General features: G+C 35.8%; 51 protein-coding genes and 1 riboswitch (1 of these 52 running past the window's edge). Of the genes, 40 read left to right on the forward strand and 11 right to left on the reverse strand.

The annotated features are described in order from the left end of the window. Positions 1–202 precede the first annotated feature (202 nt). The 5 genes from CD29_RS06880 to CD29_RS06900 all read right to left on the reverse strand — a co-directional run bounded on the left by CD29_RS06880 (position 203) and on the right by CD29_RS06900 (position 5,385). Complete coding sequence (locus tag CD29_RS06880) at positions 203–1,147, reverse strand: protein kinase family protein (RefSeq protein WP_036184566.1); 945 nt, start codon at positions 1,145–1,147, stop codon at positions 203–205. A gap of 653 nt (positions 1,148–1,800) precedes the next feature. Next, entirely contained in the window at positions 1,801–2,409 is a 609-nt protein-coding gene (locus tag CD29_RS20450) for a PepSY domain-containing protein (RefSeq protein WP_052124040.1), read from the reverse strand. A 120-nt stretch (positions 2,410–2,529) separates the two neighbouring features. Then, complete coding sequence (locus CD29_RS19610; RefSeq protein WP_052124041.1) at positions 2,530–3,312, reverse strand: PepSY domain-containing protein; 783 nt, start codon at positions 3,310–3,312, stop codon at positions 2,530–2,532. Continuing rightward, positions 3,309–4,679, reverse strand: coding sequence for a sensor histidine kinase (locus tag CD29_RS06895; RefSeq protein WP_036184578.1), 1,371 nt, complete (start codon positions 4,677–4,679; stop codon positions 3,309–3,311). Before CD29_RS06895 ends, CD29_RS19610 begins: the two co-directional genes overlap by 4 nt. Next, entirely contained in the window at positions 4,669–5,385 is a 717-nt protein-coding gene (locus CD29_RS06900) for a response regulator transcription factor (protein WP_036184579.1), read from the reverse strand. The genes CD29_RS06895 and CD29_RS06900 overlap by 11 nt, the downstream gene beginning before the upstream one ends. Positions 5,386–5,597: 212 nt before the next feature. On the opposite strand from CD29_RS06900, the gene CD29_RS06905 reads away from it, so the two are divergent. The 13 genes from CD29_RS06905 to purD all read left to right on the forward strand — a co-directional run bounded on the left by CD29_RS06905 (position 5,598) and on the right by purD (position 19,264). Continuing rightward, complete coding sequence (locus CD29_RS06905; RefSeq protein ID WP_036184580.1) at positions 5,598–5,786, forward strand: NETI motif-containing protein; 189 nt, start codon at positions 5,598–5,600, stop codon at positions 5,784–5,786. Between the two features lie 140 nt (positions 5,787–5,926). Next, positions 5,927–6,026: riboswitch (purine riboswitch) on the forward strand. 144 nt (positions 6,027–6,170) lie between these two features. After that, positions 6,171–6,659 (forward strand): 5-(carboxyamino)imidazole ribonucleotide mutase, encoded by a 489-nt coding sequence (purE, locus tag CD29_RS06910; RefSeq protein ID WP_036184581.1) that lies wholly within the window; start codon positions 6,171–6,173, stop codon positions 6,657–6,659. Then, a complete protein-coding gene (gene purK, locus CD29_RS06915) occupies positions 6,656–7,780 on the forward strand; it encodes a 5-(carboxyamino)imidazole ribonucleotide synthase (RefSeq protein ID WP_036184598.1) in 1,125 nt (374 codons plus the stop codon). The genes purE and purK overlap by 4 nt, the downstream gene beginning before the upstream one ends. A 15-nt stretch (positions 7,781–7,795) precedes the next feature. Then, positions 7,796–9,091: an adenylosuccinate lyase gene (gene purB, locus CD29_RS06920; RefSeq protein ID WP_036184600.1), complete on the forward strand. Its 1,296-nt coding sequence runs from the start codon at positions 7,796–7,798 to the stop codon at positions 9,089–9,091. A gap of 56 nt (positions 9,092–9,147) precedes the next feature. Beyond that, positions 9,148–9,858, forward strand: a complete 711-nt coding sequence (gene purC, locus CD29_RS06925) for a phosphoribosylaminoimidazolesuccinocarboxamide synthase (protein WP_036184602.1) — start codon at positions 9,148–9,150, stop codon at positions 9,856–9,858. A 2-nt stretch (positions 9,859–9,860) separates the two neighbouring features. Next, positions 9,861–10,109 carry a phosphoribosylformylglycinamidine synthase subunit PurS gene (gene purS, locus CD29_RS06930; RefSeq protein ID WP_036184606.1) on the forward strand — a complete coding sequence of 83 codons (249 nt, stop codon included), beginning with the start codon at positions 9,861–9,863 and terminating at the stop codon, positions 10,107–10,109. A gap of 2 nt (positions 10,110–10,111) precedes the next feature. After that, a complete protein-coding gene (gene purQ, locus CD29_RS06935; protein ID WP_036184609.1) occupies positions 10,112–10,789 on the forward strand; it encodes a phosphoribosylformylglycinamidine synthase subunit PurQ in 678 nt (225 codons plus the stop codon). Next, positions 10,782–13,007, forward strand: coding sequence for a phosphoribosylformylglycinamidine synthase subunit PurL (purL, locus tag CD29_RS06940; RefSeq protein WP_036184612.1), 2,226 nt, complete (start codon positions 10,782–10,784; stop codon positions 13,005–13,007). Before purQ ends, purL begins: the two co-directional genes overlap by 8 nt. Next, positions 12,983–14,407, forward strand: coding sequence for an amidophosphoribosyltransferase (gene purF, locus CD29_RS06945; RefSeq protein WP_036184948.1), 1,425 nt, complete (start codon positions 12,983–12,985; stop codon positions 14,405–14,407). Before purL ends, purF begins: the two co-directional genes overlap by 25 nt. A 110-nt stretch (positions 14,408–14,517) precedes the next feature. Further along, positions 14,518–15,573, forward strand: a complete 1,056-nt coding sequence (purM, locus tag CD29_RS06950; protein WP_036184615.1) for a phosphoribosylformylglycinamidine cyclo-ligase — start codon at positions 14,518–14,520, stop codon at positions 15,571–15,573. Then, positions 15,573–16,139 (forward strand): phosphoribosylglycinamide formyltransferase, encoded by a 567-nt coding sequence (purN, locus tag CD29_RS06955; RefSeq protein ID WP_036184618.1) that lies wholly within the window; start codon positions 15,573–15,575, stop codon positions 16,137–16,139. The genes purM and purN overlap by 1 nt, the downstream gene beginning before the upstream one ends. Before the next feature lie 83 nt (positions 16,140–16,222). Then, positions 16,223–17,749: a bifunctional phosphoribosylaminoimidazolecarboxamide formyltransferase/IMP cyclohydrolase gene (gene purH / locus CD29_RS06960; protein WP_036184622.1), complete on the forward strand. Its 1,527-nt coding sequence runs from the start codon at positions 16,223–16,225 to the stop codon at positions 17,747–17,749. 258 nt (positions 17,750–18,007) lie between these two features. Next, positions 18,008–19,264, forward strand: a complete 1,257-nt coding sequence (gene purD / locus CD29_RS06965) for a phosphoribosylamine--glycine ligase (RefSeq protein ID WP_036184635.1) — start codon at positions 18,008–18,010, stop codon at positions 19,262–19,264. A gap of 66 nt (positions 19,265–19,330) precedes the next feature. On the opposite strand, the gene CD29_RS19950 is transcribed toward purD, so the two are convergent. After that, a complete protein-coding gene (locus CD29_RS19950; RefSeq protein WP_081976173.1) occupies positions 19,331–19,672 on the reverse strand; it encodes a YgaP family membrane protein in 342 nt (113 codons plus the stop codon). A gap of 196 nt (positions 19,673–19,868) precedes the next feature. On the opposite strand from CD29_RS19950, the gene CD29_RS06975 reads away from it, so the two are divergent. From CD29_RS06975 to CD29_RS07050, 17 genes are all read left to right on the forward strand, one after another. Further along, positions 19,869–21,599: an adenine deaminase C-terminal domain-containing protein gene (locus CD29_RS06975; protein ID WP_036184638.1), complete on the forward strand. Its 1,731-nt coding sequence runs from the start codon at positions 19,869–19,871 to the stop codon at positions 21,597–21,599. A 13-nt stretch (positions 21,600–21,612) separates the two neighbouring features. Next, entirely contained in the window at positions 21,613–22,671 is a 1,059-nt protein-coding gene (locus tag CD29_RS06980) for a DUF3048 domain-containing protein (protein WP_036184640.1), read from the forward strand. A gap of 20 nt (positions 22,672–22,691) precedes the next feature. Beyond that, positions 22,692–23,009: a YerC/YecD family TrpR-related protein gene (locus CD29_RS06985; RefSeq protein WP_036184642.1), complete on the forward strand. Its 318-nt coding sequence runs from the start codon at positions 22,692–22,694 to the stop codon at positions 23,007–23,009. A gap of 170 nt (positions 23,010–23,179) precedes the next feature. Beyond that, positions 23,180–23,872, forward strand: a complete 693-nt coding sequence (gene pcrB, locus CD29_RS06990; protein ID WP_036184643.1) for a heptaprenylglyceryl phosphate synthase — start codon at positions 23,180–23,182, stop codon at positions 23,870–23,872. A 184-nt stretch (positions 23,873–24,056) separates the two neighbouring features. Further along, positions 24,057–26,312, forward strand: coding sequence for a DNA helicase PcrA (pcrA, locus tag CD29_RS06995; RefSeq protein ID WP_036184644.1), 2,256 nt, complete (start codon positions 24,057–24,059; stop codon positions 26,310–26,312). A gap of 31 nt (positions 26,313–26,343) precedes the next feature. After that, positions 26,344–28,347 carry an NAD-dependent DNA ligase LigA gene (ligA, locus tag CD29_RS07000; RefSeq protein ID WP_036184645.1) on the forward strand — a complete coding sequence of 668 codons (2,004 nt, stop codon included), beginning with the start codon at positions 26,344–26,346 and terminating at the stop codon, positions 28,345–28,347. A 14-nt stretch (positions 28,348–28,361) separates the two neighbouring features. Further along, positions 28,362–29,525, forward strand: coding sequence for a CamS family sex pheromone protein (locus CD29_RS07005; protein ID WP_036184646.1), 1,164 nt, complete (start codon positions 28,362–28,364; stop codon positions 29,523–29,525). Positions 29,526–29,790: 265 nt separating this feature from the next. Further along, positions 29,791–30,084, forward strand: a complete 294-nt coding sequence (gene gatC, locus CD29_RS07010) for an Asp-tRNA(Asn)/Glu-tRNA(Gln) amidotransferase subunit GatC (RefSeq protein ID WP_036184647.1) — start codon at positions 29,791–29,793, stop codon at positions 30,082–30,084. A 29-nt stretch (positions 30,085–30,113) separates the two neighbouring features. Then, a complete protein-coding gene (gene gatA, locus CD29_RS07015) occupies positions 30,114–31,577 on the forward strand; it encodes an Asp-tRNA(Asn)/Glu-tRNA(Gln) amidotransferase subunit GatA (RefSeq protein ID WP_036184650.1) in 1,464 nt (487 codons plus the stop codon). A gap of 2 nt (positions 31,578–31,579) precedes the next feature. After that, entirely contained in the window at positions 31,580–33,025 is a 1,446-nt protein-coding gene (gatB, locus tag CD29_RS07020; RefSeq protein WP_036184652.1) for an Asp-tRNA(Asn)/Glu-tRNA(Gln) amidotransferase subunit GatB, read from the forward strand. A 304-nt stretch (positions 33,026–33,329) separates the two neighbouring features. Then, the gene (locus CD29_RS07025; RefSeq protein ID WP_036184654.1) at positions 33,330–34,679 is read left to right on the forward strand and encodes a cytochrome ubiquinol oxidase subunit I; all 1,350 of its coding nucleotides are present in this window, start codon (positions 33,330–33,332) and stop codon (positions 34,677–34,679) included. Beyond that, on the forward strand, positions 34,676–35,701 hold the full coding sequence (locus tag CD29_RS07030) for a cytochrome d ubiquinol oxidase subunit II (RefSeq protein WP_036184657.1): 1,026 nt from the start codon (positions 34,676–34,678) through the stop codon (positions 35,699–35,701). The genes CD29_RS07025 and CD29_RS07030 overlap by 4 nt, the downstream gene beginning before the upstream one ends. Before the next feature lie 11 nt (positions 35,702–35,712). Further along, positions 35,713–35,823, forward strand: a complete 111-nt coding sequence (cydS, locus tag CD29_RS20925; RefSeq protein WP_408056608.1) for a cytochrome bd oxidase small subunit CydS — start codon at positions 35,713–35,715, stop codon at positions 35,821–35,823. 157 nt (positions 35,824–35,980) lie between these two features. Continuing rightward, positions 35,981–36,544, forward strand: coding sequence for a thioredoxin family protein (locus CD29_RS07035; protein ID WP_036184660.1), 564 nt, complete (start codon positions 35,981–35,983; stop codon positions 36,542–36,544). 61 nt (positions 36,545–36,605) lie between these two features. Continuing rightward, positions 36,606–37,520 carry a diacylglycerol kinase gene (locus tag CD29_RS07040; RefSeq protein ID WP_036184663.1) on the forward strand — a complete coding sequence of 305 codons (915 nt, stop codon included), beginning with the start codon at positions 36,606–36,608 and terminating at the stop codon, positions 37,518–37,520. Between the two features lie 136 nt (positions 37,521–37,656). Further along, entirely contained in the window at positions 37,657–38,103 is a 447-nt protein-coding gene (locus tag CD29_RS07045) for a DUF2269 family protein (RefSeq protein WP_036184665.1), read from the forward strand. Positions 38,104–38,402: 299 nt separating this feature from the next. Continuing rightward, positions 38,403–39,446 (forward strand): hypothetical protein, encoded by a 1,044-nt coding sequence (locus CD29_RS07050; protein ID WP_036184666.1) that lies wholly within the window; start codon positions 38,403–38,405, stop codon positions 39,444–39,446. 50 nt (positions 39,447–39,496) lie between these two features. Here CD29_RS07050 and CD29_RS07055 read toward each other — a convergent pair whose 3' ends face one another. Then, positions 39,497–40,138, reverse strand: coding sequence for a hypothetical protein (locus CD29_RS07055; RefSeq protein WP_140422899.1), 642 nt, complete (start codon positions 40,136–40,138; stop codon positions 39,497–39,499). A 295-nt stretch (positions 40,139–40,433) separates the two neighbouring features. Here CD29_RS07055 and rlmD point away from each other — a divergent pair, with 295 nt between their 5' ends. Continuing rightward, the gene (gene rlmD / locus CD29_RS07060) at positions 40,434–41,798 is read left to right on the forward strand and encodes a 23S rRNA (uracil(1939)-C(5))-methyltransferase RlmD (protein WP_036184671.1); all 1,365 of its coding nucleotides are present in this window, start codon (positions 40,434–40,436) and stop codon (positions 41,796–41,798) included. Between the two features lie 279 nt (positions 41,799–42,077). On the opposite strand, the gene CD29_RS07065 is transcribed toward rlmD, so the two are convergent. Next, positions 42,078–42,842: a YibE/F family protein gene (locus tag CD29_RS07065; RefSeq protein ID WP_036184674.1), complete on the reverse strand. Its 765-nt coding sequence runs from the start codon at positions 42,840–42,842 to the stop codon at positions 42,078–42,080. Then, a complete protein-coding gene (locus CD29_RS07070; protein WP_036184676.1) occupies positions 42,839–43,978 on the reverse strand; it encodes a YibE/F family protein in 1,140 nt (379 codons plus the stop codon). The genes CD29_RS07065 and CD29_RS07070 overlap by 4 nt, the downstream gene beginning before the upstream one ends. A gap of 844 nt (positions 43,979–44,822) precedes the next feature. Between CD29_RS07070 and CD29_RS07075 the strand changes: the two genes are divergently transcribed. Then, positions 44,823–46,385, forward strand: a complete 1,563-nt coding sequence (locus tag CD29_RS07075; protein ID WP_036184679.1) for a flavin monoamine oxidase family protein — start codon at positions 44,823–44,825, stop codon at positions 46,383–46,385. A 314-nt stretch (positions 46,386–46,699) separates the two neighbouring features. Here CD29_RS07075 and CD29_RS07080 read toward each other — a convergent pair whose 3' ends face one another. Then, complete coding sequence (locus CD29_RS07080; RefSeq protein WP_036184681.1) at positions 46,700–47,575, reverse strand: LysR family transcriptional regulator; 876 nt, start codon at positions 47,573–47,575, stop codon at positions 46,700–46,702. A gap of 224 nt (positions 47,576–47,799) precedes the next feature. Between CD29_RS07080 and CD29_RS07085 the strand changes: the two genes are divergently transcribed. From CD29_RS07085 to CD29_RS07100, 4 genes are all read left to right on the forward strand, one after another. After that, positions 47,800–48,390, forward strand: coding sequence for an ankyrin repeat domain-containing protein (locus CD29_RS07085; RefSeq protein WP_036184954.1), 591 nt, complete (start codon positions 47,800–47,802; stop codon positions 48,388–48,390). A gap of 110 nt (positions 48,391–48,500) precedes the next feature. Next, positions 48,501–49,748, forward strand: a complete 1,248-nt coding sequence (locus CD29_RS07090; protein ID WP_036184682.1) for an amidohydrolase — start codon at positions 48,501–48,503, stop codon at positions 49,746–49,748. Then, complete coding sequence (locus tag CD29_RS07095) at positions 49,745–50,968, forward strand: amidohydrolase (RefSeq protein WP_036184683.1); 1,224 nt, start codon at positions 49,745–49,747, stop codon at positions 50,966–50,968. Before CD29_RS07090 ends, CD29_RS07095 begins: the two co-directional genes overlap by 4 nt. A gap of 405 nt (positions 50,969–51,373) precedes the next feature. Further along, positions 51,374–53,326 (forward strand): LTA synthase family protein, encoded by a 1,953-nt coding sequence (locus CD29_RS07100; protein WP_036184685.1) that lies wholly within the window; start codon positions 51,374–51,376, stop codon positions 53,324–53,326. A 322-nt stretch (positions 53,327–53,648) separates the two neighbouring features. Here CD29_RS07100 and CD29_RS19615 read toward each other — a convergent pair whose 3' ends face one another. Next, positions 53,649–54,542 (reverse strand): LysR family transcriptional regulator, encoded by an 894-nt coding sequence (locus CD29_RS19615; RefSeq protein WP_052124042.1) that lies wholly within the window; start codon positions 54,540–54,542, stop codon positions 53,649–53,651. Between the two features lie 264 nt (positions 54,543–54,806). Here CD29_RS19615 and CD29_RS07110 point away from each other — a divergent pair, with 264 nt between their 5' ends. The 4 genes in view from CD29_RS07110 to CD29_RS07125 are tightly spaced (at most 21 nt apart) and all read left to right on the forward strand, a layout consistent with a single transcriptional unit that may run on beyond the window. After that, positions 54,807–55,475, forward strand: a complete 669-nt coding sequence (locus CD29_RS07110) for a GntR family transcriptional regulator (RefSeq protein WP_036184686.1) — start codon at positions 54,807–54,809, stop codon at positions 55,473–55,475. Positions 55,476–55,482: 7 nt separating this feature from the next. After that, on the forward strand, positions 55,483–56,685 hold the full coding sequence (locus CD29_RS07115; protein ID WP_036184693.1) for a trans-sulfuration enzyme family protein: 1,203 nt from the start codon (positions 55,483–55,485) through the stop codon (positions 56,683–56,685). A gap of 21 nt (positions 56,686–56,706) precedes the next feature. Next, the gene (locus tag CD29_RS07120) at positions 56,707–57,459 is read left to right on the forward strand and encodes an amino acid ABC transporter ATP-binding protein (protein ID WP_036184695.1); all 753 of its coding nucleotides are present in this window, start codon (positions 56,707–56,709) and stop codon (positions 57,457–57,459) included. Positions 57,460–57,469: 10 nt separating this feature from the next. After that, positions 57,470–57,671, forward strand: the beginning of a protein-coding gene (locus CD29_RS07125) for a transporter substrate-binding domain-containing protein (RefSeq protein WP_036184697.1). The gene runs 635 nt beyond the window's last position; only the first 202 of its 837 coding nucleotides appear in the window; it begins with the start codon at positions 57,470–57,472; the stop codon falls past the right edge of the window.

Here is a 57,671-nt window from a genome sequence, read left to right on the forward strand (position 1 = left end):
ATGGTAGTTGGGGGCTTCCCCCTGTGAGAGTAGGACATCGCTTCGCAACTTGACACCACTAATTGTAGTGGTGTTTTTTATACTCCAAAAATGCAATTAAATTTTGTAAGTTAAAGCGTTTCTAACCACATCTACAACCATACCTTCAAATAACTTCACACCAAATCTTTCAGTCTAGTATCTCTCTCCATTAAAATACAATTCACTCCACATCCTCTAATATCTTCAAAGTTTCTTTTATAAACAATTCTTGCATCAAACCATTATTTAAAGCAATTCCAAGCTCTACACGATCGAAGCGAAATGCTCGAATGATTGCTTTTAATTGAGGTGTATAAATTTCTTCTAAAGAAGTTAAAGGCCGTTCTTTTGTATAAGAGTTCAAAAATAATTGAAAGCGTTCATGCTCATTTAGTTTTCCTGTGTATGGTGCATGCCATGCGTGGTAAACTGCTACAGCAATACATTCATTTAAGTAAACTTCATTACCTGCAAGATTAAAGTCAAATATTGCTAATGATTCATCTGGTAGTTGAATCATGTTATAATAGCAAAAATCCCCTTGTACTGCACCTTGTGGCAACCTCATCCAAACTTGTTGTAAATTATATCGATACTCGTTGAAAAGTGATTCGATTTTAGTAAAAAGAGGATGTAAGTTAAAATGTTTTTTAAATTCTAAAAAACTTAATTCATTCTCATCATAATCTCCAAGTGCATCTGATAGATTACCACCGAATAGACTCCAAGATGTTGCGTTTGTAAATAAGTTTGGCAATTTCATAGATAATCGATGTTGAATACCTAATAAACTTCCAATATCAATGATTTCTTTATCTGTAATAACTTCTAACGGTTTTCCTGGTAGGCTTTGTTCCAACGAAAAAATCTTATCCATGTATTGAACAGTGTATGTGCCATAACTAGATTGTATATATTGAGTAACATTGAAACCTTGATCATTTAGAAGATTAGCAAATGTACAGCAAGCCTCCCAGTATGTTTTATCTGCAGGTTCGCCTTTTAAATAATATGTATGAGCAGTTTCAATCCTAGCTAATAAACGATCATTGTTCCGAAGAACTTTCACTGTTTTTGGGTTGATGTAATAATTATTACATATCTCGATAATTTTTTGATGATCCATAATTGTCATTCCTCACATAAGTTTTCAATTAAGTTTCTTCATATATTATTAGATATTATATAAATGCTTGAAAAACCCTTTATTAATTTGATTTTTCTTTTGATACCCATTATTCTACTAGCTAATGAGAATGAATTTTATTTTCGTTACCGATACTTATTTAGTGGATGTTTGGACAGATGTTGTTCACGTAATTTTTTCATTTCATATAATTTTTGAGAAACAAATATTAATATAAAGCTAAATAAATATGCCAAGCTTGTAACGCCGAACATAGAAAAAATTCCAGGTGTAAAGTATACATATAAACTAATAGGTAAAGACCAAATAAAGGAAATTAGTAATAAAGGAAGTTTAGTTTTTACAGATGCAAATATTGCTACACAAGCTGGAAGAAATAACATTACGAATGTAATAAATGTTGGTGTATTACCTGGTGGAGCAAAGGGATTAATAAATACAAAGATGAACCATAAGATGCTACTAGTTATTCCGGAAATAATACCTAATAAGATTCCAAACTTACGAATGACTCATCAACTCCTTATGCAAAATACATCACTATTAAATATATATATTCGGACAAGTCATTTAATATACAAGAAAAAAGTTGACTCTACTTATTAGTAGAATCAACTCTTATAGATTATTAATTAATCGTCAATCTCATTGTCATCATCGTCATTGTCATCATTGTCATCGTCATCATCGTCGTCATCATCATCGTCATCATCATCGTAACGATCATCATCGTCATCATTTTGATTTGGTATAGACTTTGATGATAGTGTTGAAGTTGGTTGTTGTATAGGTTGAATTTTTTCTGTTTGAATGCTCGTTTTGTTTGAATTTGATTTTTGCACTACGGCATCAGTATTCGTGTTATGGTCGTCATCGTAACGGTCAATCTCGACTAGCTCGACTTTTACTTGATTATCCATTGTATTATTTGTAACTTGTTTCTGGTCATCTAAATCGTCTTTATGTTTTTTTACCAAATCTCCAGTAATTGCATCGAATTTTAGCTCATATTCGGCATTTTCTGTTACAATTTCTATTTCGTAATACTTTTTGTTTCCTTCTTTTTCTACTTCTACTTCTACTTCACGTATCGTTCCGTTCACTTCTGTTAATGCCTTTTCCTTTATTTGCTCAATGGATAATTCACTAGCAGATCCAACTAGGCTTCCACCTGCTACTGTAATTATTCCGCCTATTCCCATAACACCTAAAAGTGCAGGTATTAAAATTATTTTTCGCATGTCATATCTCTCCTTAATCATTTGATACTTTTATCTTACAAGTCAAAAATGAAAAGAATCGGAGAGTAAGATTAGAAATTGATGAGAATCTATTTATTTCATTCTCTTTGAAGTTTCTGACTAATCGTCATCATTTTCTACCTCATCAAGATCATCATCATCATTTTCATCATCCTCATCAATATCGTCGTCATCATCATCGATATCCTTTTGAACGCGAGTAACAGAAAGTACTTTTCCGGAGATAGCATGGATTTCAATCTTTGCCTTTTGCTGTTCATTTTCAATCTCTACTAAATAAAAACCACCATCACTAGAAGGTTCAAAAACAATATATTGAACACTGCCTTTGAATTGGGATAATGCAATTTGTTTTGCTTTATCACTAGATATTGCTGTAACGGTAGGTTCAGTAGGAGTTTGTTCTTTAACCTTTTCAGAAACAATCTCACCCGTTTCTGCATTAACTACAACAGTTTTTAAGGCCTCATTTTCAATAAGTTCCACTATATACTGTGGTGTTGTTCCATTCATTTGCAGCTTAATCGTGTTAATTGTACCTTTCATTTTTGAATTTAATAAAGTTCGAATTTCACTTTTTGACATAATGTACTTAGAATCTGAACTATCTACTTTTATAAAATCAATAAAATTTCCCGTTTTTGAATCGAACGCAATATTGTAAATGGTATTATGGCGGTTAAGTGTAAAGTGGTAAATATCATTTTTTTGCTCAAATGAATCAACTTTTCCACTATATAGAGCTTCTAACCGCTCTGCTACATCTTGGATAGAGTGTTCTTCTGGTTCAGAGAAACGATCTTGGATCTTCGAAAGAACAACGAAAGACACTATTAGTAGTAAGGCAACTAAACCTAACATCCATTTTGTATAGTTCGTCATTGGCTATCCACCTCGTTTCTATCGGAGAAATTAATAGGTACCATTAATGTAAAAGTGGTCCCAACATTTACTTCACTTTCAACTTTAATATTAATGTGAAGTAAATCTGATAATTCTTTTGCAATGGCTAAACCTAACCCGGTCCCACCAGTCTTTCGATTTCGATCCTCTTTTACACGGTAAAAACGGTCAAACAAATGGGGGAGTTGATCTTCTTGGATACCTACACCAAAATCTTGAATCGCAACAGAAACATAGTCATTTTCAACCATAGTCTTAAGGATGATTTTTTCATCACTATATTTTCTAGCATTATCCAATAATATATAGAGAAGTTGCTTTAATCGTTGTTCATCTGTATTTATGGTTAGTGAAGGTTCTATTTGTAATTCGAAATCTAGATTGTAAGCTTGCTTCAGTTGTAAAGTTATATTTTCGAGCAATTTACTAAAGTTTATTTTTTCTATATTAAGGGAAACATGCTCCTTATTTTTGGCAAGTTCAAGCATTTGTTCAATTAATTCTTTCATTCGATTGGATTCACTGACAATCGCACTTAGCGCTTCGTTTGCTATTTTTTCATTTGTAAATCCTCGTCGAAGTAACATTTTTGCATAGCTATCAATTACAGTTAATGGTGTTTTAAACTCATGAGATGCATTCGACACAAATTGCTGTTGCTTCAAGTAATTTGTTTCTAGTGCTTCCATCATGTGATTGAAAGTTCGACCAATTTCAGCAAGTTCATCTTTACCTGCTATTGATTCATCAATTTTTTCATAAGTTCCAGAAGTACTACTTTTCCTCATAACCTGATTTAACTTATCTAATGGTTTTAAAATAATACTGCTTAGAACCATATTCGACAGAATAATAGGAATAGCCACTAAAATTGTCACGGCGATTAGTATTAACTTCAGTAAATCCCTATTGTAAGCAAGGTCATTTAAAGGTTGAATTAATTGAAAATTTACTACATTACCATCAGTCCAAATTGAGGGTAGTTCAATCATAATAGTGGGGATACCCTTTACTTCTTTGATTGCGAATTGTTCATTACTACCATTCTGAAATTCAACAGGTTCATATAATGGAGATTCAACTGATGTTATTTGGATTCCATTGTCGTTGATCACGTGAATTGCTCCGTTAGATGGAATATATGTGCGTAAAACCATATTGGGATCAGATACTTCTTGAAATTGGTTGAAGGTTGTCACTAGTTCCTCGCCACGTAGAACTAATTGTTTAAATTCAGTATCAATCGATAATTGTTCATATAGTTTATAAACACCGATGTTCACTATCACAATCAATACAAGCATTAGCATAGTAGTGAAAATATGAATTTTCGTTCTAAGCTTCATAAGTTGGCTCCTTTAATACATAGCCGACACCACGAACTGTATGAATAATTGGGGCTGAGTTAGCAGTATCTAGCTTTTGACGAACATAACGAATATAGACATCTACCACATTTGTATCTCCGTAGTAATCATAACCCCATACTGTCTCTAAAATTTGCTCACGAGATAACACCTGTTTTGGATGCTTTAATAAGAATAAGAGCAAGTCATATTCTCTAGGTGTAAGGTCGATTAATATTCCATGATAGTGAACTTCACGAGTTTGCTCATGGATTGATAGCTGATGGTAAACTGTAAGATGTACGTCCTTTTCTTTGTCTTCTCTTACTTCTTTTCTCAATTGGGCAAACCTTAAATTTGCACGTATTCTTGCGATTAGTTCTTCGAATTCGAATGGCTTTGTAACATAGTCATTTGCACCAAGGTCGAGTCCTTTCACCTTATCCTCTAAGTCACTTTTGGCTGTAAGTAAGATGACTGGAGTAGTTTGTTCTGTTGTTCGAATTCGTTTAAGCACATCAAGACCATGCATTTCGGGCAACATTAAATCAAGAAGGACTAAATCAAAATTACCTTCTCTATATTTGATCAAACCTTCTGTACCTGTATGTGCAACATCAGTCAAATACCCTTCAAACTCAAGCTCTAATTGTAGAACGCGGGCAATATTTTCTTCATCTTCTATGATTAATATTTTTTGCTCCATTGATCACTCACTCGCTTTAATCTATATTTGTTTTGGAATTTTGAATTGTCGATTTACTTATGTAAAATCATACACAAAAACAATTAGAATTTGATGAGAAATAGCACTTTGATTTGAACAATTTTGCGAAATGTCAGCTAAGTACAATGAAACTCACTTTTAATTCTTTGTGGACATGTTATATTAATATAAATATCGAAAGGATTAGAACTATGTCGAAAAAACAAGTTTGGTTTGAAGTTGAAGAAAATGAAACGATTGAACAATGTTTAGATCGTATGCGAAGTGAAGGCTATATGCCAATGGGGCGTAAAGAAGAACCTGTATTTCATATTGTAAATGGAGAACCTACATATCTACGTCAAAAAATAAAATTTAAAGGTGTATTAGTAGGTGAATAAAGAAAGTTGTGGCTAAAAACCGAACAATACTGTTTTCTGAAAATTTATCGTTCGCATTTTTCCATTGATTTTCTGTTTAGACCTTGTTAAAATGATAAGGCAAAGCAAACAAAACAATCATATAATCTTTGTTAAGTAGTTTACCTTCTTAACAATTCCCACATATATGCTAGAGAATAAGGCTCTAGTGTTTCTACCCGGTACCGTAAATTCCGGACTATGCGGGAAAGCGAACTTAACGACAGCGTTATGAATGTGAGAATTATTTTGGAGTCACTTTTCATAACTTACTATTACTGTCCTCAAGTAATCTGCTTTCTAACGCGTAGAATGTAGATTATTTGGGGACATTTTTGTTTAGAAAATTATTAAAGGAGCGAGATCATGAATCCTAAAATTGGTGTGATCATGGGCAGTTCAAGTGATTGGGAAACAATGAAACACGCATGTGATATTTTAGAAGAATTAAACGTGCCATATGAAAAGAAAGTTGTTTCAGCCCACCGAACTCCAGATTTAATGTTTGAATATGCAGAAAACGCACGTTCAAGAGGTATCCAAGTAATTATTGCAGGAGCTGGAGGCGCAGCCCACTTACCAGGAATGGTTGCAGCCAAAACGACATTACCTGTCATCGGTGTACCTGTACAATCGAAAGCATTAAATGGATTAGATTCATTATTATCCATTGTCCAAATGCCAGGTGGCGTACCAGTTGCAACTGTTGCTATTGGTAAAGCAGGCGCAACAAATGCAGGATTACTTGCTGTACAGATACTATCAACTACTAATGAAGATTTAGCCAATAAACTTGATGCTAGACGGGAATCGATTAAGCAAAAAGTTTTAGAAAGTACAGGTGATCTACTGTGACAAGAATGATTTATCCTGGTCAAACAGTTGGTATTATCGGTGGTGGCCAGTTAGGACGTATGATGGCTCTTTCAGCAAAAGAAGCAGGATTTAAAATTGCTGTATTAGAACCGTCTATTGATTCGCCATGTGGCCAAATAGCGGATATTCGAATTGTGGCTCCTTATGATGATGAAGCTGCATTAGAAGAATTAGCAGAAGTAAGTGATGTCATTACATATGAATTTGAAAATATAGATTACGAAGGTTTAAAACGGCTTACAGAAATAGCTTATGTACCCCAAGGTGCGGAGCTTGTACGAATTACACAAAATCGAGTAACAGAGAAAGAAGCAATCGTAAATGCAGGATGTCCTGTAGCTCCATACATTGTTGTCAATACGTATGAAGAATTAGTGGAACAGATTAATACAATTGGCTATCCATGTATCGTAAAAACTGCGCGCGGTGGATACGATGGGAAGGGTCAGCAAAGACTAAACAGAGAAGAAGATTTATCTTTAGCAAAAGGATTAATCGAACATTCACAATGTGTTGTTGAAAGTTTTGTACCTTTTAAAATGGAAATCTCTTGTATTGTTCAAAGAAATGGCTATGGTGAAACGTATTGTCTTCCAGTTGGTGAAAATATTCATGTTAACCACATTTTGCATGAAACGATCGTACCAGCTCGTATAACAAGCGAAACATTGAAAAGAGCAGAAGATGCTGCATCAAAAATTGCTGATCAATTACAACTTATAGGGACTTTAGCAGTGGAAATGTTTGTTCTAGAGGATGGTCTAATTGTTATTAACGAGTTAGCACCTAGACCACATAATTCAGGCCACTATTCAATAGAAGCATGTAATATCTCACAATTTGGACAGCATATTCGTGCTGTTTGTGGATGGCCACTTAGGGAACCAAAACTTTTAATGCCCGCTATAATGGTGAATGTATTAGGGCAACACGTGATGCCACTAAGTAATTCGATTTCAAAAAATCCAGATTGGTCTATACATTTGTATGGTAAAGCAGAAGCTAAAGTCAATCGTAAGATGGGACATGTTACAATAATGACGAATAATGTTGAAGAAACATTAGTCGAAGTCGAAAAATCTGGCATTTGGTCGGAATAAAAGGGAGAACGAATTATGATCGAACGTTACACACGTCCTGAAATGGGCGCAATTTGGACAGAAGAAAACAAGTTCAAAGCTTGGTTAGAAGTTGAAATTTTAGCTTGTGAAGCTTGGGCAGAACTTGGTGTTATACCAAAAGATGATGTAGCATTACTTCGCCAAAAAGCGTCATTTGACATTAACCGTATATATGAAATTGAACAAGCAACACGTCATGACGTAGTAGCCTTCACGCGCGCAGTTTCTGAAACATTAGGTGAAGAACGAAAGTGGGTTCATTACGGTTTAACTTCTACAGACGTTGTTGATACAGCTCTTTCTTACTTGATAAAACAAGCAAACACAATTATTCGAAAAGATCTTAATAACTTTATCGATATCTTAACTGAAAAAGCAAAAGAACATAAATATACAGTAATGATGGGGCGTACACATGGTGTACATGCTGAACCAACAACATTTGGTTTGAAACTTGCATTATGGCTTGAAGAAATGAAACGTAACTTAGAACGTTTTGAAGCAGCAACAAAAGTGATCGAAGCTGGTAAAATTTCCGGAGCTGTTGGTACTTATGCAAATATAGATCCATTCGTTGAGCAATACGTATGTGAGCAACTTGGTTTAATAGCAGCACCAATATCAACACAAACATTACAACGTGACCGTCATGCACAATACATGTCTACATTAGCATTAATTGCAACTTCAATTGAGAAGTTTGCTACAGAAATACGTGGTCTTCAAAAATCAGAAACACGCGAAGTTGAAGAAGCATTTGCAAAAGGACAAAAGGGTTCATCTGCAATGCCTCATAAACGTAATCCAATTGGTTCTGAAAATATGACTGGTATGGCTCGTTTAATTCGCGGATATATGTTAACAGCATATGAAAACGTATCTTTATGGCATGAACGCGATATTTCTCATTCATCTGCAGAACGTGTCATCTTACCAGATGCAACAATCGCATTAAACTATATGTTAAACCGTTTCGGTAACATCGTGAAAAACTTAACTGTATTCCCTGAAAATATGAAACGTAACATGGACCGAACATTCGGCTTAATCTATTCACAACGCATTCTACTTGCACTAATTGACAAAGGATTAGTACGTGAAGATGCTTACGATACAGTTCAACCATTAACAGCTCGTGCGTGGGATGAACAAATCCAGTTCCGTACGTTAGTTGAGGCAAATGAGAAAATTACTTCTCTATTATCACAAGAAGAAATAAATGATTGCTTCGATTACAACTATCATATTAAAAATGTTGATATGATTTTTGATCGACTTGGTTTAAATTAATTCAGTTTGTATATATGCAGAGGGGTAAGCCCTCTGCAATCAATGGGGGCAAACGTATGAATAAAGGTCAACTTTTATATGAGGGTAAAGCGAAACGTCTATACGAAACAGAACAAACGGATATTTTGTTCGTGGAGTACAAAAATAGTGCAACGGCCTTTAATGGCGAAAAGAAGGCTGAGATAGATGGTAAAGGTTTATTAAATAATAAGATTTCGACAATAATTTTCGAAAAATTAAAAGAACATGGAATTGACTCACATTTTGTTAAACGTGTATCTGACCATGAGCAAATAGTCCGAAAAGTTGACATTATTCCAATTGAAGTCGTAATACGTAACATTGCCGCAGGTAGTTTTGCAAAGCGACTAGGCTTTGAGGAAGGCACTCTACTAGAACGTTCAATTGTTGAATTCTATTATAAAGACGATGCATTAGGTGATCCATTTATTAACAATGAACATGTCGACATATTAGGAATTGCAACAAAGGCTGAAGTAGAAGCACTTTATGAACTAGGTTTGAAGATTAATAGCGTTCTTCAACCAATCTTTGAAGAAATAGGTGTAATTCTAGTAGATTTCAAATTAGAGTTTGGCCGTGACAAAGATGGCAACGTTCTACTCGCTGATGAAATTTCACCAGATACTTGCCGCCTTTGGGATGCACAAACAAAGCAAAAGCTAGATAAAGATGTATTCCGTCGCGATTTAGGTAGTTTAATAGAAGTATATGAAATTATTCTTGCTAGACTTGGAGGAAAATGAAAATGACTAAAGTAAAAGTTTTTGTAACATTAAAAGAAAGTGTATTAGATCCACAAGGTGCAGCAGTACAAGGATCGTTAGCTAAGATGGGTTACGGTGAAGTAGCAGATGTAAGGATTGGTAAATACTTAGAATTAACAATTTCTGAAACGACTCGTGATATTGATAGCGTAGTAAAAGAAATGTGTGAAAAGCTCCTTGCAAACACAGTTATTGAAGATTACCGCTTTGAAGTTGAGGAGGAAAACTAATCATGAAATTCGCAGTACTCGTTTTCCCTGGGTCAAACTGTGATATCGACATGTATCATGCGATAAAAGATGAACTAGGTGAAGAAGTAGAATATGTTTGGCATGACGCAACTGACTTAAGTGAATTTGATGGAATCTTAGTACCAGGAGGATTCTCTTACGGAGACTACTTACGTTGTGGTGCTATGGCTAATCAGTCAAATGTAATGGTAGAAGTAAAAAAAGCTGCGGCAGAAGGAAAACCAGTACTAGGTGTATGTAATGGATTCCAAATTTTAACGGAGGCTGGTTTACTTCCAGGAGCATTACTTCGAAATGTAAATTTAAAATTCATGTGTCGTACAGTTCAATTAAAAGTTGAAAATAATAATACATTATTTACAAATCAATATGAGCAAGGTGAAATCATTAATATTCCAATTGCACATGGAGAAGGAAATTACTTCTGTGACGAAGAAACTCTAGCAAACTTAAAAGCTAACAATCAAATCGTATTCACATATTCAGGCGAAAATCCTAATGGTAGCTTAGAAGATATTGCAGGAATTATAAACGAGCAAGGAAACGTACTTGGTATGATGCCGCATCCTGAACGTGCTGCGAACGAAATACTTGGAAGTAGCGACGGTCTAGCATTATTTAAATCAATTGTTAAACAGTGGAGGGAACAACATGTCTAAACTAGAACCAACAGCAGAGCAAATTAAAGAACAAAAGCTTTATGCTGATATGGGGATGTCAGATGAAGAGTTTGAACTAGCATGCAACATAATAGGACGTATTCCAAACTGGACTGAAACAGGGCTTTTCTCTGTTATGTGGTCTGAACACTGTTCATATAAAAACTCAAAACCAGTATTACGTAAATTCCCTACAAAAGGCCCTCAAGTATTACAAGGACCTGGTGAAGGTGCAGGGATTGTAGATATTGGTGACGAGCAAGCGGTTGTATTTAAAATGGAATCTCATAACCACCCTTCAGCAATCGAACCTTACCAAGGTGCTGCAACAGGTGTAGGCGGTATTATTCGTGACGTATTCTCAATGGGTGCTCGTCCAATCGCAATGTTAAACTCTTTACGTTTCGGTGAACTACAATCCGAGCGTGGTAAATATTTATTTGAAGAAGTTGTAGCTGGTATTGCTGGATACGGTAACTGTATCGGAATTCCAACTGTAGGTGGAGAAATTCAATTTGACCCATGTTACGAAGGTAACCCATTAGTAAATGCTATGTGTGTTGGATTAATCGACCACAAAGATATTCAACGTGGTATTGCAGCTGGTGTAGGTAACACAGTAATGTACGTTGGTGCAAAAACAGGACGTGATGGAATTCACGGAGCAACATTCTCATCAGAGGAATTGAGCGAAGATTCAGAAGAAAAACGCGCAGCTGTGCAAGTTGGAGATCCATTTATGGAAAAACTTCTTCTTGAAGCTTGTTTAGAAGTTGTAAAGTCAGATGCTCTTGTTGGGATTCAAGATATGGGAGCGGCTGGTCTTACATCATCATCAGCAGAAATGGCTTCAAAAGCTGGTACAGGTGTAGAAATGAACCTAGACTTAGTACCACAACGTGAAACAGGAATGACAGCTTATGAAATGATGCTTTCAGAGTCACAAGAGCGTATGTTAATCGTCGTAAAGCATGGTCGCGAAGAAGAAATTAAAGCGATTTTCGATAAGTACGGCTTAGATGCTGTAGCAATTGGTCGTGTTACAGACGATAAAATGCTTCGTTTACTACACAATGGTGAAGTTGTAGCTGAGGTTCCAGCTGATGCATTAGCAGAAGATGCACCTGTGTATCATAAACCATCAAAAGAGCCTGCATATTTTGCTGAATTCCAAGCAATTGAAAATGTTGAGCCAGAAGTTGCGGACTATAAAGAAACATTAACAGCTTTATTAAAAGCACCAACTGTTGCTTCGAAAGAATGGGTTTACGATCAATATGATTACCAAGTTCGTACAAATACAGTTGTTGCACCTGGATCAGACGCAGCGGTTTTACGTGTGCGCGGTACAAACAAAGGTCTTGCAATGACAACAGACTGTAACTCTCGTTATATTTATCTAGATCCTGAAACAGGCGGTAAAATTGCAGTAGCAGAAGCAGCTCGTAATATCGTTGTATCAGGTGGTGAGCCACTTGCAATTACAGACTGCTTAAACTTTGGTAATCCAGAAAAACCAGAAATCTTCTGGCAATTAGAGAAAAGTGCTGACGGGATTTCAGCTGCTTGTACAGCATTAAATGCACCAGTTATTGGTGGTAACGTATCACTTTATAATGAACGTTCGGGTGAAGCAGTTTACCCAACTCCAACAATCGGTATGGTTGGATTAGTAAAAGATTTATCACATGTGACAACACAAGAAGTGAAAAATGCAGGTGATGTCATTTATTTAATCGGTGATTCGAAAACAGAATTCGGTGGATCTGAGTTACAAAAACTAATTCACGGTAAAATTTTCGGTCAAGCACCAAGCATTGATTTAGATGTAGAAGCTGCACGTCAAAAAGCTATTCTATCTGCAATTCGCTCAGGGTTAGTAGAATCTGCACATGATGTTTCTGAAGGTGGAGTTGCTGTTGCTTTAGCAGAAACAACTTTCTCTGCGAAAGATTTAGGCATTTACGTAACACTTGAAGGTTCTGCAGTTACTGCTTTATTCAGTGAATCACAATCACGTTTTATCGTAACAGTAAAAGAAGAAAACGCTGGTGAATTTGAAGATATTATTCCAGAAGCAAAGAAAATCGGTGTCGTAACAGATGATGCAAAAATTACAATCAACGGTGACGCTGGTGTTCTTGTTGAAGGGACAGTGGAGGAATTCCGTTCTGCTTGGAAAGGAGCAATTCCATGCTTGGTGAAATCAGAGGCTTAAATGAAGAATGTGGAGTATTTGGTATATGGGGACATGATGCAGCAGCCCATTTAAGTTATTACGGGTTACATGCACTACAGCACCGAGGTCAAGAAGGTGCAGGTATTGTTGCAACTGATGGAGAGTTTCTAAAAGCTGTTAAAGGTGAAGGTCTTGTTAATGAAGTATTTAATGAGGAAAAACTAAAAAGTGCTAAAGGTAACGCGGCAATTGCACATGTTCGCTATACAACTGCTGGTGGTGGCGGAATCGATAACGTTCAACCGTTATTGTTCCGTTCATCAACGGGTACATTAGCCATTGCTCATAATGGTAATTTAGTTAATGCAAATCACTTAAAAGGACATCTAGAACGTTCAGGGAGTATATTCCACTCCACTTCCGATACAGAAGTTGTTGTCCATTTAATCAAGAAAAGTAAAAAACCTCGTTTCCTAGAGCAAGTAAAAGAGGCGTTATCTTTACTAAAAGGTGCTTTTTCTATATTAATACTATCAAAGGACCGAATGCTCGTTGCTCGTGATCGAAATGGATTACGACCACTTTCTATAGGGAAATTAGGTGATTCTTGGGTTGTTGCCTCTGAAACAAATGCCTTTGATTTAATTGGTGCTGAATATGTTCGTGATGTTGAACCTGGAGAACTTTTAATTATTTCTGATAAGGGAATCGAAGAAGATCGTTTTGCTGCAATGGAAAAACGTTCGATGTGTGCAATGGAATATATCTATTTCGCACGTCCAGATTCAAACATTGACCAAATCAATATTCATATGGCACGTAAACGTATGGGAAAACAATTAGCAAAAGAAATTGGACATATAGAAGCAGATGTGGTGACAGGTGTTCCAGACTCATCGATTTCAGCAGCAATTGGTTTTGCAGAAGAAAGCGGAATACCATACGAATTAGGATTGATCAAAAATCGTTACACTGGGCGAACTTTCATTCAGCCAACGCAAGAATTACGCGAGCGTGGTGTGAAAATGAAGTTGTCTCCTGTGGTGCAAGTTGTTAAAGGAAAGCGTGTAGTAATGGTGGATGATTCAATTGTACGTGGAACTACTTCACGTAGAATTGTAAGAATGTTAAAAGAAGCGGGAGCAAAAGAAGTTCACGTTGTAATTTCTTCACCTCCATTAGCAAATCCATGCTTTTATGGAATTGATATTTCATCAGATGAGGAATTAATTGCTACTGGAAGAACAGTTGATGAAATTTGTGCAGAAATCGGTGCTGACACATTAACATTTTTATCTCCAAATGGATTAGTTGAAGCGATCGGTCGTCCATTTGAGGATGAAACACGAGGTTTATGTTTAGCTTGCTTTACTGGAAATTATCCAACTGAAATATTCCCTGATACTGTCTTACCACATGAAAAAGAACTTATTCGTTAAAAGAATTCTTAGTGTAGTGTAGGATTCATTTTAATGATTGGGATATGAGCGTGGGGCGTAACTGCGCTCATAGTTCCAAGGCGAAATTGATTAAATAGGAGAGAAAGTACATGTCAAAAGCATATGAACAAGCAGGCGTTAATATAGAAGCTGGCTATGAAGCAGTAAAACGTATGAAATCTCACGTAGAGCGCACAAATCGTTTAGGTGTGATGGGTACTTTTGGTGGCTTTGGTGGCATGTTCGACTTATCAACACTTAATCTAAAAGAACCTGTTCTTATTTCAGGTACTGATGGTGTTGGAACAAAATTAAAGCTAGCATTTATGGTCGACAAACACGACACAATTGGTATTGACTGTGTTGCAATGTGTGTGAATGATATTGTTGCGCAAGGTGCAGAACCATTATATTTCTTAGATTATGTTGCGGTAGGTAAAGCAGAGCCTTCCAAAATTGAACAAATTGTAAAAGGCGTTGCAGATGGCTGTGTTCAATCAGGAGCAGCTTTAATCGGTGGAGAAACTGCAGAAATGCCTGGTCTTTACGAGGAAGATGAATACGATCTAGCTGGCTTTGCTGTTGGTGCAGCTGAAAAAGCTAATATTGTAACTGGTGAAAAAATTATTGCTAGGGATGTTCTAATTGGTTTAGCATCTAGTGGAGTTCACTCAAATGGATATTCATTAGTTCGCAAAATCGTATTTGCAGATAACGGATTTACGACTGATCAAGTTGTTGAAGGATATGAAGATTTAGGACCAATCGGAGAAGCCCTTCTTACACCAACTAAAATTTACGCAAAACCTGTTCTTGAAATTTTAAAAGAAGTTGAAGTTCACGGAATGGCCCATGTTACAGGTGGAGGCTTCTATGAAAACTTACCACGCATGATGCCAGAAGGGCTTGCAACTGAAGTTGAAATAGGTTCTTGGCCAGTACTTCGTATTTTTGAGTTGTTAAAGGATAAAGGACGCCTAGCAGACAAAGATTTATATAATGTTTTTAACATGGGTATTGGATATGTACTTTCTGTTCCAGAAAAAGATGCAGAAAAAGTAATTGAAATTGCTGAAAAACATGGTGAAAAAGCTTATAAAATTGGTCGTGTAGTGAATGGTGAAGGTGTAATTTTTAACGGTTCTCATGATGGGAGTTTAGTGTAATGGCAACAAAGATTGCAATTTTCGCTTCTGGTAGCGGAAGTAACTTCCAAGCAATCCAAGAAGCAATTGAACGTGGTGAGCTAGATGCTAAAGTAGAGGTTGTTGTAACTGATCGACCCAATGCATTTGTTGTAACGCGCGCTGAAAACTTTGGGATCCCAGTACATACTTTTACTGCAAAAACATACGAATCAAAAGAAGCATACGAAACTGAGATTGTCACGTTACTACGTGATAAAAATGTAGAATGGATTGTGTTAGCTGGTTATATGCGATTAATTGGAGACACTCTATTGTCCTCTTATACGAACCGTATAGTGAACATCCATCCTTCGCTATTACCTTCATTTCCAGGAAAAGATGCAATCGGTCAAGCATTGGCACACGGCGTAAAGGTAACAGGGGTTACAGTGCATCTAGTCGATGAAGGTATGGATACTGGTCCGATTCTAGCCCAAGCAGCTGTTGAGGTAGTCGATGGCAATCGGGAGGAAACAGAAACTCGTATTCATGCATTAGAACATGAGCTTTATACAAAAACTTTGAAACAATTATTTGAAAAATAATAAATGAGATCTTAGAAAATGTACGCCTTGCGCGTACTCTTTGCTTAATTTGGTTAATTTTATTGATATGGAGGACGCATCACATGACTAAACGTGCACTTATTAGTGTTTCGAATAAAGATGGTATTTTAGATTTTGCAAAAGAATTAGTAGCATTAGGTTATGAAATTTTATCAACTGGTGGTACGAAAAAAATGCTTCAAGACAACGATGTTCCTGTAACAGCTGTTGATGAAGTAACGAAATTCCCAGAGATTTTAGATGGTCGTGTGAAAACATTGAATCCTTTAATCCATGGCGGTTTATTAGGGAAATTTGACGACCCTTCTCATAAAGTACAAATGGAACAACACGGAATTGAGCCAATCGAAATTGTCTGTGTTAACTTATATCCTTTTGTTGAAACAATTTCAAAGCCTGATGTAACATGGGACGATGCAATTGAAAATATTGATATCGGTGGTCCAACAATGTTGCGTTCTGCTGCAAAAAATCATCAATATGTGACGGTAATTGTCGATTCAAATGATTATGCAAAAGTACTGGAAGAGTTAAAAGCAACTGGTGCAACAACAATTGAAACTCGCCGTAAACTAGCGGCTAAAGTTTTCCGTCATACAGCAGCATACGATTCTTATATTTCAAATTACTTAACAGAAGAAGACTTCCCTGAGAACTTAACAATGACGTATGAGCTAAAACAAACGTTACGTTATGGAGAAAACCCTCATCAAAAAGCAGCTTTCTACCAAAAACGTTTAAGTTCAGATTTTTCATTAGCTTATGCAACACAATTACATGGTAAAGAATTATCATATAACAACATTCAAGATGGAAACGCAGCCCTTCAAATCGTTAAAGAATTTAACGTTCCTGCTGCTGTTGCAGTAAAACACATGAATCCATGTGGTGTTGGTACAGGTGAAAACATCGAAGCAGCATTTGATAAAGCGTACGAAGCAGACCCAACGTCTATCTTTGGTGGTATTATTGCTTTAAACCGTGAAGTAGATGTTGCAACAGCAGAGAAATTAAGTGGTATTTTCCTAGAGATTATTATCGCTCCATCATTCACAGATGAAGCGTTAGAAATTTTAACGAAAAAGAAAAACATTCGTTTAATGTCAATCAACTTTGCTCAAGAAAAACAAGACAAATTCAAAGTTGTATCTGTTGAAGGTGGCTTACTAGTTCAAGAAGATGATCAATATGGTTTTGATAATGCAGAGATCAAAGTTGTCACTGACCGAGAACCTACTGAAGAAGAGTGGGAAGCGTTAAAACTTGGTTGGGCAGTTGTAAAACATGTGAAGTCAAATGCAATTGTTGTAAATGACGCTCATATGACTTTAGGTGTCGGTGCTGGACAAATGAATCGTGTTGGAGCAGCAAAAATTGCTTTAGAACAAGCTGGTGAAAAGGCAATAGGTGCAGTATTAGCTTCAGACGCATTCTTCCCGATGAGCGATACAGTAGAAACTGCCGCAGCTGCTGGTATTAAGGCAATTATCCAGCCTGGTGGTTCTATTAAAGACCAAGACTCTATTGACAAAGCAAACGAATTTGGAATCGCGATGGTGTTTACTGGAGTTAGACATTTTAAACATTAATTAAAAATGAGCGCTCGTCTTTGGTGAGGCGAGCGTTTCGTCTAGTCTATTAGTTGTGCGCACGTATTTCGTGAAAACACGCACGTAAAGTGAGGAAATCCGCACGTAAACACGATGGAATCGCACGTAACAAAGGAAATTTCGCACGTAATAAGAAATGCGCCGGTAAATCGTGCAATCTCGCACGTAACAGGAGTAACTTTTCTCCCAAAAATAAAGATTCGTACTAAAATAAATTAATTATAAGGAGGAACCCATATGAACATCCTCGTAATTGGTAGTGGCGGCCGTGAACACGCTATCGCGAAAAAATTTAGTATTTCTCCCTCTGTGAAGAATGTTTATGTAGCACCGGGGAATGACGGAATGCGCGATTGTGCAGAAATCTTACCAATCGATGCCCTGAATTTTCAGGAACTCGCAAGTTTCGCAAAGGAAAACAAAATCGACCTTACATTTGTTGGGCCGGAACAGCCATTAGCAGAAGGTATTGTAGATTATTTTCAAAACGAGAACTTGACTATTTTTGGACCAACAAAGGCAGCAGCAAAAATTGAAGGTTCAAAATCATACGCAAAACAAATTATGGAAAAGTACAATATTCCAACAGCAACTTATGAAACATTTACAGATGCAAAATTAGCGATTCAATATATTAAACAAAACGGTGCACCAATTGTTGTTAAAGCTGATGGCCTTGCCGCTGGAAAAGGTGTGGTTGTTGCCATGACTGAGCAAGAGGCAATTGACGCAATCGAAGACATGATTGGAAATCAACGTTTTGGTGAATCGTCTTCACGCGTAGTAATTGAGGAGTTTTTAGATGGAGAAGAATTCTCTTTCATGTCTTTTGTACATAAAGGACAAATCTATCCAATGGTAATTGCACAAGATCATAAACGTGCATATGACGGCGATAAAGGGCCAAATACTGGAGGAATGGGAGCTTACTCACCAGTCCCACAAATTTCAGAAGAAATAGTATCAAAAGCATATATTGATATTGTCGAACCGACAGTAAAAGCTATGGAAGAAGAAGGTGTATCTTTTACAGGAATTTTATATGCTGGGTTAATACTCACAAAAAATGGCCCAAAAGTTATCGAATTTAATGCTCGATTTGGTGACCCAGAAACACAAGTCGTTCTTCCGAGAATGAGTTCAGATTTTGGTTTATTTATGAAAGCATTAATGGAAGAAAAAGAGTTTGATTTACAATGGTCAAATGAGGCTATGTTGGGAGTCGTTATAGCAGCAGAAGGATATCCAGGAGATGTTGAAAAAGGTAATACACTACCTAACTTAACTAACCTAAGTGAAAGCTATGATGTCTATCATGCTGGAACAAAATTAGTGGATGAAAAATATGTTGGTAATGGTGGACGAGTACTCTTAGTTGCAACTAAAGCGAACACGCTAAAAGAGGCGCAAGATCGAGTGTATGAAGGTTTAAATCAAGAAGTTTGGGACAAATTCTTTTACAGAAAAGATATTGGTTGGCGCACATTTAAATAAGGTGTTAGGCACTCACACAACTTTTGTTTCTCAAAATTGTATGAGTGCCATGCACCATTTTTTTATTTAGCTAGGATTTGTGGCTGCTTGACCACTACTAGAAGTACCCGAAGAACTTGATTGTCCTCCTTGGTTTTGATAATTCTCATTAAATGCTTTCATTAATGTTTCCCCATCCATGAATTCATCAAAAGTAGAAGTAACTGCATCTTTCACATTTGAATTAATCAGTGCAGTTAATGGACAATATAAGAAAATCCCTTCTGCAACCTTCATTGCTCCTGCAGCTACTAAAGCAAAACCTAACCCTTTACTATCACGTGCTAAGTGCGCTGTCCCCATCGCAGTTAAAGCAACACCACACATTAATCGCCCAAAGCCATTACGTTCTGAAATATTTTCTTCCATTTGTAACATCTCCCTTCATGAAGTAACATAAATATTCCTATAGAAATACTTCAATTTAAAATTTTGCTGTGATACGATAATATAAACAAAGTTTGCGTAAAATAATATGACGCAATATTTTTGCAAAGTTAGTATGTGCGTATATAATGTGATTAACAAGTTTAAATTTTTGGAAAATTGGAAGGGAGTGTAATAAATGATGGAACCTACGTGGAAAATTGAAGAAATACGTAATCAAATTGCGGTAATTGATGGCCAAGCATCACCCACCATAGTGTTGAAAAATGCGAGGTATTTACATAGCATGCTGAAAACATGGATTTCAGGAAATATTTGGATTTCTGGAGATCGAATTGTTTATGTTGGCAGTAAAATGCCTCTTAATCTAACTAATACCGAAGTCGTTGAATTAGATGGCAAGTCGGTTGTACCTGGTTATATTGAACCGCATGTACACCCATTCCAGCTCTATAATCCGCATTCCTTTGCAGATTTTGCCACGCAAACGGGTACAACTACATTCATTGCCGATAATATGACTTTTATGTTATCACTTCCAAATAAGAAAGCGTTTGCAATTATCGAACAATTGAAGAAGTTACCTTTCAACTTTTATTGGTGGGTAAGATTTGATTCGCAAACCGAATTAGAAAACGAAGATGAAGTATTTACAAATAAGTCCGTTTTTGAATGGTTGGGCCGAAATGACACGATCCTTGGTGGCGAACTAACAGGATGGCCGAGATTACTTAGTGGTGACGATCAAATGCTTTACTGGATACAATCGGCTAAAGCAAAAGGGAAAAAAATTGAAGGACATTTTCCTGGAGCATCCGAGAGAACGCTTGCTAAGATGCGTTTATTTGGAGCAACTGGCGACCATGAGTCGATGACTGTTGAAGATGTGGAAAAGAGAATTCTGCAAGGTTATGCAGTCACGTTAAGATATTCTTCCATTCGACCTGATTTACCAGATATACTAAAAGGGATTATAGAAAAAGAGTTAAATATATTTGATCATTTAATGATGACTACTGATGGGTCAACTCCTAGTTTCCATAAAGATGGGATAATGGATTTGTGTGTTAAAATTGCATTAGATTCAGGAGTAAATCCTATTGATGCTTACAATATGGCTTCATACAATGCTGCGCGTTATTATAATATGGATCATTTACATGGATTAATAGCTCCTGGTCGCTTTGCAACTCTTAATATATTAACAGATGAATATAATCCAACACCAGAATCAGTGTTATCTAAGGGAATTTGGTTAAAACGCAATTTTGAAAAAGTGAATGCTTTTACTCCATTTGATTGGAGCAATTTTGAACCGCTAAATATTTCGTATGATATTACAGATAATGATTTCCAGTTCTCGATGCCGATTGGTATTGAAATGGTAAATGATGTAATTACAAAACCTTATCGTATTAGTGTAAAACTAAAGGAAAGCGAATTATCAACAACACATGATGAATGTTTGCTAGTATTGATTGACCGTAATGGTAAATGGCGTGTGAACACAATGCTAAAAGGATTCGCTACTCATGTAAAGGGATTTGCTACCTCTTATTCTAATACAGGTCATATTATTCTAATAGGTAAAAGTATTAAAGATATGAAAAAAGCCTTTTTAGAAATGAAGAAATTAAATGGTGGAATTGTTTTAGTAGAAAATGAAGAAGTAATTGCATCGATTCCACTCACTATTGGTGGAACGTTATACGATGGACCAGTTGAAGAATTAATCGAAAAAGAAACTGCGCTAAAATCAGCATTAAAGGATCGAGGCTATCATCATACAGATGCGATATATACGCTTTTATTTTTACAATCAACTCATTTACCGTATATTCGTATAACTCCTAGAGGCATATTCGATGTTTTAAAGAAGCAAGTAATGTTACCTGCTGTTATGCGCTAAAGGGGATAGAATTATGTGGAAAAAAGGACTGTATTGTGTTGTAGCAACAACTTTATTACTTGCTGCATGTGGGAGTGAAGACGAAGCAACCGAACAAAGTGATCCCCCTAAGCAAGAAGAAACTGTGCAACAGGAAGAATCTAAAGTAGAAGAAGTTCAATTGCCTTATATAACACCATTTACTGGGGAACGTGTGGAAAATGAAATTACGATGCGTCCAATCATTGTAACTATTAATAATCACCCTCAAGCTAGACCACAAGCTGGTCTTGCTTCGGCTGATGTTGTTTATGAAATGCTAGCAGAAGGAGATGTGACACGATTCTTAGCACTTTTCCAATCTGACATACCAGAAAATATAGGGCCAGTTAGAAGTGCCCGTGATTACTTTATTGACATCGCGGTAGGACTTGATGCGTTCTACATTGCTCACGGATACAGTCCAGAGGCACATACTATGTTATTTAGTGGTGTGATTGATAATGTCAACGGAATGCAATATGATGGAACTCTGTTTCACCGTTCCAAGGACCGTAAAGCACCTCATAACTCCTATATTTCAGGTGATAATGTAAAAATAGCGGCCGAAAAAGTAGGCGCTTCACTTCTCTATCAAAAAAAAGTATCGTATACTTATTATGAATCTGACGAGGATGTTAATATAGGTTTACAAACAAATAATATTGAAGTGAATTATAGCAAAAATGGTCAGTTCAATAGTGTTTATTCGTATAACTCTGTTGATAAGACCTATTCAAGGCAATCAGGAAACGATGAAACAGTTGATGATTTAACTAATCAGCCTATCGCCATATCTAATATTTTAATTTTTGAGATGGATCATAAGATTATCGATAGTGTTGGTCGACGAGAAATCGACATAACAAAAGGTGGTAATGCTTATGTCTTCCAAAACGGAACAATGCGAGAAGTGCTATGGGAAAATCGTGATGGTGTATTAAAAGCAGTTGAAGGAAACGGTAGTGAAGTGAAATTAGTTCCTGGAAAAACTTGGGTCCATTTTGTTCCATCTTACCCTGGAATTGAGTCTTTTGTTACCTATACACAATAGTAATGAAAGGATGAGACATTATGCAAATAGAGAAAATTCGTGGTCATCAAACAGATCAATTATTTAAAGCTGTTCTTGAATTAAAAAACCTAGAAGAATGTTATGAATTCTTTGATGATCTATGTACAATAAGTGAAATTCAATCACTTGCGCAACGATTTGAAGTAGCGCACCTTCTTCGCTTAAAAAAGACGTATGAAACGATTAAGAAAGAAACTGGAGCGTCGACAGCTACCATTTCACGCGTAAGACGTTGCTTCGACTATGGGAACGATACATACGACAAAATGTTAGGTCGCTTGTACCCAGATGAAAAGCCTTTTCAAGCTTCAAAATAAACTATGACCATCTAACAGTAAACTCACTGCTTAGGTGGTTTTCTTTTGGTAAATATTAAACCAACATTACGTAGATTATAATATGCGACTTCTTTTCGCTTTTAGATAGTTTAGGATATACTTGTAATCGAGAAAAAGATTGTTTGAACGAATGAGTAGGTGGGAATGAAATGGATTATAAAAATTGGAGACATGTGTTTAAAATAGACCCTGCAAAAGAAATATCTGATGAGTCATTAGAGAAGATTTGTGAGTCAGGAACTGATGTTATATTAGTTGGTGGGACCGACGGAGTAACAATTGATAATGTAATTGATAAACTCGTAAGAATACGCCGTTTCACAGTGCCAGTAGCATTAGAAATCTCTAACATAGAATCAGTGACACCGGGATTTGATTATTATTTAATTCCTTCTGTATTAAACAGTACAGAAACAAAATGGGTGAAGGATTTACATCATGAAGCTATAAAAGAATACGGGGACATTCTTGTATGGGACGAACTGATTGCTGAAGGTTACTGTGTTTTAAATTCTGATTGTAAAGTGGCAAAGGAAACAAAAGCCCAAACAGATTTAACGGAAGAAGATGTTATTGCATATGCTCGTTTAGCAGAAAGCTACTTTAAGTTCCCTATTTTTTACCTAGAATATAGCGGAACATATGGGGATCCAAAAATGGTTTCAGCGGTAAAAGGAGTTGTGAATGACGCAAGAGTATTTTATGGTGGCGGAATTTCATCACCAGAACAAGCAACTGAAATGGCAAAAATTGCGGATACGATTATTGTAGGAAACATTATTTATGAAAATTTAAACCAAGCATTAAAAACGGTAAATGCTGTGAAAAGTATTTCAATTTAAAGCTGATTAATGATTGACATTATAGTATAATATAGAACAGGTGTTTGTATTGATTTTATTTTGAATTAATAGAGTTAAATATAATTAATGCATAGGTCGTTGACACAGATTACGTAGAACAATATTTAACTAACGCTACAAAATCTGGTCCTCGCAAAACCGTAAATGATAAAGGTGGTGCATCATGGAACAATTAACTAAAAACTTATTAAACGGTATGAACCCTGAACAAGCAGAAGCAGTGAAAACGACAGAAGGACCACTTTTGATCATGGCTGGGGCAGGTTCTGGAAAAACAAGAGTGTTAACACATAGAATTGCTTATTTAGTCGTTGAAAAAGAAGTCTATCCATCGAAAATCTTAGCAATTACATTTACAAATAAAGCAGCTCGTGAAATGAGAAATCGTATAGATGGCTTACTTGGTGCAGGAATATCAGAAAGCATGTGGGTATCTACATTCCACTCAATGTGTGTAAGGATCTTACGTAGAAATATTGACCGTATAGGCATTTCTAAAAGTTTCTCCATATTAGATTCTGCGGATCAATTGTCTGTGGTGAAAAATGTATCTAAGCAATTGAATATAGATTCAAAACGATTTGAGCCGCGTGCAATTTTAAATGCTATTAGTTCGGCAAAAAATGAATGTATTACAGCAGATCAATATCAAGCAAATAGTAATCCTAACAACCCCTATGAGAAAGTTATTGCACAAGTCTATGAAGGATACGAAAAACGCCTTCTCAAAAACCAATCCCTCGATTTTGATGATCTTATTATGACAACTATTCGATTGTTTGAACGAGTGCCTGAAGTATTAGAGTATTATCAAAATAAATTCCAATACATTCACGTGGACGAATATCAAGATACCAACCATTCACAATATAAACTAGTTCAAATGCTAGCAAAAAAATTTAAAAATATCTGTGTAGTGGGTGACTCAGATCAGTCGATTTATCGTTGGCGTGGAGCCGACATCGGAAATATATTATCCTTTGAAAAAGATTACCCAAATGCAAAGGTTATTTTGCTAGAGCAAAACTATCGATCGACAAAACGTATTTTAAAAGCCGCAAACGATGTTATTGAAAATAATGAGAGCAGATATCCTAAAAAACTACGAACTGATAATGTAGATGGGGACAAAATTAAGCTCTTTAAATCTGGAAATGAACAGCAAGAGGCGCAATTTGTTGTAAAAACGATTAAAGAGCTAATGGAAAAAGAAAACCGTTCTTTAGATGATTTTGCAATTCTTTATCGTACTAACGCACAGTCACGTGTGATGGAAGAAGTACTTGTAAAATCAAATATTACTTACCAAATCGTTGGCGGAACAAAATTCTATGATCGTAAAGAAATTAAAGATTTATTAGCTTATTTACGTTTGATTGCAAATAATGATGACGATTTATCCCTTGCTCGAATTATTAACGAGCCGAAGCGTAATATTGGTGCTACCTCCTTTGAAAGAATGGCAACGTATGCAATTGAACAAGATCGTTCTATCTTCGATGCTATGAACGAAGTAGTATTCATGGGCTTAACACCAAAAGCAATGAATGCAGTTGAGAAATTCCGGGATCTAATTGCTGGATTTACTAAAATGCAAGAATATCTTTCCGTTACAGAACTTGTAGAACAAGTAATAGATAAAACGGGTTATCGCGAAATGCTTCAAAATGAAAAAACGATTGAATCAGAAAGCCGTTTAGAAAACATTGAAGAATTTTTATCTGTTACAAAAGCCTTTGAAGAACGCAGTGACGAGAAATCATTAATAGCCTTCTTAACTGATTTAGCATTAGTAGCAGATATCGATTCACTTGATAAGGATGATACTTCAAAAGGAAGCATTATTTTAATGACGATGCACTCCGCGAAGGGGTTAGAATTCCCAGTTGTCTTTATCATCGGTATGGAAGAAAATATTTTCCCACATTCTCGTTCGCTTGATGATGCAGCAGAAATGGAAGAAGAACGCAGACTTGCTTATGTTGGAATAACGCGTGCAGAAGAAAGACTTTACTTAACTTGTGCACAGTCAAGAACGTTATATGGACGTTCAAGCTTCAATGCACCTTCAAGATTTTTACGTGAAATTTCGGACGAAATAATTGAGCAAATTACATTAGCAAACGCCCGCCCTGAAGCGGACAGACTTCCATTTGGAGCCGGTCGTAACAGTAGAGAGTATAGTCACCGCAGAACCATCGGCAATGTTCAATCAAAATCTCAAGTTTCAAGTCTCGAGTCAACGGGTGGAGACCAAATGGATTGGAAACTTGGTGACAAAGCGATTCATAAAAAGTGGGGTACAGGTACCGTTGTTAGTGTAAGAGGAAATAACGATGATTTAGAACTAGATATTGCTTTTCCAGAATTAGGTGTGAAGCGTTTATTAGCTAAATTTGCTCCTATTACAAAAGGATAATTAGTAGCCAAATGAATGGTGGAGGAAAACGATGAACGACAAAGAAAAACGAGTTGCAGAACTTAATACGCTACTTCATGAGTACGGTCATGCTTACTATGTACTTGATAGGCCAATTGTTTCGGATGCTGAATATGATCGACTTTTACAAGAACTCATTGCGTTAGAAAAGGAAAACCCTGAATTCATTTATCCTGATTCTCCGACACAAAGAGTAGGAGGCAAACCATTAGAGGGTTTCCAAAAAGTTACTCATACTTACTCAATGTTAAGCTTATCAAATGCGTTTAATGAAGAAGATCTGAGAGACTTTGATCGTAAAATTGGCCAAGCAATTGGATCAGAATACTCTTATGTTTGTGAATTGAAAATCGATGGATTAGCTATTTCATTAAAATATGAAAATGGCGTTTTTGTTCAAGGGGCAACCCGTGGGGATGGAACTGTTGGAGAAGACATTACTATGAACTTAAAAACAATCCGATCGATTCCACTTCGCTTAAAAGAGCCTTTGACAATTGAGGTGCGCGGGGAAGCTTACATGCCAAAGAAATCCTTCCAAGATTTAAATGCATCACGTGAAGAAAATGGTGAAGAACCGTTTGCAAATCCTAGGAATGCGGCAGCAGGTTCTCTAAGACAACTTGATCCGAAAGTGGCAGCAAGCAGAAATCTCTCAACCTTTATTTATGCAATTGGTGGAGATGGAGAAAGTTACGGAATCGACTCCCATGCGGAAATGCTAGATTATCTAGAGACATTAGGATTCCCATCGAACAAAGAAAGACAATTATGTGCAACAATCGATGATGTATTAACGTTTATAAATAAATGGACAGAGGAACGCCCAAATTTACCTTATGAAATTGATGGAATAGTCGTCAAAGTTAACCGATATGCACATCAAGATGAACTAGGTTTTACAGCTAAAAGTCCTCGTTGGGCAATCGCTTACAAGTTTCCTGCAGAAGAAGTGACTACAAAGGTACTAGACATCGAGTTAACAGTAGGTCGAACAGGGGTTATAACCCCAACTGCGATTCTAGAACCTGTGTTAGTTGCAGGTTCAACTGTGGGTCGTGCCTCACTTCATAATGAAGATTTAATCCGTGAAAAGGATATCCGCATCGGAGATACAGTCATTGTCCATAAAGCAGGTGATATTATTCCTGAAGTTGTGGGCGTCATCTTTGAACAAAGACCTGATGATGCAGTGCCATTTGAAATGCCAAGTGAATGTATAGCTTGTAGTAGTGAATTAATCCGTATTGAAGGAGAAGTTGCCCTTCGATGTGTTAACCCTACTTGTCCTGCACAAATCGCAGAAGGTATTAAACACTTTGTCTCTAGAAATGCCATGAACATTGATGGACTTGGAGAAAAAGTAGTTGAACAACTGTTACGTGAAAACCTTATTAGAGATTTCGCTGATTTATATCATTTGGAAGTGTCCCGTTTAGTTAATTTAGAAAGAATGGGTGAAAAATCTGCTACAAATTTAGTGAATGCTATTGAGAAGTCAAAAGAGAACTCAATGGAAAGGCTACTCTTTGGTTTAGGTATTCGTCATGTGGGTGAAAAGGCCGCTAAAATTCTTTCAGAACAATATGAATCAATTGATACATTAATGGTAGCTACTGAAGATGATATCAAGTCCATTCATGAAATTGGCGACAAAATGGCTGTATCGATTGTCACTTACTTTGAGAAAGATGAAGTGAAGTTGCTAATAACTCGTTTAAAAGAGGTAGGCGTGAACATGACCTACAAAGGGAAGAAAGTACAGGTAGAAATAGGTTCGAGTCCATTCGCAGGAAAAACAATCGTTCTTACAGGAAAACTTGAACAATTAACACGTAACGAAGCAAAAGCAAAAATAGAAGAATTAGGTGGCACAGTTACAGGAAGTGTAAGTAAAAAAACTGACCTTGTTATTGCAGGCGCCGATGCAGGCTCGAAGTTAACAAAAGCGACTGAATTAGGGATTGAAGTTTGGGACGAAAACCGCCTAGTCGAGCAATTAGAAGATAAGTAAAGGAGTTTCAAATAATGAACCGTTTTCGCTGGCTTCCTTCAATCGTTGTATTAACAATGCTAGCAGCCTGTGTTCCTTCTCCTGAAGAAGACACAGAAGTTCTTCGAGACGAAACAGAAGAAGTTGAAACAACGATTATCCCCAGTATGCAATTAGATGAAAGTTACTATAAAACGCTAATTCCTTATAAAGAGAGCGCTAGCAGGGGGTTAGTTGTTTCAAATTTATATACTAAATATGATATTAATGAAGTAGAACTAGGACTAATGCGTCTTTCGCAAAATGCATTTAGTACAGACGAGTTCTTCTTTCAAGAAGGACAATATTTAGATGCAAATACTGTAAGTAATTGGCTTCTCCGTGAAAATCAAAATGCAAAGAAAGATCCTTCTCTATGGGGGCTAAATCCTTCAAACTTAAATGAGTCTGATGTAGAAATGGACCCTGTAACACGAGCGAAGGAAGCACCAATTTATCTTGCACATATTGTAGAGCAAAACTATTTAAAAAAAACTGATGACAATAAAGTCGGACTTGGCGGAGTTTCAATTGGACTGGCACTAAACTCAATTTACTACTATCAAAAAGAGCAGTACGGTGAATATTATCAAGAGCCAATCCCAAATGACGTCATGGTACAAAAAGGAAAGGAAATTGCTGAGGAAGTAATTACAAGATTGCGAGCGCGTCCTGAACTAAGTGATGTACCAATTATTATCGGACTTTTTGAACAGAAAGCAAGAAACTCAATTGTACCAGGTACTTATTTTGCATATAGTGTGTCTGAGCAAGGACAAAATGGATTAGGCGATTGGCAATCAATTGATGAGGTTTATGTAACTTTTCCAACGTCAGCAGAAGGTGACTATTATCGAGAAATGAATACCGCCTTCCAAAACTTTAAACAAGATATCGATAAATATTTTTCTAACTATACAAGTGTAATCGGATCTGGATATTATCGAAATAAAGAATTACAAGAAATTCAAATCGAGATTCCGATTCAATTTTATGGTACGACAGAGATTATAGGGTTTACACAATACTTGTCTGGTGTCATTCTCAATCAATTACCAAATGATGTGAGAATAGAAGTAAATATTACTTCCATTAATGGCGCAGAAGCACTTCTAATTAAAGAACCAAATGAAAATGAGCCATTTGTTCATATTTATTAAATAAGAGTTAAGAAAAACAGTGTAGTCCTTTTCTGGCTATGCTGTTTTCATTTGCCCCCACATATTATTTCTATTGTTGGTAAATAGGTTTGAAATGTAGCTGAAAATGGCGATAATTAGTAGGTACTATGTAGACGACAAAATGTGATGAAAAAATGAATCATCTAACGCGAACTTTCACGTATTTGTTCAAATTTGAGATTTTTTAAAGGAAAAATGGTATTATTATTGATTATTGCCATGTATTAAATTCGGAGGTGTAGAAATGGCAAAACTGTCAAAAGAAGAAGTAAAGCACGTTGCACATTTAGCAAGACTTGCAATCACAGATGAAGAAGCAGAAAAGTTTGCTGATCAGCTTGGTAAGATTACAGTCTTTGCAGAACAACTAAACGAATTAGACACTACGAATGTTGAACCGACTTCGCATGTATTATCTATCGTGAATGTAATGCGCGAGGATGTTGCAGTAAAAGGTTTAGATCGTGATGTAATGATGTTAAATGTAAAAGAACAAGAAAATGGACAAGTTAAAGTGCCACCAATCTTAGAAGACTAACATTAACCGTGAAGGAGGGACCCCCTACTATGACGTTATTTGAACGTTCAGCAAGAGAATTACAAGAAGGTTTACATAACGGCGAATACACAATCGCTGACTTAACAAACGAAGCGTTTTCACGAATTGAAAAATTGGATGGAGACGTACAAGCGTTTTTAGCTTTAGATAAAGAAAAGGCACTACAACGTGCAGAAGAATTAGAGACTATCCCTACAGGGGAACGTGGTCCGTTATTCGGTTTACCTATTGGGGTAAAAGATAATATTGTGACAGAAGGCCTTGAAACTACATGTGCTTCGAAAATCTTAAAAGGGTTCATACCTATTTATGATGCAACTGTCGTAAAAAAATTACGCGATGCGGGCATGGTAACAATCGGAAAATTAAACATGGATGAATTTGCAATGGGTTCATCAAACGAAAACTCTGCATATAAAACGACAAGAAATCCATGGAACTTAGATTATGTTCCTGGGGGTTCTTCTGGTGCTTCTGCAGCTTCTGTTGCAGCAGGTGAAGTTCCATTCTCGCTTGGTTCTGATACTGGGGGTTCAATCCGTCAACCAGCAGCATATTGTGGCGTTGTAGGAATGAAACCAACGTATGGACGTGTTTCACGTTTCGGTTTAGTTGCTTATGCTTCATCACTAGACCAAGTCGGCCCAATTACTCGTACTGTGTATGATAACGCACTTCTACTTGAAGCCATTGCAGGAGTAGATCCTAACGATTCTACTTCAGCTAATGTTCCAGTTCCGAATTATGTAGCTAACTTAAATGGTGACATTAAAGGACTACGTGTAGCAGTACCGAAAGAGTTTTTAGCAGAAGGTGTAAGTGAAGAAGTACGCCAATCGATTAAAAGTGCTCTAGATGTATTAAAAGGATTGGGTGCTACAGTGGAAGAAGTATCACTTCCTCACTCTAAGTATGCACTAGCAGCATACTATATCCTTGCATCTTCAGAGGCATCATCAAACCTTTCACGTTTCGATGGAATCCGTTATGGTTTCCGTGCTGAAGGCGTGAAAAACCTAATGGAGCTATATAAAGAAACACGTGCCAAAGGTTTTGGTGAAGAAGTTAAACTTCGTATTATGCTTGGTACGTATTCGTTATCTGCAGGTACGTATGATGCTTACTACAAAAAAGCTCAACAAGTGCGTACATTAATTAAAGAAGATTACGATAAAGTATTTGAAAACTACGATGTGATTGTTGGGCCAACTGCACCAACTGCAGCATTTAAAATCAATCAAAATACTCATGATCAATTAACGATGTATGCAAACGACATTTTAACAATTCCAATTAACTTGGCAGGTGTTCCAGCAATCTCTATTCCATGTGGATTCCACGAAGGTTTACCACTTGGTTTACAAATTATCGGAAAACACTTTGATGAGGAAACAATCTATCGCACAGCTTACGCATATGAGCAAGCGACTGACTTCCATAAACAAACTCCTCAAATTTGGGAGGGTAAATAATTATGAATTTTGAAACAGTCATTGGTTTAGAAGTTCACGTTGAGCTTAAAACAGAATCTAAAATTTTCTCTCCATCACCAAACCATTTTGGAGCAGAACCTAATACAAATACGTCGGTAATCGACCTTGGGTACCCAGGGGTTTTACCTGTATTAAATAAAAACGTTGTTGATTTTGCGATAAAAGCTTCATTAGCATTAAATATGAAAATCAATCAACATACGAAATTTGACCGTAAAAACTATTTCTATCCTGACAATCCAAAAGCTTATCAAATCTCTCAATTTGATAAACCAATTGGGTATGATGGTTGGATTGAAATCGAAGTTCCTGGAACAGAAGGTCAAGAGGGATACACGAAGAAAATCGGAATTACACGTCTTCATATGGAAGAAGATGCTGGTAAATTAACACATGGAGATGGCTACTCTTTAGTAGACTTTAACCGTCAAGGTACGCCATTAGTGGAAATCGTGTCTGAGCCAGATATCAGAACGCCTGCTGAAGCGTATGCATACCTTGAAAAAATAAAATCAATTATTCAATATACAGGTGTATCGGATGTTCGTATGGAAGAAGGTTCTCTACGTTGTGATGCGAACATTTCGATCCGTCCTTATGGTCAAGAAGAATTCGGTACAAAAACAGAGTTGAAAAACTTAAACTCATTTAACTTTGTACGCAGAGGTCTTGAGCATGAAGAAGTACGTCAAGCAGAAGTATTAATGTCTGGTGGCGTAATTGAGCAAGAAACTCGCCGTTTTGATGAGAAAACAGGAAAAACTATATTAATGCGTGTTAAAGAGGGAACTGATGACTATCGTTACTTCCCAGAGCCTGATTTAGTGAATCTTGTTATTGATGATGAGTGGTTAGAGCGCGTACGTCAGTCGATTCCTGAACTACCAGATGCTCGTAAAAAACGTTATGTTGAAGAATTGGGCTTAACGGAATACGATGCAAGTGTACTAGTAGTGAACAAACCGATTTCTGATTTCTTCGATGGAATGGTTAATGCCGGAGCAGATGTTAAATTATCTGCAAACTGGTTAATGGGTGACGTGTCAGCTTACCTAAACGCAGAGCAAATCGAAATTGGCCAAACAAAGCTTACAGCTGAAAATCTAGCTGGAATGGTGAAGTTAATTTCTGATGGAACAATTTCTTCTAAGATTGCGAAGAAAGTATTTACTGAGCTTGTTCAAAACGGTGGAGACGCAAACGAAATCGTTAAAGCAAAAGGTTTAGTACAAATTTCTGATGCATCTGTATTAGTTCCAATCATTACGAAAATTCTAGATAATAACCCACAATCGATTGAGGACTTCAAAAACGGGAAAGACCGTGCAATTGGCTTCTTAGTCGGTCAAATTATGAAAGAAACAAAAGGACAAGCAAACCCACCAATGGTGAACAAAATCTTGCTTGAAGAGATTAATAAACGATAGTATTTAATGAATGCTCATTTAACAGTTAGGGAAACCTATCAGTTAAATGAGTTTTTTATTTTGTCAGAAAAGAGATTTAGTTTTCTTAACTTCATAATGCAACTAATGCTGATCCTCGTAGGATAGTGAACAGTCAAGTTTACTAATCTTAACAAGGATATGGAACGATTAATAAAGATTATTGAAGGGGCGATTACGTAGTGTATAAGACACATGAGAAATGGTTAATTTACTTAAGTTTTGGAGTTGCATTCATTATGCTTTTATCCATCATCGGTAGACTATTTAGCTAGGAGGATTTACTTTGATTAATGAATCAGCAGTATTTTGGAGTCGAGTTTTAACTGAACTTACCTTATCGTTCCACATCATATATGCCACTATAGGAGTCGGTATTCCATTGATGATTATGATTGCTCAGTGGGTTGGTTATAAAAATAATGATGAACATTATATCTTACTTGCAAGACGATGGGCGAGAGGATTTGTAATAACGGTTGCAGTAGGAGTAGTAACTGGAACTGCAATAGGGTTGCAACTTTCTTTACTATGGCCAAATTTCATGCAACTTGCCGGTCAAGTGATTGCCTTACCACTATTTATGGAAACTTTTGCATTCTTTTTTGAAGCAATCTTTTTAGGGATTTATTTATATACATGGGATCGGTTTGATAGTCAAAAGAAACATATGTTACTACTTATACCTGTTGCGATTGGCGCCTCCATGTCTGCCGTATTCATTACAATTGTTAATGCTTTTATGAATGCTCCTCAAGGATTTGAAATATTAAATGGAGAACTGGTGAACATACAGCCATTAGTTGCAATGTTTAACCCAGCGATGCCAACAAAAGTAGCACATGTATTAGTTTCAGCTTATATGACGTCAGCATTTATACTTGCGTCAATTGCAGCCTTCAGATTATTAAAAGGATCTAACCATATCTATCATAAAAAGGCGCTCTTTTTGCTAATGAAATTAGGACTTATTTTTTCGATTGCAACAGCAATTATTGGAGACTTCTCGGGTAAATATTTAGCGGAATATCAACCGGAAAAGTTAGCAGCAGCTGAATGGCATTTTGAAACAGAAGAGGGTGCATCACTTGTACTCTTAGGGTTTTTAAATGCTGAAGAAGAAATAACGTATTCCATTCGCATCCCTTATGCACTAAGTATCTTGGCATTTGGAAATCCGATGGCGGAAGTAGTTGGATTAGAAGAATTCCCTGAAGATGAAATTCCACCACTCTATATCCATTATTTATTTAACATAATGGTGTTTATAGGAATGTTCATGATACTTGTGTCAATTATATACCTGGCAGGAATATGGCGAGCATGGTCCTTTATAAAAGCAAAATGGTTTAGGTGGGGAATTGTTGCTGGAGGTCCGTTATCAATCATTGCTATTGAAGCCGGTTGGTGGTTAGCAGAGGTGGGAAGGCAACCATGGATTCTCCGAGGAATAATGCGAACAGAAGAAGGCGCCACAACGAGTGGTCAAGTAGATTTAATGTTTATTCTGTTCTGTTTATTATATTTAGTACTAGGAATCGGCAGTATTGTTGTATTAAGAAGAATGTTTCGTTCAAATACAATTGAACAAGAAATTGCAGACCGCGAATCTGTAAAGGCAGGTGAAGGACAATGAGTTTAGAGATATTGGGAATTACAGTATTATGGACTTTTCTATTTGGCTATATCATTGTCGCTTCTATTGATTTTGGAGCAGGTTTCTTTAATGCATATAGTTTACTGACGAATCGATCACATATTTTAACAAATATTATTCAACGATATTTATCCCCAGTTTGGGAAGTAACGAATGTATTCCTTGTATTTTTCTTTGTAGGTATCGTTGGATTTTTCCCTCAAACTGCTTATTACTATGGGACACTTTTGCTCGTCCCTGTCAGTATTTCAATCATTTTACTTGCAGTACGTGGATCTTATTATGCCTTTGAATCTTATGGCTCAAGGGGTCATAAGGGATACGCTTTTGCGTATGGGTTGTCTGGCTTATTGTTTCCAGCTTCTCTTTCAGTAGTTCTTACAATTTCTGAAGGTGGTTTTATAGATGTAGTTAATGGTCACCCTGAATTAGATTATTGGAAGTTATACACAAGCCCGTTATCCTGGAGTATTGTTTTATTAAGTGTAGCTGCAGTTCTTTATATTTCAGCTGTTTTTCTAACTTGGTATGCTTGGAAGGCGAAGGATTTAGAGGCAAGTAACTTAATGCGAAAATATGCACTTATATGGTCAATACCATTAATCATAACAGCTGCTGGTATTATTGTGGAATTACGAGATCATAACAAGATTCACTATGAGAATATAGTAAAATTATGGCCTGTTTTTTCCTTATCAGCATTGTTATTTTTAGTTACATTATATTTCATATGGAAGAAGCGTAGTTATGGGATATCGGTTGTTCTATTAATTTTGCAATTTGCTTTTGCTTTTTTTGCGTATGGATTTTCACACTATCCTTATTTGTTATATCCACATTTAACCATTCATGAGGGCTTTACAAATCAAGAAATGGCGATTGCCTTAGTTATCGTATTTGTACTCGGATTGTGTTTATTAATACCGTCATTATATCTGCTGTTCCGACTATTTTTATTTAATAAAGAATATGTCACAGGTGAAAGAAAAGATCATGCATAGGAGAGTTAAGTATGAACGATTTTATGATTTTTGTAGCTCCGTTTATAATGGTTATTATTTCCATTATTATTGCATTTATAATAGCACCAATGGATAAATCAATAAAAGAGGAAAAGCAATAAATTTATATGAAATCTTTGTGTTTCTATTGTACGCGTAATTGTTGAATAATACTTAATTTCATAAAAATGGATGGAAATTCATTAATAAATGAAACATAAAAATTGTTTTTCTTAAAAAGGAAATGCAAAATAGATATATAGGAAGGGGAGATCGAATATGAAAACAGAACAACAATATTTTGAAGAATCAATTTCAATGCAAGAGTATATGGAAAAAATGACGACAAACCTAAAAGAACCAGGCTTTGAAGTATACAATAATTTTAATGTGAACCCAGAAGATGAAGCGTTTCAACTGTTAAAAGAGAAAAAGCCGCATATTCTTGCCATTACTGAAGATTGGTGCGGTGATGCAATGTTAAATAATGCTGTGATCCGTAAAATTGCAGAAGAAGCAAACCTTGATATCCGCTGTGCACTACGTGATGCAGATACAGATTTAATTGACCGTTACTTAACTAATGGTGGTCGCGCAATTCCAATTTACCTATTCATAAGTGAAGAAGGGGAAGTCATTGGAAAATGGGGTCCACGTGCGCCAGAGTTACAACAAATGGTTATGGACATGAGAGCACAATTACCAGATAAAGAAGACCCTCAATTTGCTGACAGACAAAAAGAAATGTATACTTCTATCCAGAAGAAATTTGTCGAAGACCCACAATGTGCAAAATGGGTGTATGAAGACATGAAATCAGTCATAACGAAAGTATTATCATGATCATATAATACAAAAGAACAATCAGGATTTTACTTTGACTATGTTAAAGGATGAAAACAAAATGAAAAGAGCTAGAATCATTTATAATCCAACTTCAGGGAGAGAATCGTTTAAAAAACATTTACCTGAAGTTTTAGAGAAGCTGGAGATTGCGGGGTATGAAACATCTTGTCATGCAACAACTGGAGAGGATGATGCGAGGCTTGCTGCTGCGGATGCTGTAGAAAGAGGCTTTGACATTATTATCGCAGTTGGGGGCGATGGTACGTTAAATGAAGTGGTGGCTGGTATAAGTCCCTATGAAAAGCGACCTAAGCTTGGAGTAATTCCAATGGGTACAACAAATGACTTTGCTCGTGCAGTACACATCCCAAGAAAAATTGAAGAAGCAGTAGACATCATTGTTAAAGGAGATACCATTCCAGTAGATGTAGGATTATTAAATGATGAACGCTATTTCATCAACATTGCGGCTGGAGGTCGCATCACAGAGTTAACCTATGAAGTACCAAGTAAAATGAAAACAATGCTTGGACAACTGGCGTATTACATTAAAGGAATTGAAATGCTTCCATCCATCAATGCAACACATATGCGTATTGAGTACGACGATGAAGTCTTTGAAGGCGATGCAATGCTATTCTTCTGTGCATTAACAAATTCTGTTGGTGGCTTTGAAAAAATCGCCCCTGATGCAAGTATCAATGATGGACACTTTACAATGATGATTTTGAAAAAGTGTAATATTGGGGACTTTATCCGCTTAGCCTCATTAGCACTTCGCGGGGAACATTTAAATGATCCGAATGTAATCTATAAAAAAGCTCGTAAAGTAAAAGTGACATCCGAAGAAACAGTTCATCTAAATTTAGATGGTGAATTCGGTGGAGATGTACCTGCTTCATTAGTTAATTTAAAACGACATATTGAAGTATTCGTTCCGATTGAAGACATTAGAGAATTGGATCGAGTGTAAAACTGTAAAACCTGTATGGCCGGCTATAAGCTCTAAGTCATACAGGTTTTTTATTTTTTAGAAGAAAAGTACTACTCAAGTAGATCTGATACACATAAAATGTAATGCTATTCATTATATTTTAAAGGAGCATAGAATGTATTCTTTATTGGTTCTAATCCATGTATTAGCTGCAATTATTGGTATCGGAGCAACGTTTGTATTTCCTGTACTGATGGCTTCTGTAAAACATCTAACTCAACTAAAGTACACATTGACATTAATGAAAAAGGCTGAATTGTATCCGAAAATTGGAGGCGTATTTTTATTACTTTCTGGACTCATTATGGGATTTATTAACCCTGTATATTTTACGAAAGTTTGGTTTACAGGGTCACTAGTTTTGTATGTAGTCATTGAGATTCTAATTTACGGAATTGCGAATCGCAAAATGAAGAAAGTTGTCCCTTTAGTTATGGCGGCAACAGGCGAAGAAATCCCACACGAATATAAAGAAGCAGAAAAAGTCTCACAACCCATCCATATGATTGCATCATTAATAGCCATTGTGATAATAGTATTAATGACATTAAAACCTTTCTAAATTGTATTTTAGCTTAGGAGAAAAGTTAAACTTTTCTTCTTTTTTGTTTGTTGAATTTGCTGGAATGTGCATGATATTTTTTAAGAAATGAGTAAGTCACAAAAATTTCAAATATGGAATTAAATCCCTTTATTTTGTTCGTTAGTTATAGCGAAGTTACATAATTTTTGCAATAATGAAGGTAAGAATAGAAGAAAGAAAGTAATAAAAATTCAACATTGACGTAGAGAAAAAAGTTGAAATAGCATATTTTTCTTAGCTACATAGAAGGAATATGAAGATGAAAGGAACGATCTGCTATGACGTTCGGTAAAACAAGGGTAAATCTCTGGTTAGCATTGCTACTTTTAGTATTAGTGAGTAATTGGGTTCTGTACAAAACGAATTTAGGTTCAATGATTTTGACAGAAGAAACAAATCCAGTAGTTATTGGCTCTTTACTTGATTTCATCGTAATTGCTCCAATTTTGTTTATGCTATACAAAAAGAAATTTTCATGGAAGATGGCAATTGGTTTGATTGCTACAGGTTGTATAGCTGCAAAACTAATTATTCCGGCTAGTTTCCTGCAACCATTTGATGCGATTACATGGACTGGGATTGGGTTAGAAGCTGCAATTGTTCTATTTGAACTTTCATTAGTCATAACATTTGTTCGATATATGCCAAAGATTAAAGAATCAGTACGAAATAGTGATTTACCAAGAGTCTTTTCTTTCCCCAAAGCTGTAGATCAATATGTAACGAAAAACCCTATCATATATGCCATTTGTTCGGAAGTGTTAGTATTCTATTATTCATTTTTGAGTTGGAAGAAGAAGCCTTATGAAGGTATAACAATATATAAAAATTCAAGTTTAATCGCTTTTCAAATTATGCTAATTCACGCAGTGATCCTAGAAACTATTGGCGTTCACTGGATGTTGCACTATATTGGAATTAACCCAATTGTAGCTATAATTATGTTAGTGTTAAATGTGTATACAGTGTTTTTCATACTTGCAGATATTCAAGCGTTGCGTTTAAATCCAATCTACTTCAATCGTGAATCGATTTATCTTTCACAAGGGTTAATGCAACGTGTAGAGATCCAGTTCGATAATATTGAGGAACTAATTACTGATAAAGAAGTCATACAAGGGAAACTTCCTAAAGGTACTTTATCTTTTGTAGCTAGAGACTTTGAAACAGTGTACCCTGATGTCATTATCAAACTTAAAAACCCTGTAAAAGCAACACTCATTATGGGATTACAAAAAGAATGTACACAAGTTGCAGTACGTACTGATTCACCAAATGAATTTTTAGAAAAACTTCAAAGTGAAATAGAAAAAAAAAAATAAATTAATGAATAAAAACCTTCCTATGAAAAAAGTGATAGGAAGGTTTTATTTTATCTATATAACTCCGAATCAAATAGCCACAAAGAAGATCCATCATTCCACACTGTACCTGAATTTTGAAGTAAGCGAAGTGAGCTGCCATCTTGTGAAGGGGCAATGGCCCAATCTGTGCCCCCAGAGCCATTCGATAATATGAGTGCTTCGCCTGGTTCTCCATTAATTTCGCCAGGATTTGAAAGATACCATTTCCCACGAACAGTTCGATCTTCCCAAAGACCATATGACATTTGATAGGTTCCATTCTCATTAAGGATGATTTGTCCTGCATCTGCACCAGGGGTGAATTCATGTGTTGCGTATTCATTCGTATTTTCATCATAATAATTTGTAGCTGATCCAGGAATCCAAATATACCAAGTTCCAAAGATCCCGTTGTTCTCCGGTTTTTGTTCTACTTGTTTATTTTCCTGATCTAGTGTTTCTTGCTTTCTGTTTGTAGACTGTTTTACATTATTAACTTGAGATACCCCAGTAGATTCTTCTTCCATAGATATATCCGAAGATTCCTCATTTAAATTTGCTATTTTAGCAGGACTAAAGGGAAGCGATTGGTCACCGCAACCTACAATTAAAACGATAGAAAAAATCAAAAAAGCGAATGGCAAAAGGTTAAATGATTGGCTTTTTCTCACCACAAAAACACTCCATTTTATAGTTTCTTTACAATTAACTCAGATTATAACATTACTATATTATAGATAATATGCTAAAAGTCACACTTTAGATATGTATTTTTACCTGATAATGTAATATTTGTATGTCAATGTTCTTGTGGGATAGTATTTTGCAATGATACTTCAAATGTTATATGGCTCTATTTATGTCTTGAAAGAAATACCATTACTTATTAAATGGATTCACCATCGCTATGCTACCCTCAATGACGTAATTTTGCTACAATAGAAACACTGAAATGGAGGACGGAACATGGCATTACCAGTAAAGAAAAATGATCGAAGAACAGTTTATATAGAAGACTTAACCCATGACGGAAATGGTGTAGCAAAGATTGATGGCTATCCGTTATTTATACAAGGAGCACTTCCACAGGAGACAGCTGAAATTCACGTGTTGAAGACGCTAAAGAATTATGGATTTGCAAAAATTGTAGATATCATCGAACCATCACCTGATCGAGTGAAAGCACCTTGTATTTATTTTGGAAAATGTGGCGGATGTCAGCTGCAACATCTTTCATATGAAGGACAATTGAAGTGGAAGGAAAACATGGTAAAGAACGTCATGAAACGAATTGGCAAGATTGACGCACCTGTACTTCCAGTAAAAGGAATGCAAGACCCATGGAACTATCGTAATAAATCACAAATACCTTTTAGTATGACGGAAACAGGTCCAATTGCAGGATTCTATAAATCAAAAACCCATGACATTGTTGATATGGAACGTTGTTTAATTCAAGTAAGTGAAGCGGACGCAATTATGGCGACCCTAAAGAAAGAATTGAAGGAAATTGGATTACAACCATACAACGAAGAATCTCACCAAGGGATGCTTCGTCATGTTGTGGTTCGTAAAGCGCGTGCAACAGGAGAGGTAATGATTGTATTAGTTACAAATAAACATAAATTCCCTCAGAAAGATGCAGCTATTGAAGTCGTACGTAAACTTGTTCCGAATGTGACATCGATTGTACAAAACATAAACATAGAAAAAACAAACGTTATTCTTGGCAATGAAACTTATACACTTTGGGGTAAAGATACGATTGAAGATACAATTGGTGGCGTACGTTTTGAAATATCTGCTCGCTCATTCTATCAAGTAAACCCGGTACAAACAGAAGTGTTGTACAAGCAGGCATTAGATTATGCACAGTTAAAAGGTGATGAAACTGTCATTGATGCCTACTGTGGTATCGGGACGATTTCGTTATTTTTAGCAGAGAAAGCGAAGCAAGTAATGGGTGTTGAAATCGTAGAGCAAGCTATTGAGGATGCAAAACGTAATGCTGAGTTAAATGGGTTTATGAATACGTATTTCGAAGCAGGTCCAGCAGAAGAAGTGATTCCTCGTTGGTATTCGGATGGTAAAGAGGCTGATGTGTTAGTAGTGGACCCACCACGTAAAGGCTGCGATGAGGCGTTACTCCAAACAATCATTGAGCACAAACCAAAGAGAGTGGTCTATGTTTCTTGTAACCCTGCTACACTTGCGCGGGACTTACGCATTTTAGAAGACGGTGGATACAAAACAATGGAGATCCAGCCGGTGGATATGTTCCCGCAGACGACACATTGTGAAGCCGTCGCATGGTTGGAGTTAATTAAGTAATACCAAAATAAACATTTTCGATTTCGCTTCCAGATTTAATCATTCTCGGGTTTTCCTGAATAGGAACCCGAGATTTTTTCGTTCTGGTATTGGTAATCAGATAGGATTTATTATTTTATTCTCTATCCCTGCAATTTTATCTAAGTTCATCGATTCTGGTGTTGGGGCTAAAAACGGATTAAAAATTAAACTGAAACTGAACTCCGAAGATGTACATTTTTGAAGTGACTAATATTCAGATTCAGTTTACAAAAGGAATAACGTCCTAATATATATTTTTTAGCTATTTTCTTTATTTTTTACTAAAAAATAGGCAGTGATCCAGGAAGTAACCGGAATAACGAGAGTTACTCCAATTGCTGCACATAAGATTGTAATCAATTCTGCACTAAAAACCTTTGAATTCACTATTTCACTTATTGAATAAGATAAATCTTTAAACCATATTAGCAATGCCAAATAGCCACCAAAGAAGGCGAAGAACAGTGTATTTGTACTTGTTCCTAATATATCTCTTCCAATACTTAACCCAAAACGGAATAATTCATTACGACCAATATGTGGATGATGATACTGCATCTCGCGCATAGGTGATGAAATGGCAATTGCTGCATCCGTAATAGCTCCAATTGTACTCATGATAATTACTGATACGGCAATTTTCACGAAATCAATTCCAATGTTAAATGAAAACGCCCCAAGCTCTTCTATTTCCTCTTCACCAAAACCTTGTATCATTGCCTTGTTCGTTATGACCGTTATAAACAAAATCAGGATTACAGTCGTAATAATGGTTGAAAGAAAGGCAGTCTTTGTTTTTCCGTTAATTTCATTAATATAAAAAAGATTGATACAACTGATCACTACACATGCAGCCAATGTCAACATGACAGGATTAATATGTGGATCGTGCATAAAAAAGACAGTTGTCATGATGACGGCAAAGTTTAAAAATATTGCAAAAAAAGACCTTATCCCTTTTCTTCCTCCTATAAGGGACATTAATAGGAACAATATCCCTGACAATAACAATAATACATTCATAGTCTTGCCTTCTTTCTATTTACGAAAAATATCGTTGTATAGAGGCCTATTGGTATGGTTATCACAATACCAATCCCTCCAGCCAGTGCTCTGGCCATTTCCAGCGAAAGGTTTACTGAAATCGTATAACCGAAAGGAGATGCGTTCTTAAAATAGAGAAGGAGCGTCGGTATCGAACCACTTACATAGGCAAAAAACAAAATATTTGTCATGGTGCCCATAATATCTTTTCCAATTTCCATTCCTGATTTAATAAGTGCTTGTACTGAAATATTGTTATCTTTCTCATATAATCCAAAAATGGAAGAAGACATGGTAATAGCTACATCCATCACAGCACCTAAAGAACCAATGAATAAACCGGCCATAAATACCGTCTTATATGGTCGAGTAATAAATTGTAATTCCTCATATCGAAGTCCATTTTCGCCTGTTACCAAAAGAGCTAGGTATGTAATTAATAGTGAAATGAAGGTTCCTAGTATGGTCGCAATAATAGCTGCATATGTTTTTTCATTTAAACCATTAACGAGTAACAAAGAAACGACTGTAAATAAAATAATACATATACCGCAAATCCATAACAAACTTTGATCTGACTGATGAACATAAATATCCAACGCGAATGATAACAGAGTAGTAGTAAATACTAAACTAATAACTGATAATAGCCCCTGCTTTTTTCCTACAAGCAACAATACAAAGACAAATACCCATGCAATAATAACCAAATATTTATCACGTTTGACACCTTGAATTGTCCCCGTTCGTTCCTTACCTTCATCAATATTCTGGTCGATTGAAACTAGTAACTCATTACCAACTTCAAACTTATTATCAAGGGCTTTGGATTGTGAAAATTCATTTATCAAATGAATCTCCATTCCTTTTTCTTCTCCATTTTTCAATTCGGCGATGATATGTTGCGTATATAATACATCTTCATTGTTAATAAGATCCTCTACCTTGGTTACATCCTCTATGTTTGTTTTTATGACCTCAGCAATTGGGCGGTCATAAAAGGAATAGTTATTATGAACAAAAAAAACGGAGCCTATAAAACAACATATGAGTATGGTGTAAAAAATTTTATGTTTGTAAGTCATTTTTTTATATAGGCTTCTAACAGAATTCATTAACAAACCTCCTTTAAAAGTAATTGCTATGTAATTTGCGCATTTTGAGTTGTAGAATACTCTACTTCAGCGTGTGTAAATATTTGTGTGTACTAATGAAAATAAGGAGACTGAGTTTATAATAAAAACCTGCAAAAAGTGTTAACCGAACCATTGTATCAAAATTAAATATGGTGCTCAAAATGTAGGGCCTTCGAAAGAATTGAGGCCCTGATTTTTTTCGTTGGTTTAAATAGTTGTATGACACAAAATTACAAAAATTTATGCTCAATCATTGGCACGAGGAAGGGGAAATTTGTATGGAATGAAATTTTAATGAACTATTAACGATTACGAAGGCGATACAAAAAAACGTTACTAAAAAGATTAAACATCTTTTTCCGTAGATAAAGCTGTTTTAGAAATCACTTGCTTATACAAGATGCAAGGTACAATAATTTTCAATTAAATATTGCATTTTAGAAAGCAACATTTTGAGATGAATAAGAAAAATTTGCCTCGACTCTATTGAATTGATTCGATGTCTATATAACTAAACCCACCAGCAACCTTGTGTTGCCACATACAATCGACACATTGTGAAGCGGTCGCGTGGTTGGAAAGAAATATAATCTAAATGTAACAGTGAGAAGAGAGCCTTTCCCTTTGGGAGAGGCTATTATCTTTGAGTTTTATAATTAATTACTATGAACAAACATTATTAAGGTAACAGTGGTGTAAAAGTTAGACAAAGTTATCAAAATAAAAGGGATAAAAACTGGATTATCATCTACAACAAATTAATGGAGCAAACATATTCTGTGATACTAGTTATAATCATTATGATTAAAGGAGATGGCTTTCGTTGGCCCGTACATCATTGGCAACAATGTTAGAGAAAGCATATAATGCTGCTCATGCAGCAATGGAGATAGAAAAAGGTAAAAATAATGTTATGACTAATCAAAACAATACTTCAAATGAAACTAAGACTAAGGATCTTTTAAAAAAAGGAAAAGAAAAACAATCCCAGGATAGAAAGGAACGTAAAAATAATCCTAAGGTAGTCATAGTGGGCGCGGGTTTAGCGGGCCTCACTTGTGCTTATCGTCTTAAACAGGAGGGCATAGATGCTACCGTTTATGAGGCGAGTAACAGGGCAGGGGGACGCTGTTGGACAAGAAGAGGAGAATTTAAAGAATGTCAGATTGTTGAAAGAGGCGGGGAGATAATAGACACGGATCATATAGAAATTCAAGAGCTTGCTAGAGAGCTAGGTCTAGTATTAGATGATTTAATAGAGGCAGAACCAGCGAATACAGAAACTTTTTATTATTTTAATGGAGGTCCTTATACTGTTGAAGAAGCAACAACGGATTTTTTGGAAATTTACCCCAGATTACAAGAGGATTTGGATGAAGTTGGGGAATATACTCTTTATAACCATTATACAAAACGAGGGTTTCAGCTTGATCATATGTCCATCATCGATTATATCAATGAAATAGTTCCAGGCGGTATCCGTTCCAGGTTTGGTGAACTATTAGCAGTAGCGTATACTGTAGAATCCGGGGCAGAAGCCTATATGCAAAGTGCGTTAAATCTACTATATTTGTTAGGGAGTGCCCCAAGAGGTTCCTTGGAAATTTTGGGAGAGTCAGATGGACGATTTAGAATAAGAGATGGTAATGATAAGCTAACTACGATTTTAGCAGAGAAACTTAGCGGCCAAATTGAGTTCAACGCAGAACTCATAAAGATTGAACAATATAGAGAAAATCGCATAAGGCTTATCTTCCGAAACCAACAAAGAATGTGGGAAGTTTTAGCGGATAAAGTTATTATCACCATTCCGTTTAGCATTTTAAGAAGGTTGGATTATAGAAAGGCAGGATTTAGACGCTTAAAACATATTGCTATCCAAGAGCTTGGAATGGGAGTAAACACAAAACTTCATGTACAATTTTTCAATAGGTATTGGAACGAACTTGGGAACAATGGAGAAACATATACAGATACTGGTTATCAAGGTACGGACGAAGTTTCACGTGCTCAGCCTGGAAAATCGGGGATATTAGTTAACTATACGGGTGGAAGAACTGCAGCAAGACAGTTTGCTACAACAGATAAACAACTAGAGGCCATTACATTAGATTTCTTGAGAAATATAGAACCTGTTTTGCCAGGTGGTATTAAGAACTGGAATTCTATTTCAAAAATTGACCACTGGCTCAGTGATCCATGGACAAGAGGCTCCTATTCATACTTTAAGGTTGGGCAATATACTAAATTTGCCGGCATAGAGGGGGAACGCGAGGGGAATATTTTCTTTGCAGGAGAGCATACATCCATTGATTATCAAGGTTATTTAAATGGAGCTGTTGAAAGCGGAGAAAGAGCTGCTCAAGAGGTGATGGATGATTTATAAGATCCACAAAGAAGAACCCCCATTGTTAGTTTGGGTTTTTCTTTGAAGTATGACTCAGTTAATATGAATTTGAATTGTTGACAATTATTAAAATAAACCCATCAGCAACTTGTTGCCACATACACTCTACACATTGTGAAGCGATCGCATGGCTTGAGTTATCTGAATAAATTTAAATGGCTGTACCGAAAAAAACGATTTTGTTTGGATTTTTTCGGTACAGCTTTTTCTTTTGCTTTTATAAATCGTGAAAACCTTTTTGATCATGCAGAAAAATATGGTCACAATGGCATTGGATAAGCTATAGTGACCCTTTATACATTTTGAATCAGCTCTATAAAATTTTGGGCAGCTTTGGACAAGCTATGATCTTTGAGCCATATTAATCCGACTGATCCAGTCAAATCGGTTGTGCCTGATATTCGATAGGCATTTATCGGATATCCCTGAAATCGGTGAAGCAGGGTTTCTGGAACAATTGAAGCAGCAAAGTCAGCTGTAACTAGATCCAACAGAAGACTAATATCAGAACACTCCCCAACAATAGTAGGTTGTAGTTTGATTCGTGAAAAAGCTTCCAAAATCAGATAATGTACACCTAATCCTTCAGTACTTGGAAAAAGGAGAGGATACGGTTGAATTTCAGTAAGTGATATTTCTTCATTAAATGATGGATGATCCTTAGATGTAATGAAATAAAATGGCTCATTGCATAAATGGAGTACAGAAAAATCGTCCAACGGCAGCGGCAAACGGATAATTGCTAATTCAATCATCCGGTCCCTGACTAATTGACAAAGATGCGAGGATTCATTCTGTTGAATTTTATACGTAATATTCGGGTATTTTTTTTGAAAATGCTTAAACACTTTAGGCAAACCATTGACTGAAAAGGTGTTAACTCCGATTGTAAGCTTCCCGTTTAAGCCTCTTCCTACTTCCATTACTTCTGATTTTGTTTCTTCCATCAATTGAGTTATTTCCAATGCATTTTTGTATAGCGTACTGCCTGCCTCTGTTACCTCCAAATATTTTCCGCTTCGCTCGACTAGTTTTGAACCGAGCTCTTTTTCCATCGCTTGCAATTGCTGGCTTAATGGGGGCTGGGACATATGAAGTCTTTTTGCGGCAGCAGAAATCTTTCTTTCTTCCACAATCGCAATGAAATAGCGCAGTTGCCGAATATCCATTTTGAACATCCTTTCCAATGTATATGAAAAACATAAGTATAGATAATTTTTTTAATATTTTTAATATAATTACCCCCATGATAACATTTATATAGGAGGTGCAGAACAGTATGAAGCTGAACGGAATTATTACAAGCTTAATTGTAGTTTTGCTTACTGCATGCAGCGCATCGCCAGGCAATGAGAAAAGTTCACCTGTACTAGAAGAAAAGGAGGAATCCCCTGTGGAACAACAGCTAATTTCTGCAGCAGCACGAGGAGATATAAAAGCCGTTTTAGCATTACTAGAAGACGGGGCGGATATTAATGCAACGGATCATTACGGAAATACAGCTGTAATGGCTGCAACGCAAAAAAACAATGTAGACACAGTTAAGGTTCTTATCGGACAAGGAGCAGATATAAATATCCGCAATAACAATATGGATAATGTATTGTTATATGCCGGTGCAGAAGGTTTGCTAGAAATTGTGAAAATTGCTATACAAGCAGGTGCCGATACAACAATTACAAATCGTTTTGGCGGAACTGCGCTTATCCCGGCTTCAGATCGAGGTCATGTGGATATTGTGCAGGAACTTTTAACTAACTCTGACATAGACGTGGATCACATTAATCACTTGCATTGGACCGCACTGCTGGAAGCGGTCACTTTAGGAGATGGAGGGGGAAACTACCAAAAAATTGTACAATTATTGGTTGATCATGATGCTGATGTTAGCATTGGTGATAGAGATGGTGTTACCCCTTTAGAACATGCAAAAAGACGCGGGTTTAAAGAAATTGAGCTAATTCTAATAAACGGAGGGGCGTAATCACCCAAGTTGGGCATATACAAGGATGAGCAAATTAACAATAGGGGTTGTTCATGAATTTTTTACAGAGATATTGATAAAATGAAATTATTTAAAGGGGAGAAATACTTTTGACATTATTAATAAAGAATGTGCGTTTGGAATCTGGCTATTTGTATGATCAAACATTTGTCACATCTACCGAAACAAAAATTGTTGATGTTCTAATCGAAAATGGAAAGTTTGTTAAAATAGCCCCAACAATCGAAGTAGGCGGTGCGGCAGTTGTAGATGCCAAAAACCAGCTTCTCGTTCCATCGTTCAGGGAAATGCATACACATATCGATAAAACATACTTCGGTGGCGGGTGGAAAGCACCAACTCCGGCAATAGAAGGAATTTTCACTCGTTTTAAAGAAGAAGCGATTTTATTGCCTAAACAATTGGATGTCGCTGAAGAACGGGCACATGCAATGGTAAGGCATTATATTAAAAACGGACATACGCATATTCGCACGCATGTGAACGTTGACCCGCAAATTGTGACGAAGCATATAGAAATAGCGAAGCGTGTTTTAGATAGTTATCAAGATCAAATCACGTATGAAATCGTTGCATTCCCACAACATGGCTTATTACGTAATGGTCATGAATTTTTAACGGTCTTTGAAGAAGCATTGCAAATGGGAGCAACACATATTGGAGGAGTAGACCCTGCTTTAGTAGATCGAGACAGCGGTGAAGTTTTAAAAACAACTTTTCATTTAGCGCAAAAATACGATTTGGCAATCGATATTCATTTGCATGAACGAAACACATTAGGGGAATTTGAAATACTGCAAATTGTGAATGAAATCGAACGGCGTTCTTTTAAAAATGAAGTAACACTTAGTCACGCATTCGCATTTGCAGACTTGCCCCAACAATCTTTAGACAATCTAATAGATCAGGTAGCTGCAAATAATGTTGGAGTGACAACAACGGTTCCAATTGGTGCAGGTCCGATTACACTCCCTGTCAAATATATGTATGATCGGGGCGTAAAAGTTTCATTTGGACATGACAGCCTTACTGATCATTGGTCTCCTTTTGGAAGTGGTGATACGATTCAAAAATTAAATCAATTTATACAACGTTTTGGATACATTGACGAATGGCATATTGGACAGTCATTGAAATATGCTACAGGCGGATTAACACCATTAAATGAAGCTGGTGAACAGCAATGGCCGAAAGTCGGCGATACGGCCAATGCGCTGCTTGTCGATGCAGTAAGCTCAGCGCATCTGATTGCAAGACAATGCCCTATTTCGACTGTAATTTCAAAAGGTAAAATCATTCATGAAAAAGAGATAGAGTTAAAGGGGGAATTCCGATGATTACATGGCTGCGAAATGTTCGGCTAGAAGTTGGCGAAACAATAAATGAAGATGGCAGCATCCAAACCAAAACCGATTTGTTTCATATTCAAGTTGCAAAAGAAGGAGTCATCCAAGCGATTATCCCTGCAACTGAAAATATCACTGATGTAGATGCTGTTAATATGGAAGGAAAATTAGCGCTTCCTCCATTTAAAGAAATGCATAACCATTTGGATAAAACGTATCTCTCTTTAGGATGGAGGGCTTGTCGTCCTGTAAAGAATTTATCCGAGAGATTGGCTCTTGAAGCAGCCGAGCTGGAGGAACTTGCAGAAACAGTGGAACAAAGGGCATCAGCCATGATTGAATTGCACTTGGAAAATGGTGTGAATCATATCCGGACACATGTCAATATTGACCCTTTTATTAAATTGAAAAATTTAGAAGGCGTTAAAAAAGCACTGAAAACCTATGAGCAATATTTAACTTATGAAATTGTGGCTTTTCCTCAACACGGCATGCTGGCTCATGAAGAAATGCCAAGTTTATTAAGGCAAGCATTGGAAGCAGGTGCAACAATCTTAGGGGCGCTTGATCCGGCAGGTATTGACAAAAGTATTGAAAAATCATTGCAAATTACGATGAATATAGCCAAGGAGTATGGTGTGGATGTCGACATGCATCTTCATGACAGAGGACAAGTAGGCTTCTATACGATGGACAAATGGCTGGATATGACGAAAGAACAAGAATATAAAGGATCCACTTCTTTTAGTCATGCATTTGGTTTAAGTCAGATGTCGCCACATATGCAAAAACAATTTGCAAAAAAATTAAGCGAGCATGATGTGGAAATTATGTCCACCATACCTATTTCTGTAAACTCTCAGCTTATTCCAATTGATATTATGAGAGCGGAAGGTGTTAAAGTGGCTTTAGGTTGTGACGGTTTTTATGATTCCTGGAGCCCTTATTTTTCTGGTGACATTTTGGAAAAGGTGCACAATTTTTGTAACTATACAGGGAAGTCGAGCGAACGTTCATTACGCCAAAGTTTAAGTTTAATTACTCAAGGAATAACACCATTGAATGGTAAAGGTGAACAAGTGTGGCCTATGGTTGGAGATGAGGCGAGTTTTGTATTTGTGGATGCCAGCTGCAGCGCGGAAACAGTTGCAAGACTACCTAAAAATAGACAGCTGTTGAATAAAGGGAAGATATACAACTCAAAAAAATAGATTCAAGCAATAATGATTACCTAATTACATTTATAATGTATGACACATTTTGTCTTATCGAGAAATGGATAAAAGACCGATACTCCACAGCACTTGAAATCCTTGCAGAAGATACTTTAGCAATCTATACAAAATCCTATATGTTTTCACATAAACAGTACCCCGTAATTGTTAGACGTAAATCTAGCATTTATGGGTTTTTTTATGAGATTTACTATTGTAAGAAACTATTCGATGTGTCTATCGTTATTAATATTATCTTGACAGAAACTCAAATAAGTAATAGTATAGACCACCTAGAAAAAACTATTTCACTATAATATTATTTTGTTATTTTAATAGTTCTAATTCGAACTTAATATAAATCTCGATTTTTAGTTTAACTTATAAAAGGAAGGTGTGAAAATGGGAAATTTAGTATATCGAAAAGATAATCTATTAAACAAATTTTTAGGAGTATACTTTTTAGCTGTTTTGATGTTATGGGTTAAAACGTATATCACTCAATTAACACAATTTGATCTAGGTGTAGAAGGATTCCTTCAACAATTCCTTTTATTAATAAATCCAATAGGATCGGCCATGCTATTTCTAGGATTTTCACTTTTATTTAAAGGAAAGAGGAAATATACATCGTTAGTTGTAGTTTACACTCTTATGTCCATTCTTTTATATGCGAATGTTGTTTACTACCGATTTTTTAATGATTTCATTACGTTACCAACCTTATTTCAAACACAGAATTTTGGAGATTTAGGCGGAAGTATTCTTTCTTTATTGAAACCATACGATATTTTATTCTTTGTGGATGTATTTGTATTGATTTATCTACGATTTTCGAAAAAAATACAAAAAAATACAAGTGAGTTTCGACGCAAGAAAGCAATCTTGGTTATTGCTTTCGCATTAGTAGTATCGGTTATTAATTTAGGCCTCGCTGAAGCAGATCGTCCACAATTATTAACTCGAGGTTTTGATCGAAACTATATTGTGAAATATTTAGGAATGTATAACTATTCCATTTACGATTCAGTTGAAACGATGAAGGCCTCATCACAGAGAGCTTTGGCGGATAGCGATGATATTACAGAAGTTATTAACTATACGAAAGCGAACTATGCTGAACCCAATTCGGAATATTTTGGTGCAGCAAAGGGAATGAACGTCATCTATTTACATTTGGAATCATTCCAAAACTTTATTATCAACTATAAATTAAATGGCGAAGAAGTAACACCATTTTTAAATTCATTAACAAAAGATTCAAATACATTGTACTTTGATAATTTCTTCCATCAAACAGCCCAAGGTAAAACTTCGGATGCAGAGTTTATGCTTGAAAATTCTTTATTTGGTTTACCACAAGGGTCTGCTTTTATTACTAAGGGGCAAAATGAGTATCAATCAGCTCCAGCAATATTAAAAGATAATGGGTATTCATCTGCGGTATTCCATGGTAACAGCGGAAGCTTCTGGAATCGAAATGAAATTTATAAATCATTCGGTTATGATCATTTCTTTGATGCGAATTATTATGATACTAGATCTCCAGTAGATATGGCTGAATATGGTTTGTTGGATAAACCATTCTTTGAACAATCATCAAATCTTTTAAACACTTTACCGCAACCATTCTATACGAAATTTATTACAGTGGGTAACCATTATCCATATAATCTAAATCAAAACTTAGCCACAATTGGTAAAGGTAGCACCGGTGATGCGAGCGTGGATAATTATTTCCAAACGGCACGTTATGCGGATGAAGCAATTGAACAGTTCTTTACTCAATTAAAAGAATCAGGTTTATACGATAATAGTATGATTATCCTTTATGGTGACCATTATGGTATTTCAGAAAATCATAATAAAGCGATGGAAAAAGTTATTGGAAAAGAAATCACACCATATGAAAGTGCAAATTTACAACGGGTACCATTATTTATACATGTTCCTGGAATGAAAGGCGGAGTAAATCATTCTTACGGCGGTCAAGTAGACCTACTTCCAACCTTATTACACCTACTTGGAATCGATTCACAAAAGTTCGTTCAATTTGGTACAGATTTATTGTCAGAAGAGCATAATGAACTTGTAACATTAAGAAATGGCGATTTTGTCAGTCCTACGATTTCTTCAATAAATGAAAAGTTTTATGATAATAAAACAGGGTTACTATTAGAAGATAGTCAATTAGAATTAGCAAATAGGTTCAAAAAAGAGGTGGCTTTTAAATTACAATTATCTGATAAGGTCGTGAATGGGGACTTATTGAGATTCTATACGCCAACAGGATTTACACCAGTTGATCCTTCTCAGTACAATTACAACAAAAATGCAAATATAAAATCTAAATAATTGAAATTTAGTAGGTAATCCAAGAAGATGTATTTGAATTAAAATGGATATTTTTAGAAGTATGAATATCCTAACGTTTTATTGAATTGTCTTATATATTTTAATATTAAGTTAGGAACTAAGTATATACATTAAACCCCACAGTACTTATATGTTGCACATACACTGTGCACGTTTTGAAGCGGTGGCCTGGTTGGAAATAGTATAAATATATTAAGAGAACGAATTTCAAATGTTGAAATTCGTTCTTTTTGTTTTTTAAAATAGTATTTTAATTATTTACGTAAAATATATGTTGAAAAGTGCAAAATCAGCTAACTTCTTAAACTGTGATCACTTTTTTTTTGTATATTGATTTGGAAAGTACATCAAAGATATTTTGAAGCATTTTGTTGTTAATGTCTTTTCGATGAGCTAAATAAATTGGTGAAGAAATATTAGCAAATTCTTCAATTTGTAATGGAACTATACTGTTATTATATATTTCTTCAATTATATTTTCTTTAGTGAAATAGCTAATGCCATACCCCTCAATTACAAGCTTTTTTTGAATTTCTACATCATTTGTTCGGAATTTAATATTTGCCTTTCTAGCTTCTAAGTAGGTTATAAAAAAATCATTCTGCAAAGTTTCTCGACTAGGTACAATAAAATTCTCGTCTATAATTTTCTCAAAGGAAATTTTACTATTTCCACTTAAACCTAATTTCTTTCCTGCCACAGTATAGATTGGCTCATCACTTATTAAATGAAATTCCAAGTAATCATTTTCTAATAATTCTCTAGTAAAGCCAATTTGAATTTTATTTTCCAATAGATTAGATACTACATCAACATCTTTAATAGCTGTGAAATTATAACAAGTATTATGATTTAAACTAGTAATGGAGCTGATAACGTTATTGATCATAAAGAGCTTTAAGGAAAAACCATATCCAAAATTGATCGAAGGTTCACTCTTCAATGATTCTATCTTAGTTAAACTTTCTTGGAAGGATTGCAATATATCTTTGGCGTAATTTAAAAAAATTCCCCCTTCTTGTGTTAGCTGAACTTCTTTTTTCCCCCTAACTAATAAGGAAATCCCTAATTCAGATTCCAATTTATTAATTCTGTGTGTGATAGTAGGTTGGCTTAAAAATAGTTTTGCAGAGGCTTTGTTAAAACTTCCACTTTCAATTACAGCAACAAAAGTACTAATCTGATCCAAATGCATTAGAAAGACCCCCTAATAAAATGATTAAAGTTTTTTTTAGTAATAATAAAAATTTCTATTATTCAAAATATTATAAAAATTGTATATTGTAGTAACAGAGATAAATTGCATTTTAAAGAGAACACTCATATTAGCTTTAAATTGTATACAATAATACACAAAGCAAGGATGGTTTACAACAGAGTTTTGAATATTCAGTAAATATTTTATTTTTTTTCAATATTTGTATACAAGTATATAGTTTCAGGAAAGGAAGGGTATGATATGCAGCAGATTAGAATGTTAGCGAAGGATAATGCTTATTTAAGTATTAAGGAAAGGGTTATTAGTGGTGAATTAGCTCCAGATCAAGTACTTACAGAAGACTTTTTAACAAACCTTCTAAAAATTAGCAGAACACCTCTTCGTGAAGGTATCCAACGATTGGAATTTGAGGAGTTTATTTATAGACAACCAAATGGGAGATTTAGAGTTTCCTCAATTTCTAAAGAACATGCAATTGAAGTCTATCAAATGCGTGGCTTAATGGAAGGATTTATCGTTCGAAATGCAACAATAAAGGCAACTTCAGAGGATATTAAACAATTAGAAAGTATTATCGAAAAAACAAGATTATCTGTTTTAAACAATGATCCCGAAAGTATAGTAGTTTACGGAAATGAATTCCATAACCTTCTATATAAAATAAGTGATCTTCAAACACCTACTAAATTTTTAAGTATGCTAAATGATCATTCTTTAAGATATAGAATGCTTATATCTAAAACAGGTGTATGGTATCCCAATACAGTAGAAGAACATCAGACCGTAGTCGACTATATGAAACAAAGAAATTTCGAAGCAGCTGAAATGACTATAAAACTCCATATTGAAAAGAGTTTAAATTCCCTTTTAAAGAAATTCGACCAAATAAAAATTCAAAAAAAGGACTGATTAAAAAGTGAGTAATTGTAATTGGAAAATAGATACAAGAATAATTCATGAAAAGTTAGAACCTGATAAAAAAACGCGTGCAATTGTACCAAGTATTACTCCAGCAGTAGCATACTCATTTTCAACTGCTGAAGAAGCAGCAAATGTTGTATCAGGACTTGAAGATGGAATTTATTACGGACGATATGGTAATCCAACGATACGCCAACTTGAAGAAAAAATTGCTTCCTTAGAATTTGGTGAAGCTGCACTTGCTGTTTCAAGTGGTATGGCTGCTATATCAACAGCACTCCTTTCTTGTTTAAAATCGGGAGACCATGTACTGGTAACAAAAGATGTATACGGTGGAACGTACAGTTTCTTAACATCATTAGCAGAGAGAATCGGCATTAAATATGACTTTGTTGATTGCACAAATCCTCAAAATATTTTAGACGGGGTGTTACCTAATACGAAAGCAATCTATATCGAAACACCATCAAATCCTAATTTAACAATTTTGGATATTGAGAAAATCGCTAAAGTATCCAAGAAAATTGGGGTTCCTCTAATTATAGACAATACATTTATGAGTCCTATTTTGCAGAATCCATTATTACTTGGTGCAGACATTGTTGTTCATAGCGGAACAAAATACATTAATGGTCATGGCGATGTACTATGCGGATTTATTGTTGCAGATGCAGACAGAATCAATATGATGCGAAAAAAAATCATGGGTGATTTAGGGCAAAATTTAAACGCTTTTGAAGCATACTTAGTGATTCGTGGCTTAAAAACAATGTCTATCCGAATTGAAAAACATTGTTCTAATGCACAAAAGGTAGCTGAATTTTTAGATTCACATCCGATGATTGAAAAAGTTTATTACCCTGGCCTAGAAAGTCATCCCGGACATGAAATTGCAAAAAAACAAATGAGGGCAATGGGGGGAATTGTAAGTTTTGAAGTTAAGGGTGGCATTAATGAAGGAAAAAGATTTATTAACTCACTTGAATTAGCAATGATTTCATTTAGTTTAGGAGATCCAGAGACTTTAGTGCAACATCCAGCTTCTATGACACATGCTCAAATTCCGAAAGAAGAAAGGAAGAAGTATGGAATTACAGATGGGCTGATTAGACTTTCAGTTGGTTTAGAAGATCCACAAGATATTATAAACGATTTAGAGCAGGCATTGAAAAAGGTAGAACTAGCTGCAAGTGTTTAATCTCGAGGGGAGGGATATGAAATGCTATCTATTAGAGACTTACGGTTGTCATTTAAAGAAAATGAAATTTTAAAAGGAATAAATATTGATGTAAATAAAGGAGATGTTGTGACTTTAATTGGCCCCAGTGGGACAGGTAAAACAACCTTACTAAGGTGTATTAATTACTTGGAAAAACCAACAACTGGGAGTATTACTTTAGGGGATTTAAATCTTAACTACGAAAAAATTACCAAGAAGGAAATTTTGACCTTAAGACGAAAAACTGCGATGGTTTTCCAACAATATAACTTATTTAAAAATAAAACAGTTATCGAAAACGTTATGGAACCACAAATGATTGTACAAAAGAAAAGTAAGATAGAAGCCTACGAAAATAGTGTGGAGCAACTAGATAAGGTTGGTTTAATAGATAAATTAGAATCATATCCTTCTCAACTTTCAGGTGGACAGCAACAACGGGTTAGCATTGCTAGAGCCTTGGCCTTGAAACCAGAAGTAGTTTTGTTTGACGAGCCAACTTCTGCACTTGATCCAGAATTGGTTGGAGAAGTGTTGAAGGTAATCGAAGCAGTAGCAAAAAGCGGTATGACAATTGTTCTTGTTACGCATGAAATGTCATTTGCACAAAAAATATCTACAAAAATTGTCTTTATGGATAAAGGTAATATTGTAGAAGAGGGCCCACCTAAAGCCATCTTCGAAGATTCTACAAATCCACGAACAAAAGAATTTTTAAATCATTTTTATATGAATAAATTACACGTGGTATAGGAGGATGTTTATGATAAAAAAGTTCAAAAAAATTCAGTTAACGATCTTAGCTTTGGGTGCGGTGGCACTATTAGGTGCATGTGGTAGTGCAGAAGGGACTAGTGGGGGATCAGCAAATGGTGTACGTACAATTGATGTAGCAGTTCCGCCCGATTCAAAACCTCTGAGTTATACAAATGAAAATGGTGAACTGGTTGGTTATGAAATTGATA

This window comes from Ureibacillus manganicus DSM 26584 (genome assembly GCF_000772945.1).
Classification (GTDB): Bacteria; Bacillota; Bacilli; order Bacillales_A; family Planococcaceae; genus Ureibacillus; species Ureibacillus manganicus.

Coding starts and splice junctions, on each gene's coding strand:
- CD29_RS06880 (WP_036184566.1), bottom strand. CDS start 1,147: ATGGATCATCAAAAAATTATCGAGATATGTAATAATTATTACATCAAC.
- CD29_RS20450 (WP_052124040.1), bottom strand. CDS start 2,409: ATGCGAAAAATAATTTTAATACCTGCACTTTTAGGTGTTATGGGAATA.
- CD29_RS19610 (WP_052124041.1), bottom strand. CDS start 3,312: ATGACGAACTATACAAAATGGATGTTAGGTTTAGTTGCCTTACTACTA.
- CD29_RS06895 (WP_036184578.1), bottom strand. CDS start 4,679: ATGAAGCTTAGAACGAAAATTCATATTTTCACTACTATGCTAATGCTT.
- CD29_RS06900 (WP_036184579.1), bottom strand. CDS start 5,385: ATGGAGCAAAAAATATTAATCATAGAAGATGAAGAAAATATTGCCCGC.
- CD29_RS06905 (WP_036184580.1), top strand. CDS start 5,598: ATGTCGAAAAAACAAGTTTGGTTTGAAGTTGAAGAAAATGAAACGATT.
- purE (WP_036184581.1), top strand. CDS start 6,171: ATGAATCCTAAAATTGGTGTGATCATGGGCAGTTCAAGTGATTGGGAA.
- purB (WP_036184600.1), top strand. CDS start 7,796: ATGATCGAACGTTACACACGTCCTGAAATGGGCGCAATTTGGACAGAA.
- purC (WP_036184602.1), top strand. CDS start 9,148: ATGAATAAAGGTCAACTTTTATATGAGGGTAAAGCGAAACGTCTATAC.
- purS (WP_036184606.1), top strand. CDS start 9,861: ATGACTAAAGTAAAAGTTTTTGTAACATTAAAAGAAAGTGTATTAGAT.
- purQ (WP_036184609.1), top strand. CDS start 10,112: ATGAAATTCGCAGTACTCGTTTTCCCTGGGTCAAACTGTGATATCGAC.
- purL (WP_036184612.1), top strand. CDS start 10,782: ATGTCTAAACTAGAACCAACAGCAGAGCAAATTAAAGAACAAAAGCTT.
- purF (WP_036184948.1), top strand. CDS start 12,983: ATGCTTGGTGAAATCAGAGGCTTAAATGAAGAATGTGGAGTATTTGGT.
- purM (WP_036184615.1), top strand. CDS start 14,518: ATGTCAAAAGCATATGAACAAGCAGGCGTTAATATAGAAGCTGGCTAT.
- purN (WP_036184618.1), top strand. CDS start 15,573: ATGGCAACAAAGATTGCAATTTTCGCTTCTGGTAGCGGAAGTAACTTC.
- purH (WP_036184622.1), top strand. CDS start 16,223: ATGACTAAACGTGCACTTATTAGTGTTTCGAATAAAGATGGTATTTTA.
- purD (WP_036184635.1), top strand. CDS start 18,008: ATGAACATCCTCGTAATTGGTAGTGGCGGCCGTGAACACGCTATCGCG.
- CD29_RS19950 (WP_081976173.1), bottom strand. CDS start 19,672: ATGGAAGAAAATATTTCAGAACGTAATGGCTTTGGGCGATTAATGTGT.
- CD29_RS06975 (WP_036184638.1), top strand. CDS start 19,869: ATGATGGAACCTACGTGGAAAATTGAAGAAATACGTAATCAAATTGCG.
- CD29_RS06980 (WP_036184640.1), top strand. CDS start 21,613: ATGTGGAAAAAAGGACTGTATTGTGTTGTAGCAACAACTTTATTACTT.
- CD29_RS06985 (WP_036184642.1), top strand. CDS start 22,692: ATGCAAATAGAGAAAATTCGTGGTCATCAAACAGATCAATTATTTAAA.
- pcrB (WP_036184643.1), top strand. CDS start 23,180: ATGGATTATAAAAATTGGAGACATGTGTTTAAAATAGACCCTGCAAAA.
- pcrA (WP_036184644.1), top strand. CDS start 24,057: ATGGAACAATTAACTAAAAACTTATTAAACGGTATGAACCCTGAACAA.
- ligA (WP_036184645.1), top strand. CDS start 26,344: ATGAACGACAAAGAAAAACGAGTTGCAGAACTTAATACGCTACTTCAT.
- CD29_RS07005 (WP_036184646.1), top strand. CDS start 28,362: ATGAACCGTTTTCGCTGGCTTCCTTCAATCGTTGTATTAACAATGCTA.
- gatC (WP_036184647.1), top strand. CDS start 29,791: ATGGCAAAACTGTCAAAAGAAGAAGTAAAGCACGTTGCACATTTAGCA.
- gatA (WP_036184650.1), top strand. CDS start 30,114: ATGACGTTATTTGAACGTTCAGCAAGAGAATTACAAGAAGGTTTACAT.
- gatB (WP_036184652.1), top strand. CDS start 31,580: ATGAATTTTGAAACAGTCATTGGTTTAGAAGTTCACGTTGAGCTTAAA.
- CD29_RS07030 (WP_036184657.1), top strand. CDS start 34,676: ATGAGTTTAGAGATATTGGGAATTACAGTATTATGGACTTTTCTATTT.
- cydS (WP_408056608.1), top strand. CDS start 35,713: ATGAACGATTTTATGATTTTTGTAGCTCCGTTTATAATGGTTATTATT.
- CD29_RS07035 (WP_036184660.1), top strand. CDS start 35,981: ATGAAAACAGAACAACAATATTTTGAAGAATCAATTTCAATGCAAGAG.
- CD29_RS07040 (WP_036184663.1), top strand. CDS start 36,606: ATGAAAAGAGCTAGAATCATTTATAATCCAACTTCAGGGAGAGAATCG.
- CD29_RS07045 (WP_036184665.1), top strand. CDS start 37,657: ATGTATTCTTTATTGGTTCTAATCCATGTATTAGCTGCAATTATTGGT.
- CD29_RS07050 (WP_036184666.1), top strand. CDS start 38,403: ATGACGTTCGGTAAAACAAGGGTAAATCTCTGGTTAGCATTGCTACTT.
- rlmD (WP_036184671.1), top strand. CDS start 40,434: ATGGCATTACCAGTAAAGAAAAATGATCGAAGAACAGTTTATATAGAA.
- CD29_RS07065 (WP_036184674.1), bottom strand. CDS start 42,842: ATGAATGTATTATTGTTATTGTCAGGGATATTGTTCCTATTAATGTCC.
- CD29_RS07070 (WP_036184676.1), bottom strand. CDS start 43,978: ATGAATTCTGTTAGAAGCCTATATAAAAAAATGACTTACAAACATAAA.
- CD29_RS07080 (WP_036184681.1), bottom strand. CDS start 47,575: ATGGATATTCGGCAACTGCGCTATTTCATTGCGATTGTGGAAGAAAGA.
- CD29_RS07095 (WP_036184683.1), top strand. CDS start 49,745: ATGATTACATGGCTGCGAAATGTTCGGCTAGAAGTTGGCGAAACAATA.
- CD29_RS07100 (WP_036184685.1), top strand. CDS start 51,374: ATGGGAAATTTAGTATATCGAAAAGATAATCTATTAAACAAATTTTTA.
- CD29_RS19615 (WP_052124042.1), bottom strand. CDS start 54,542: ATGCATTTGGATCAGATTAGTACTTTTGTTGCTGTAATTGAAAGTGGA.
- CD29_RS07110 (WP_036184686.1), top strand. CDS start 54,807: ATGCAGCAGATTAGAATGTTAGCGAAGGATAATGCTTATTTAAGTATT.
- CD29_RS07120 (WP_036184695.1), top strand. CDS start 56,707: ATGCTATCTATTAGAGACTTACGGTTGTCATTTAAAGAAAATGAAATT.